The 40989-nt window shown below is 61.0% G+C and carries 38 protein-coding genes (1 of these 38 only partly in view); 19 read left to right on the forward strand and 19 right to left on the reverse strand.

Translation table 11 applies throughout. From position 1 onward, the window contains the following. Positions 1 to 332 carry the 5' portion of a DUF3717 domain-containing protein gene (locus IAE24_RS17865; RefSeq protein ID WP_012202788.1) on the reverse strand. 100 nt of this gene lie to the left of the window's left edge, so 332 of the gene's 432 nt are visible here — the first part of the coding sequence; its start codon is at positions 330 to 332; its stop codon lies off the left edge, out of view. A 511-nt stretch (positions 333 to 843) separates the two neighbouring features. Here IAE24_RS17865 and IAE24_RS17870 point away from each other — a divergent pair. The 3 genes from IAE24_RS17870 to IAE24_RS17880 all read left to right on the forward strand — a co-directional run bounded on the left by IAE24_RS17870 (position 844) and on the right by IAE24_RS17880 (position 2678). Then, positions 844 to 1584 carry a TerC family protein gene (locus IAE24_RS17870; RefSeq protein ID WP_012202789.1) on the forward strand — a complete coding sequence of 247 codons (741 nt, stop codon included), beginning with the start codon at positions 844 to 846 and terminating at the stop codon, positions 1582 to 1584. Positions 1585 to 1719: 135 nt separating this feature from the next. Further along, the gene (locus IAE24_RS17875) at positions 1720 to 2178 is read left to right on the forward strand and encodes a hypothetical protein (RefSeq protein ID WP_013804594.1); all 459 of its coding nucleotides are present in this window, start codon (positions 1720 to 1722) and stop codon (positions 2176 to 2178) included. A 152-nt stretch (positions 2179 to 2330) separates the two neighbouring features. Beyond that, the gene (locus IAE24_RS17880; RefSeq protein ID WP_012202791.1) at positions 2331 to 2678 is read left to right on the forward strand and encodes a phage holin family protein; all 348 of its coding nucleotides are present in this window, start codon (positions 2331 to 2333) and stop codon (positions 2676 to 2678) included. On the opposite strand, the gene IAE24_RS17885 is transcribed toward IAE24_RS17880, so the two are convergent. After that, positions 2652 to 4277 (reverse strand): M48 family metalloprotease, encoded by a 1626-nt coding sequence (locus IAE24_RS17885; RefSeq protein ID WP_199961295.1) that lies wholly within the window; start codon positions 4275 to 4277, stop codon positions 2652 to 2654. The two genes, IAE24_RS17880 and IAE24_RS17885, sit on opposite strands and share 27 nt — an antisense overlap. 154 nt (positions 4278 to 4431) lie before the next feature. On the opposite strand from IAE24_RS17885, the gene moaC reads away from it, so the two are divergent. From moaC to IAE24_RS17915, 6 genes are all read left to right on the forward strand, one after another. Beyond that, complete coding sequence (gene moaC, locus IAE24_RS17890) at positions 4432 to 4905, forward strand: cyclic pyranopterin monophosphate synthase MoaC (protein ID WP_199961296.1); 474 nt, start codon at positions 4432 to 4434, stop codon at positions 4903 to 4905. 57 nt (positions 4906 to 4962) lie between these two features. Next, positions 4963 to 5709 (forward strand): class I SAM-dependent methyltransferase, encoded by a 747-nt coding sequence (locus IAE24_RS17895; RefSeq protein ID WP_199961297.1) that lies wholly within the window; start codon positions 4963 to 4965, stop codon positions 5707 to 5709. Beyond that, positions 5687 to 7024: a nucleotide sugar dehydrogenase gene (locus IAE24_RS17900; protein ID WP_233626266.1), complete on the forward strand. Its 1338-nt coding sequence runs from the start codon at positions 5687 to 5689 to the stop codon at positions 7022 to 7024. Before IAE24_RS17895 ends, IAE24_RS17900 begins: the two co-directional genes overlap by 23 nt. Positions 7025 to 7380: 356 nt before the next feature. Next, complete coding sequence (locus IAE24_RS17905; RefSeq protein ID WP_199961299.1) at positions 7381 to 8583, forward strand: glycosyltransferase family 4 protein; 1203 nt, start codon at positions 7381 to 7383, stop codon at positions 8581 to 8583. A gap of 1 nt (position 8584) precedes the next feature. Continuing rightward, positions 8585 to 9844 (forward strand): lipopolysaccharide biosynthesis protein, encoded by a 1260-nt coding sequence (locus tag IAE24_RS17910; protein WP_199961300.1) that lies wholly within the window; start codon positions 8585 to 8587, stop codon positions 9842 to 9844. Beyond that, on the forward strand, positions 9837 to 10682 hold the full coding sequence (locus tag IAE24_RS17915; RefSeq protein WP_199961301.1) for an FkbM family methyltransferase: 846 nt from the start codon (positions 9837 to 9839) through the stop codon (positions 10680 to 10682). The genes IAE24_RS17910 and IAE24_RS17915 overlap by 8 nt, the downstream gene beginning before the upstream one ends. Here IAE24_RS17915 and IAE24_RS17920 read toward each other — a convergent pair. From IAE24_RS17920 to sucC, 11 genes are all read right to left on the reverse strand, one after another. After that, positions 10654 to 11802, reverse strand: a complete 1149-nt coding sequence (locus IAE24_RS17920) for a glycosyltransferase (protein WP_199961302.1) — start codon at positions 11800 to 11802, stop codon at positions 10654 to 10656. The two genes, IAE24_RS17915 and IAE24_RS17920, sit on opposite strands and share 29 nt — an antisense overlap. Then, the gene (locus IAE24_RS17925) at positions 11792 to 12712 is read right to left on the reverse strand and encodes a glycosyltransferase family 2 protein (protein WP_199961303.1); all 921 of its coding nucleotides are present in this window, start codon (positions 12710 to 12712) and stop codon (positions 11792 to 11794) included. Before IAE24_RS17925 ends, IAE24_RS17920 begins: the two co-directional genes overlap by 11 nt. After that, positions 12666 to 13709, reverse strand: coding sequence for a glycosyltransferase family 4 protein (locus IAE24_RS17930; RefSeq protein WP_199961304.1), 1044 nt, complete (start codon positions 13707 to 13709; stop codon positions 12666 to 12668). Before IAE24_RS17930 ends, IAE24_RS17925 begins: the two co-directional genes overlap by 47 nt. After that, the gene (locus tag IAE24_RS17935) at positions 13706 to 14557 is read right to left on the reverse strand and encodes a glycosyltransferase family 2 protein (RefSeq protein WP_199961305.1); all 852 of its coding nucleotides are present in this window, start codon (positions 14555 to 14557) and stop codon (positions 13706 to 13708) included. The genes IAE24_RS17930 and IAE24_RS17935 overlap by 4 nt, the downstream gene beginning before the upstream one ends. After that, a complete protein-coding gene (locus tag IAE24_RS17940) occupies positions 14554 to 16395 on the reverse strand; it encodes a tetratricopeptide repeat protein (RefSeq protein WP_199961306.1) in 1842 nt (613 codons plus the stop codon). The genes IAE24_RS17935 and IAE24_RS17940 overlap by 4 nt, the downstream gene beginning before the upstream one ends. 187 nt (positions 16396 to 16582) lie before the next feature. After that, positions 16583 to 17023 (reverse strand): pilin, encoded by a 441-nt coding sequence (locus IAE24_RS17945; protein ID WP_043825365.1) that lies wholly within the window; start codon positions 17021 to 17023, stop codon positions 16583 to 16585. Between the two features lie 222 nt (positions 17024 to 17245). Next, on the reverse strand, positions 17246 to 17959 hold the full coding sequence (locus IAE24_RS17950) for an FHA domain-containing protein (protein ID WP_199961307.1): 714 nt from the start codon (positions 17957 to 17959) through the stop codon (positions 17246 to 17248). Positions 17960 to 18203: 244 nt separating this feature from the next. Next, entirely contained in the window at positions 18204 to 18986 is a 783-nt protein-coding gene (locus IAE24_RS17955; protein ID WP_199961308.1) for a PP2C family protein-serine/threonine phosphatase, read from the reverse strand. 292 nt (positions 18987 to 19278) lie between these two features. Beyond that, positions 19279 to 19971 (reverse strand): TerC family protein, encoded by a 693-nt coding sequence (locus IAE24_RS17960; protein ID WP_099734894.1) that lies wholly within the window; start codon positions 19969 to 19971, stop codon positions 19279 to 19281. Positions 19972 to 20137: 166 nt separating this feature from the next. After that, a complete protein-coding gene (gene sucD, locus IAE24_RS17965; RefSeq protein ID WP_012202800.1) occupies positions 20138 to 21031 on the reverse strand; it encodes a succinate--CoA ligase subunit alpha in 894 nt (297 codons plus the stop codon). Positions 21032 to 21051: 20 nt separating this feature from the next. Continuing rightward, positions 21052 to 22212 (reverse strand): ADP-forming succinate--CoA ligase subunit beta, encoded by a 1161-nt coding sequence (sucC, locus tag IAE24_RS17970; protein ID WP_012202801.1) that lies wholly within the window; start codon positions 22210 to 22212, stop codon positions 21052 to 21054. A gap of 436 nt (positions 22213 to 22648) precedes the next feature. Here sucC and argC point away from each other — a divergent pair, with 436 nt between their 5' ends. The 3 genes from argC to yddG are packed head-to-tail and all read left to right on the forward strand — an operon-like array spanning position 22649 to position 26407. Beyond that, positions 22649 to 23581 (forward strand): N-acetyl-gamma-glutamyl-phosphate reductase, encoded by a 933-nt coding sequence (argC, locus tag IAE24_RS17975; RefSeq protein ID WP_034389794.1) that lies wholly within the window; start codon positions 22649 to 22651, stop codon positions 23579 to 23581. Then, positions 23578 to 25464 (forward strand): hypothetical protein, encoded by a 1887-nt coding sequence (locus IAE24_RS17980; protein ID WP_199961309.1) that lies wholly within the window; start codon positions 23578 to 23580, stop codon positions 25462 to 25464. Before argC ends, IAE24_RS17980 begins: the two co-directional genes overlap by 4 nt. Positions 25465 to 25486: 22 nt before the next feature. Beyond that, complete coding sequence (yddG, locus tag IAE24_RS17985; RefSeq protein ID WP_012202804.1) at positions 25487 to 26407, forward strand: aromatic amino acid DMT transporter YddG; 921 nt, start codon at positions 25487 to 25489, stop codon at positions 26405 to 26407. On the opposite strand, the gene recX is transcribed toward yddG, so the two are convergent. Both recX and recA read right to left on the reverse strand, forming a co-directional pair. Beyond that, positions 26404 to 26880: a recombination regulator RecX gene (gene recX / locus IAE24_RS17990; protein WP_199961310.1), complete on the reverse strand. Its 477-nt coding sequence runs from the start codon at positions 26878 to 26880 to the stop codon at positions 26404 to 26406. The genes yddG and recX overlap by 4 nt on opposite strands. Positions 26881 to 27082: 202 nt before the next feature. Then, positions 27083 to 28186, reverse strand: coding sequence for a recombinase RecA (gene recA / locus IAE24_RS17995; protein WP_012202806.1), 1104 nt, complete (start codon positions 28184 to 28186; stop codon positions 27083 to 27085). Positions 28187 to 28333: 147 nt separating this feature from the next. Here recA and IAE24_RS18000 point away from each other — a divergent pair, with 147 nt between their 5' ends. The 3 genes from IAE24_RS18000 to IAE24_RS18010 all read left to right on the forward strand — a co-directional run bounded on the left by IAE24_RS18000 (position 28334) and on the right by IAE24_RS18010 (position 31205). Beyond that, entirely contained in the window at positions 28334 to 28834 is a 501-nt protein-coding gene (locus tag IAE24_RS18000; RefSeq protein ID WP_012202807.1) for a MarR family winged helix-turn-helix transcriptional regulator, read from the forward strand. A gap of 99 nt (positions 28835 to 28933) precedes the next feature. Continuing rightward, entirely contained in the window at positions 28934 to 29608 is a 675-nt protein-coding gene (locus IAE24_RS18005; protein ID WP_012202808.1) for a response regulator, read from the forward strand. A gap of 94 nt (positions 29609 to 29702) precedes the next feature. Then, positions 29703 to 31205 (forward strand): sensor histidine kinase, encoded by a 1503-nt coding sequence (locus IAE24_RS18010; protein ID WP_034389798.1) that lies wholly within the window; start codon positions 29703 to 29705, stop codon positions 31203 to 31205. Here IAE24_RS18010 and IAE24_RS18015 read toward each other — a convergent pair. Further along, positions 31162 to 32172, reverse strand: coding sequence for a LysR substrate-binding domain-containing protein (locus IAE24_RS18015; protein WP_199138212.1), 1011 nt, complete (start codon positions 32170 to 32172; stop codon positions 31162 to 31164). The genes IAE24_RS18010 and IAE24_RS18015 overlap by 44 nt on opposite strands. Positions 32173 to 32281: 109 nt before the next feature. Between IAE24_RS18015 and IAE24_RS18020 the strand changes: the two genes are divergently transcribed. Beyond that, positions 32282 to 33250 (forward strand): Bug family tripartite tricarboxylate transporter substrate binding protein, encoded by a 969-nt coding sequence (locus IAE24_RS18020; RefSeq protein ID WP_012202811.1) that lies wholly within the window; start codon positions 32282 to 32284, stop codon positions 33248 to 33250. A gap of 167 nt (positions 33251 to 33417) precedes the next feature. Then, positions 33418 to 34350: an N-formylglutamate amidohydrolase gene (locus IAE24_RS18025; protein ID WP_034389801.1), complete on the forward strand. Its 933-nt coding sequence runs from the start codon at positions 33418 to 33420 to the stop codon at positions 34348 to 34350. Positions 34351 to 34425: 75 nt separating this feature from the next. Here IAE24_RS18025 and IAE24_RS18030 read toward each other — a convergent pair whose 3' ends face one another. From IAE24_RS18030 to IAE24_RS18040, 3 genes are read right to left on the reverse strand one after another with little or no spacing between them, the layout of a single operon-like run. Continuing rightward, positions 34426 to 35181 carry a hypothetical protein gene (locus IAE24_RS18030; RefSeq protein ID WP_043825376.1) on the reverse strand — a complete coding sequence of 252 codons (756 nt, stop codon included), beginning with the start codon at positions 35179 to 35181 and terminating at the stop codon, positions 34426 to 34428. Positions 35182 to 35216: 35 nt separating this feature from the next. Beyond that, positions 35217 to 36047: a biotin--[acetyl-CoA-carboxylase] ligase gene (locus IAE24_RS18035; RefSeq protein ID WP_192367433.1), complete on the reverse strand. Its 831-nt coding sequence runs from the start codon at positions 36045 to 36047 to the stop codon at positions 35217 to 35219. Next, positions 36044 to 36706, reverse strand: coding sequence for an SET domain-containing protein (locus IAE24_RS18040; RefSeq protein ID WP_199961312.1), 663 nt, complete (start codon positions 36704 to 36706; stop codon positions 36044 to 36046). The genes IAE24_RS18035 and IAE24_RS18040 overlap by 4 nt, the downstream gene beginning before the upstream one ends. A 127-nt stretch (positions 36707 to 36833) precedes the next feature. Between IAE24_RS18040 and IAE24_RS18045 the strand changes: the two genes are divergently transcribed. Next, on the forward strand, positions 36834 to 39746 hold the full coding sequence (locus tag IAE24_RS18045; RefSeq protein ID WP_198821862.1) for a DNA topoisomerase III: 2913 nt from the start codon (positions 36834 to 36836) through the stop codon (positions 39744 to 39746). Between the two features lie 114 nt (positions 39747 to 39860). Then, positions 39861 to 40640, forward strand: coding sequence for a tyrosine-protein phosphatase (locus IAE24_RS18050; protein WP_043825450.1), 780 nt, complete (start codon positions 39861 to 39863; stop codon positions 40638 to 40640). Positions 40641 to 40989: the final 349 nt, after the last annotated feature.

A 40989-nucleotide genomic window follows, 5' to 3' on the forward strand; every position in this document is an offset into this window, starting at 1 on the left:
ATCCGCTTTTGTGCCGGCTCCATCGCGGTCCACAGCTGCACTTCGTCAAAGCTGCGGCCGCAGCCCTTGCATCTTTCGTCGCCCTGGCTGGTGGAGCAGATGGCGATGCAGGGCGTATCGGGCGTGGTGTCGTACCAGGCCAGCCAGGCCGCCATGGCGTGCGAGGGAAAGCCCTCAACCTGTACTTCGCTCTCATGCCAGAAGATCATCAGCGCGTACACCTCGGCCAGGGCTCGTACTTCGGGCTGCAGCAGCACGCCGTCCGGGGACGGATGGCGCTCGCGCCAGTAGTTGATGGCGGCTTCGATGTCGGTGATGTGCAGTGCGGTCATGGACGGTCAGGGGGAAGGGACAGCGATGATAAGACGCCTGCCCGCGCGTGGCCGGGCATGGCTGCAACACTCCGTTGGCTCAAGGGTTGCTATGGATAGTGAAGCATTTGAGGTAGGCGAATAAATGGTCTGGGGGACGCGCGACTTGTGCTTCCCGTGGAAATGAAGGGTTTTTTCACTTGCGCGCCGTGGCGGCTTTGTGTTGCAATCCACAGGTTCGAAGGGGAGTAGCTCTCTGCCGGCGGGGGTGGTTTTTGCAAAGCCACGGTGCCGGCATCGGAATGGTCGTCAATACGAAGCGCAAGCTTCCGGCCTTCCGGGTTGCGGTGCATACCGCAGCCGAGCAAGACCTTTGATGGACCTGATGACGGTCGATCAATGTGTTCTCCCCTGAGCCAGGCATGTCCTTGCCCGGGTAGGCGCTGCGGCGTTGCATCGGTCTTTCTGTGCCGGTGGGTGTTTCTCCAGGAGGGAGGAGTTCTCGCCGGCCTTACTCAACAGCGAGGACCTTATGGACTTGGACTTTCTGACTCACGCCCCGTTCTGGGTGGCCCTGGGCCAAATCATCATCATCGACATCCTGCTGGGCGGCGACAACGCGGTCGTGATCGCGCTGGCCTGCCGCAAGCTGCCGCCCGAGCAACGCAAGAAGGGCATCATCTGGGGCACGGCGGGTGCCATCATCCTGCGCGTCATCCTGATCGCCTTCGCGATGACATTGCTGGCGCTGCCCTTCCTGAAGTTCGTCGGCGCACTGCTGTTGGTGTGGATCGGCATCAAGCTGATTGCTCCTGATGAAGACGGCCACGACAATATCCAGGGCAGCGACAAGCTGCTGGCCGCCATCAAGACCATCATCGTTGCCGACCTGGTGATGAGCGTGGACAACGTGATCGCCATCGCCGGCGCTGCCCAGAGCTCGGGCGAGCACCAGATGCTGCTGGTCGTGCTAGGCCTGTTGATCTCCATCCCCATCATCGTCTGGGGCTCGCAGCTCGTGATCAAGCTGATGGAGCGCTTCCCCATCATCATCGTGGCCGGCGGCATGCTGCTGGGCTGGATTGCCGGCGGCATGCTGGTCACCGACCCCGTCTTCGCCAATACGGAGAAGTGGGACTGGATGGTCAAGCTGCCCCAGACCGACATGCTCAAGTACGGTGCCAGCGTGTTCGGAGCCCTGCTGGTGCTGGCACTGGGCAAGTACATCGCTTCGCGCCGTCCTGCTCCCAAGGCCGGTGCCCACGGAGCCTGATCCGCTGAAAAGTTGAGGTGGGCGCCGGGTTGGCCCGATGGGCCGCCCGCGCCGATTCGCGACAATCCATGGCAAGGGCGGCCCCGGCCGCCTGCCTCTCCCACTCCCGCAAACCCAGTTCGACAAGGACTTGCTTTGAACCCCATCATCGTCTACGTGGATGACGCTTCCTACGCCCTGCCTCTGGTACAGGCCCTGGCCGCCTCGCCGCAGGCCCAGGCCTCGCACTGGCTGCTGGTGGCCTGCGCACCGCGCATTACCCACCGGGTCAGCAAATGGGTGAGCCACAGCGCGCGCGAAAGCTGGCGCGGCAAGTGGGCGGACAAGCTGTTCGCCCAATTGCTGCCGGTGTTCGGTGACAGCGCTGGCAGGATCACGCCAGTGCTGGCCAAGGGCCCGCTGGCCGAACTGGTGGCCCAGCTCCAGCAAGAGCACGGCACGGCCCAGATCGTCGATGCACGCCGCCCCAAGCAGGAAGCCACGGCTCCCGCCGTGGCGCCTGCCGCCCCGCTGGGCCGGCGCTGGAATCTTCCGGGAACGCTGGCGGCCATCGGCGCGCTGATGGGCTTGGTGTTCGAGGAAGCGATGATCTAAAGGCTGGCGTCTGCCTGGCCGCTCTGATCAGGCGATCACTTTCAGGACGGCATCCCGAAAAACGGGATGCCGTTTTTCATGGGGCTCTCCGGTCCACGGTTTCCAGTGCGCCGCCTCAACCCGGATCTGCCGGCTGCTGCTATGCTGCCCGCATGAAAATCCTGATCAAATGGCTGCTCAGCGCCGGTGCCCTGCTGGTCGTGGCCTATCTTTATGGTGGCGTGCAGGTCAACAGCTTCAGCTCGGCCATGATCGCGGCGCTGGTCATCGGCCTGCTCAATGCGGTGCTGCGCCCCATCCTCGTGGTGCTGACGCTGCCCGTGACCATCGTGACGGTCGGGCTGTTTCTCTTCGTGGTCAACGGACTGATGTTCTGGGCAGCCTCGGGCCTGCTCAGCGGCTTTCACGTCGCGGGCTTCTGGGCGGCCATGCTGGGCGCGCTCATCTACTCGCTGCTGGGCCTGGCCATCGAATCACTTCTCGCGCGCCTGTTCCCTTAGCAGCTCCTCCACGGCACGCAGTCGCGTGTCCACGATGGAGGCTTCAATGAAATCCACCTTGGGCCCGCCCTTGCGGGCCAGGTCCTGCGCGGCCTTGAAACGGTCCACTGCCGCCGCGTAGTCGTAGTGCGCGACCTGGGCCTCGGCCTCGGCGCGCAGCGCGCGCAACTCCTGGCCCTGGGCGCGCTGCACCTGGGCCAGCAACTGCCAGGCGCTGGCATCACGCGGGTGGTCCGTCACCCAGGTCTGCAGCGGGCCTGCCATGCTGGAGGCGCCCTGCTCGCGCAGCAGGATCTGGGTGCGCATCAGCAATTCCGGCCTGCGCACGGCGCGGTTTTCGACCACATTGACGGTGGCCAGGCTGGGGCCGCTCTCCGTTGTCTTGGCGGGGATGGATTCCGTTGGATTGGCCTGGGCAGGCGCAGCTGCCGGCAGGTAGAGCGGTGGCAACGCCTGCAACGCGGCGCCGGGCTTGCCGGCCGTCAGCTCCATTTCGGCCTGCAGCAGCTTGGCCTGCCGCTGGGCGCTGGCATCTGCGGCGGTTGCCACTTGAAGCCGCCCGGACATTTCCCGCGCTTCGGCCCAATCGCGCAATTGCACGGCGCTCAGCGTGGCGGCATATAGCTGCGCCACCTGCTGGGTTTGGGTTTGGCTGCCAAAGCTGGTGGAGCGCGGCTGCTCGGCCCACTGGCGCAGCACATCCACGCCGGGGCGCGACAGCACGCGGGCCCGTGCGGCCATCATCACGTGTTCCAGGGATGGTGCTGGCGCAGGCGCAACGCCACGCGGCAGGCGCGAATGCATGTCGGCCATGCGTTCCGTGGTCAGCGGATGGCTGCGCAGATAGGGCCAGCTGCCGTTGTCATTCAGGCGGTTGGCCTGCTGCAGCTTGTCGAACATGGTCACAAAGCCCTGTGGCGCGAACCCTGCCGGCGCCATCAGCCCGTAGCCCATGCGGTCTGCCTCGCGCTCCATGTCGCGCGAAAAATTCAACTGGTTCTGCACGGCCAGCGCCTGGCCGCCCATCATCATGGCCATGGCGGCATCGGGGCTGCGGCTGGCGGCCAGGGCGCCCAGAATCATCGAGCCGATCATCAGCGGCGTCTGCTTGCCCTGCTGGGCAATGAGTCGCGCGATATGGCGCTGCGTGACGTGGCTCAGCTCGTGTGCCAGCACCGATGCCAGCTCGTCGCGCGTGCTGACCACGCCGATCAGGCCCAGGTGCACCCCCAGATAGCCGCCGGGCAGCGCAAAGGCGTTGACTGAGCGGTCCCGCCCCAGCAGGATCTCCCAGGCAAAGCGCTCTTCCAATTCGTCAGACAGTTCGCCGCGCGTGCGTGCCGCATCGACCAAGTGCTGCCAGATGCCTTCCACATATTCCTGCAGTACCGCATCGTCGATGTAGTCCGGATCGCGGTACAGCGAGCGGATGATGCGGTCACCCAGGCGCCGCTCGTCACTGGTCGTCGTGGCCGCGCCGTCGCCCAGCGTGGGCAGGCGCAACTGGGCCTGTGCGGGGGCATGCGTTGCGATGGTGAGGGAGGTCGCCAGCAACTGCAGGCCGACGGCGATACGTGTCTTCAGGCGTGATGGGCGCATGGGCAGGTAGGAGGCCAGAAGGCCGGGCCCTGCACCTTGATGCCGGGCGGTGGAACACCCCACTATGATGCCTCGGTTCGCCGAACGTTCATGGCGCGTTCGACCTGCGTGTCAGGACTGCCATGGGCCGGTCAGTGCATTTTCAGGAGTTTCCATGTCTTCCCTCACCCATTTCGACGCCCAGGGCCAGGCCCACATGGTCGATGTCGGCGCCAAGCCGGCAACCCACCGCATCGCGGTCGCCGAAGGCCGCATCACCATGCAGCCCGCCACACTGGCCATCATCCAAGGTGGCACCGCCAAGAAGGGCGACGTGCTGGGTATTGCACGCATTGCTGGCATCATGGCAGCGAAGAAGACCAGTGACCTGATTCCGCTGTGCCATCCGCTGGCCCTGACCAGGGTGGCGGTGGATTACGAGTTCCTGCCCAATGCCTCCGCCGTCCGCTGCACAGCCACCGTGGAAACGGTAGGGCCCACGGGGGTCGAGATGGAGGCACTCACGGCCGTGCAGGTTGCCCTGCTCACGATCTATGACATGTGCAAGGCGGTGGACAAGGCTATGGTGATGGAGGGGGTGAGGGTGTTGGAGAAGCATGGTGGGAAATCGGGCAGTTTCGTCGCATAGCGACGCCAGGGCTGCCGAGACCCGATAAATCATCAGATGAGAAAAGGGAGGGAGTTCATGAATACTGATTTGGCGCGGCAGCCTCATGCGGCCCTGGATATACTGTCAAGACAGAAAAAGGCGCGGAAAATAGAAGTTCTGCTCAATCTTTCAGATCACAAGGGAGTTCTGAAAGTTCTTGAGATTGGAACGGGGTCGGGATGGATAGCTAATTATTTTGGAAGGCATTCCTCTCTGCAATGTGAAGTGATGGCTGTTGATATTTTTGATAATCGGCAAATATTTGAGGGTTATGAATATATCCAGGTCCAAGGAGTCAAGCTGCCATTCGATTCCGAGAGCTTCGATCTGGTCATCTCCAATCACGTCATAGAGCATGTTGGGGAAGAGGGCGTTCAGAAAGAGCATCTTGCGGAAATAGCGCGTGTCTTGTGTAAAAATGGAAAAGCATATATTGCGGTTCCCAATCGCTGGATGCTGAAAGAGCCACATTATCGGTTGAAATTCCTGAGCTGGCTTCCGCGGAGTTGGCGCACACCTTACCTCAGAATGAGGGGGAAAGGGGATTTCTATGACTGTGAACCTTTGGAAATGAAGACCCTGGAAAAAATGATTTCCGCCTGTGGACTATCATTTGAAAACATGTGCATCCAGGCATTGCGGAAAACCTTGGAATTAGAGAGGCCTGGTAAATTGGGAACCCGGATCATGAGTGCAATTCCTGATTGGCTGATAAAGCCATTGGTGCCTGCCATTCCCACCCTGATTTACCAAGTTCACCATGTCAAACTCAATGAGCATTAATTTCTCTTCAGCTCTTGCAAGCCTCAAGGAAAAAATCTCCCATGGCTCTGTGCGCGTAGGTGTCTATGGACTTGGCTATGTAGGTCTGCCTCTAGCCCTGCGCTTCGCCGAGGTTGACATCAAGGTTTTGGGCTTTGACATCGATGAAGCCAAGGTCCTTATCCTTGGCGAAGGCGGCAGCTACATTGAACGTATCACTCCCGCGCAGATCGGGCGTGCGTTGGAGCAGGGCTTCGAGGCCACCACGGACTTCGGGCGCACAAAGGAAATCGATGCCTTGATCATCTGTGTGCCCACGCCCCTGAATGCTCACCGCGAGCCCGACCTGAGCTTCATCATCAACACGGTGGAGGCGGCGCTGCCTCACATGCGCGAAGGTCAGTTGCTGAGCCTGGAGAGCACAACCTGGCCCGGCACGACGGACGAAGTGCTGGCACCGCGCCTGCGCAGCCGTGGACTGGAGCCTGGCGCCAATTGCGCTCTGTTGTTCTCTCCGAAGTGCGAAGACCCTGGCAATCCGCATTACGGCACCAAGGACATCCCCAAGGTGATCGGAGGGTGCACTGCCAGCTGCCTGGAACTGGGCATGGCGCTGTACCAACATGCCGTCCAGACCATGGTGCCCGTCAGCAGTACCAAGGCGGCTGAAATGACCAAGCTGCTGGAGAACATCCACCGCAGCGGCAACATCGGCCTGGTGAACGAGATGAAGATCGTGGCCGACAAGATGGGCATCAACATCCATGAAGTCATCGATGCAGCTGCCACCAAGCCCTTCGGTTTTGTTCCCTATCGACCCGGCCCAGGCCTCGGCGGCCACTGCATTCCCATCGATCCCTTCTATCTGACATGGAAGACGCGTGAATATGGCGTAAATACGCGCTTCATTGAACTGGCCGGTGAAATCAACCACTACATGCCGCACTGGGTGGTGGGCAAGGTCGCCGATGCACTCAATGAACGGGGCAAGGCCGTCAAGGGGAGCCGTATATTGGTGCTGGGGCTGGCCTACAAGAAGAATATTGATGACACACGGGAATCCCCAGCTGTGGAGATCATGGATCTGTTGCAAGCCAAGGGGGCGCATGTTGAATACAGTGATCCACATGTTCCGGTGTTTCCGCGTAAGCGGGATTATTACTTCGATCTGAAATCCATAAAGCTGACATCGGGGGCCGTTGCCAGTTATGACTGTGTGGTGCTGGCTACGGATCATGACGGGTTTGATTATGAAAAGCTGCTTGTAAGTGCATCGCTGATAGTGGACACAAGGGGGCGGATGAAAGGAGGGGGGGAGACCGTGGTCATGGCGTGAGGATGATGAATTTCCATGACTGAAACGCAGTTTGGCTCTGAATTTCTCCCGGATGTTGAAGGATTGAAGGCAGTTGCGGTCTTGCTCTTGGTAATTGATAATTTGACAGCTGCCAGATTTTCTCCCGAATACATCGGAATTAGGATATTCTTTCCTGGCATGTACATACGTGCCTTGATGTTTCAGGGGCAAAATGAATCATCCAGAGACTCGAGGCCGATGGCATGGACACGCAATTGGATGGTATTGCGGCCTCCAGTAAATTCATATATAAGCAATATTAGAATGTACAGGCGACCTACTGAATCCGTACACATACATGGCTAAATGATGTGGCCTGCTGCAAGATGAGAACAATGTCCCCATCGCCCGATTTAACGCCTCCACCGCGGCCCACCCGCTTCTTGATCGTGACTCGCAATCTTCCGCCGCTGGTGGGCGGTATGGAGCGGCTCAACTGGCATATGGCACAAGAGCTTTCCGGTCGCGGTGAGGTGCATGTGGTTGGACCGCAGGGCGCTGCCGCGCTCTGTCCTCCCGGTGTGCAATGCACGGAGGTACCGCTGCAGCCACTATGGAAATTTCTCGCATGCTCCACCGCAAAAGCCTTGTGCGTGGCCAAGAGCTGGAAGCCGGACAGGATACTGGCCGGCAGCGGCTTGACGGCTCCCGCGGCCTGGCTGTCCGCACGTGCTGTGGGCTCTCTTGCTAGCGTCTACCTGCATGGTCTGGACGCTGCCGTTCGGCACCCCATTTATCAGGCGATCTGGCATCCGGTGATCCGCCGTATGGACAACGTGATCGTCAACAGCAGGCCCACAGCCGACTTGGCACGGGCTATCGGCGTGGATCCACAGCGTGTGTCCGTGGTACATCCCGGGGTCCAGCTGCCGCACGAGCCTCAGCCAGGATACGTGCTCTGCGATTTTCGAGAGCGGCATAGTTTGGGAAAGGCAAGAATTCTCATCTCTGTAGGCCGCTTGACTACGAGAAAGGGATTGCGAGAGTTTGTGGAAAAATCTTTGCCAGCGATCATAAAGCAGCAGCCTGATACATTGTTAATGGTAATAGGGGATGCTCCCGATAATTCACTTCACGCTACTGTTCAAACGCGGGAGAGCATTCAGGCAGTTGCCGATGCAGCAGGAATAGGGGAGAAAATAAGATTCTTAGGGATGATCACAGACCCTGTAGAATTGGCCGCCGCTTACGAATGCTCTGCCTTGCATGTATTCCCCGTTCGCAGTTTAGTAGGCGATCCCGAGGGATTTGGAATGGTTGCGGTTGAGGCTGCGGCGCATGGCGTGCCCACGGTTGCTTTTGCTACAGGAGGTGTTGTCGATGCAGTTGCTCATGGCTGTTCTGGATATCTAGTCGAATCGGATGATTATTCTTCTTTTTCTAGGAAAGTGCTGGAGATATTGGCCGAATCCTCCAGCTTGTGGGCAGTAAAGGCGAAGTCATTTTCGGAGAGTTTCTCTTGGGAAAAATTTGGAGAAAAAATATACTTTTCACTAACTTCAGAAGTTAGACTAAGCAATAGTCATACTAGGAAATAGTGTGAAATTAAATGATTTTTTTCTTGGTATTCTTCGATGGAAGCCGGGAAAATTGGCGTGGCACAGCTCGGTATTGCTGGCGTGGATGTTGTTACGCGCTGCCACTCAGGCAGCGACGGTATTTGCGTTGGCTCATATAATCGGGCCCGTTGACTATGGGAAATTTGTATCAGTATTGGCAGTGGCTGGGTTTTTGTTGCCATTCGTTGGTTTAGGCTTATCAAATTTGGTTTTGAGAAACGGCGCGAGAGATTATCAGAGTTTGCGGTTTTATTTTCGCTATGCAGCTTATTGGTGGCTTTTGACGCTGTTGCCGTTGACGTTACTTTCAATTATTATTTTTGAGTGGTTAGTGCCTGATGGATTGCCAACTTTTGCCGCATATGCTGCTATTTTTATTGAGATGTGCGCTATCTCGCTTACTGAATTGTGTGCACGCTACAAGCAAGCGGTAAATAAAATTGGAGCATATGGTGCAATTAATGCTGGTTTGCCAATAATTCGCCTGATGCTTCTGTATATTCTATTGGTATTTTTTGAGCCTAATGTTAAAAGTGTCTTGTGGCTATATGCTGCAAGTGGTCTGCTTTATATTTTTCTATTGAAAATATCTTTCAAAATTGAAATTGACAGGAAATTATCGCAAGGATCCGAGCCCATGCCAGTCACTGGCGGGCTACCTCTGAGTCTCTCTGCCTTTGCTATGCGAGTGCAGGGAGAATTTAACAAGCCTGTTCTGGCTCACGTCGGATTTGATTTGGTGGGTTCGTACAATATTGCGCAACGCACGTTGGAAATAGTGGTTATACCAATACAGGCGCTTCAAGAATCGCTGTGGCCACGTCTATATTCCTACTCTGATCCACTATGGTCGTTGAAGTATTTTGGGGCTGGGCTTTTGTTGTTTGCCTTGCTTTGTGGAGGGGGTATATGGTTGTGTGCTCCCTGGTTGAGTGTTGTATTTGGTGGTGAATACGAAGGTGCAATAGAAATTCTGAGGGTTATTGCCTGGTTACCTGTGTTCCAGGTGATTCGTGCAATGATGAATTTTTGCGCAATTCACTATGGGATTACACACCAAATAGGTTGGTCTTGTTTGGCTGCCGCATTTGTCAATGTCATTGGTGTTTCTCTATTGGTTCCACTCATCGGTGTAAAAGGTGCGGTGGCGATGGCTTACATTTCAGAGCTTACAATGATAATCTGGTTGAGTTTTGGGGTCTGGAGTTTAATGGAGAGGCGGCGGAGGAGTTATGAATGATTTAATTAGAAATTCAAAAATACTACGTAAGCCTTTGCTGGTGATTACCAGGGCATTGCTTATGCCTTTGAAAGCTGGACTTCCAATCCTTCGCCGGGCTGCCTATGATGTAATGCCTATTCCATATTTGGTTGCAGGTTCACCGGAGAAATTTATTATTTCAACAGCAGATAAAGTCATCGGGCGAGAGATTTTCCTGCATGGTGAATTTGATTTTGAAAAAATGGAGGTGGCCCTCTCTATTCTTAAAAGAGAAAATAGGCCAACACCAAGACATCTGATAGATGTAGGGGCAAACATTGGCACTATTCTGATACCAGCATTGAAACGTGGATACTTCTCTTCGGCTATTGCTATAGAGCCTCATCCTGAGAATTTGTGCCTGCTGAAGGCCAACATTGAACTCAATGGGGTTTCCGAAAAGGTGGAGGTTTTTGAAATGGCCGTTGGAAGCAGGAAAGATGAGAGTTTATTCCTGAAAATATCAGATACCAATAGTGGAAATCATTATGTGTCTAATGTTGGTATCAGGATACATTCGACTAGGCTTGATGATCTGAATATCAAGCTGGATAATGCTCTTCTGTGGATGGATATAGAAGGATATGAGGGGCATGCGCTTCAGGGGGCGAGTGCATTGCTCGCAACTGGGGTACCGCTGGTTTCAGAGTTTAATCCGACTTATTTATCTGCTTCTGGCGGTTTGGAAGTGTTTGTCGAAATTCTGAAAAATCGAAAAATATTCGACTTGAAACATCCTAATGAGATGGTTTCTTTTGAGTATTTGAGAAATCAATATAAAAAAGATTTTACGGATATCCTGGCGATTCCTGTGTGAGCTCCAGATGCTTCTTGGCGGAAATGCTCGATAAGAATTCTCTGTACCATTCCGGTGATGGGCGTTCATGATTTATTGAGCCATTAGCGGAATTTATGATGGCATTTGCTATTGAATGCGGGTCATTTACGGGAAGTAATATCCCATATTTTCCATCTTCTAGAATTTCGGAAGGTCCATAGTTACAATCAGTGGATATGATGGTTGTTCCGCTGAAAAGTGCCTCGACTAAAACAAGGCCAAAGCCCTCATAGCGTGAACTTAGTATGAATGCTGTTGCAGCACGCAGTTGGTGCAATGGATTTTCAGTGAACCCTGGTAGAGATATGTGGTTTGAAAGTCCGGCAGACTCTATTCTTTCTTCAAGCTGATTTCTCAATCCGCCGTTTCCAAAAATTATTAATCGTGCTTGAATAGTTTCGTTTGCAATCTTGAATCCATCAATGAGTGTGTCGAAACCTTTCTGATGCTCCAGCCGTCCAATGGCGACAAAGGTGGGCAATGAACTGGATGCAAGCCAGGGATGTAACGGTTTTTCTGACTGGGGCCAATCTATGCTATCGAAAACCGGATTTCTGATGGTGATGACTTCATCATCGTGCAATTTCAAATATTGTTTTGTGGCTTGAGATAAAGTTCTGGAGACACAAACGAATTTGGATTGCTTGGCCGACCATCTTGAAAGTGCTGGGCCAATAAGTTGATTTAGTTTGCTAGCATTTTTCCATTCTAACTCCAAATTATTTTCGTTTCTGATAATTAGAGTGGATTTCCATTTGTACATTCTTTGAGATAAGGCGGCGGCGATACCTGTCTGTATTCCGAAGCAAATAATTGCATCTGCTTGAGATGATATTATTAGTTTTGATAAAGTGCGAATTCCGGATATTGGTTTATTGCAAGCCAAATCAATGATCTTTACGTTTTCCGGGAATGAGTAAGCTAGCTCTCCATTTTTTCTGGCTGTCGCAATTTTGACCTCACATCCAAGACCACTCATGCTTCTTGCTAGTAGTAATGCTACTTTCTCTGCGCCACCACCTATTAAGGATGGGACAAAGAAGATTATTTTCTTTGGCTTTACGGGGGGGGGCATTTGGCTGAAATAGCTATTTAGCATTCGGAAAATTTTTTTCACCTGAAAAGAAGTCGCTACTAGCTCTAAAAAATCCTTTCAGGGGTAATGTGCTTCTTAATCTGATTGAACGTAATATTGCGCGAACTGTTAGTGTGAAGATCCTGAAAAATAAAGCTGCGCTGTATTTAATATTCTCTGGAAATAGCTCTCGTGCCAGAAGCCAATGCCCTCTATTTATGTGATATTCATAAAATAGTGAACCATTTTTTGCGCTTCCTGAGCCTTCATGCACAGCAATGCTATTTTTTACAACAGTGAAATTCTTTCTCAGCTGAACCATGGTGGCCCCCAGCATCACATCTTCGCCATAAAAGAAAAACTTCTCATTGAATAACTGTGAGCTAACAACTTTTGGTGAAATCACCATACAGGCACCTGTAATATAAGGGAATGACCCTGGGATTCTGTGTTTAGTCAATAGGGCAAAATATTTGTTGTAGTAAAATAAAGGTGGACGAGGCGAGTGACCGGGTTCCGCGACTAGCGGAGCTGCAATATCTGCCCCAGCGGGGAGCGCTGAAATGAGATTTACGAGTGAATTTGGCATCAGATGAGCATCTGAATTTATTAGTAATACCGAATCTTCCTTTTGTATATATTTGCTTGCAAGAGCGATGTTAACTCCTGCAGAGAATCCAAGGTTTTTACCATTGTCTAGGATTGCAACTGATACTTCTTTTTCTGAAATAAAATCCAGTCCTCGCTGCATCGCTGCTAGCGTAACTCCACCATCTTCTGAATTTTCGACAAGGATAATGCGTGAAATACCTTGATCAACAAGGGTTTTAAGGCATTTCAGGGTTTTCTCTGGTGTTCTGTAATTGAGAATCACTGCCACAATCTTTTCATGATTGGCGGTGCTCGGATTTAATATCTCTGTATATTTTTTCATAAGCATCTGTCATCGTGTCGAGGCTGAAACTGGATGCTATCGTGTTTCTTGAATTTTCGCCAAGTATCTTGCAAAGATCGGGATCTAACGCTAGTTTTCTAACGGCAACTACAGCGGAATTTATATCATCTCGAGGGAAGAGAATGCCTGTTACTCCATTCTTCACGAGTTCGGGCAGAGAAGAGGCGTGTGCTGCGACAACGGGAAGACTGTTTACCATTGCTTCCATGACTGTTAGAGGTAGTCCTTCCAGTCGAGATGGGAAGATTAAAGCGTTTGCATTGATATAAGCCTGTTGTAGTTGCTCTTGGTTCAACCGGCCAACGCATTTGCAGTTTGAGGGAAGATTGATTTTCTTGTGAAGGCCATGCGCGTCTTCGGTATAGTAAAGTTCAAAATCCGGGCCCAGCATTTGCATGATACCTGGCAGGAGATCGACTCCCTTCCTTTTCGACCAGTTGCCAACATATAGCAGACGGAATGGCTGGTGCGGATCATGGGCTTTAATGGCTGGCGATGGTGATATAGGTATTCCATTGGGGATGACTTGAATTTCTTTGGTCTGGAGGAATTCTTGTGTGCGGCATGCCGTATAGTGGCTGACCGCAATAGTTTTGTCTGCCCGGAGGAGTAGTGACTTCTCTGTTGGGCGGATCCAGTATCGGTGATAGAGGTGCTGAACCAGGCTTTTGTAAGGGCGCAGCGCCAGATCGTGCACACATAGGTGCATAGTTGCGACGATTGGAATGGATTTGGGTATAAACCGATTGTGAGTCCATGTATTTAAGTGGACTATATTGGCCCAAGCTGGTTTTTGCGGAATTTTTACCATCCAAGGAAAATATTCAGCATGGTGCGGCAGCCATGTGATCTCTGCACGGATTCCTCTTGCGTTGAGGGCGGAACAGAGTTGCAATGTGAAAACGTCTGTGCCCGTCCCTGTTTTAATTGCAAGGAACCAGACCCCAAGGTGATTTTGGTTGGTGGATAGGCTCAATCCCGTCCCCTATACATTAAGGCTGTTATTTGCTCAGATATCAAGCCCATGAGAAATACCATTACGCTGCCACTGTAGAGCAAGGCACTCATATTTGTGAAGCGACCATGATGCCACCATGTCCATCCGTACCAGCCGGACGCTAGAGCTAACATTGAAAATGCCACGGGGGCGAAAATCTTAAGAGGTGAAAATAGTGTGCCGATTTTAAATATGATGAGTAAGAATCGCGCGCCATCGCGAATTAGACGAATATGGCTTTTTCCCATACGGTGCGCCGCATGGATTGGTACATAGGCTACCGAGTAGCCAGCACGGAAAAATGCCATCGTGCTTGTTGTAGGGTAGGAGAACCCGTTGGGTAAGAGATAAAGAAATTCGCGAAACTTGTCGGCGCGTACCGCTCTGAAGCCGGAAGTCAGATCCTCCACGCGATGGCCCGTCATCCACGATGCCAACCGGTTGTAAAACGCATTCGCGATGCCGCGTCCTAAGCTTGCTTGCGAACCTTTTTGTCTTGCACCTACCACCATATCATGGCCTTGGTGAATTTTCTCAAGCAGCCTTGCGATATCTGCTGGATCATGCTGGCCATCGGCATCCATGAAAATTATAATTTCACCTTTGGCCGCTCGCGCTCCAGTTTTTATGGCCGCACCATTTCCTTTGCTATACGGGTGCTGCACTACATGGGCACCTGCCTGTTCGGCCAATTGCGCAGTATGATCGGTTGATCCGTCGTTCACGACAATTACTTCGGCATGGGCAACCTCCGATAGGATCTTTCGTACCGTATCGCCCACACTGAGAGCTTCGTTCTTGGCTGGTAATACGATGCTGAGCTTCATTTGTGACCTGGCTTTATGGCTTGTATATCGAGGAGCAAGAGTTGGTTGAAGCGCTCGATTTCCTGTTCATAGCTTTCTCTTGATCTCTTGAGCGTCCTATTGGATTGCTTGGCATAGACATCCTTGGCTGCTTGCAACAGTTCCAGAGCTTCCTGAGGGCGATTGGAGTTGCCCATGTCTGCCACCATGGGCAGCGCGGCATCAATGTCCTGATACTTCTCTATGGCCTGCTTGAAGCTGGTGGTTGCCTGCGCGTATTCTCCCTGACTCAGTAGCAAGCTGCCACGCAGGTAGGGTTCCAGACGGTTGAACAGTGGTACTGCCGTATAGCGTGGCATACCGCGCATTACATCCAGCAGCTCAAGCATCTGCCGCCGGTACTCTGGGCGTGTATCTGTTTCCTGCAGGCTGTCGACAATCATGCGTATGCCCAGCAGAGCCTGGGCGTCGAAACGCTGGTTCGGCAGTTGGCTTCTCACATTGGCAAAGTCCTGGGGAGTGGCTTCTTTGTGTACGACCTTCTGAAGCAGCCATTGCATCGTCAAAAGCGAGCTTTGCGGGAGCCTCTCCGAGGCTTGTTCTAGGAGCTGGAAGCCTTTTTCTGGCTGATTGGACTTGAACATCTGCATGGCCAGATGGTTCTGGGCCCGCGGCGATAAGGGGGAGGTCACGGCCCAGTAGTTCTGTAGTGCCTCGGAATTTGACCATAGTGTTGCTCGCTGCCATGTGAGAAGGGCCAGCAGTGTGAGCATGGCGCAAAGCGTCGTGGCCGCAATGAACACGCTCTTCTTTTCGGCCAGCCACAGAAGTCCCATGATGATGGGCAGGAACAGGAACACCGCCGCCGCATAGTTGCGGTGTTCAAAGTACAACTCCAGGCCGATAACCGTTGATTCGATGAGGTGGGACACGAAAAAGAACAGTATGGCCAGGGCTACATAAGGCTGCTGTCGACGTAGTAGCAGCCCTGCGAGCAGCATTATTGCCAACCCGACAAGGCTGGGCAGCGTGGTTGATGGGCTGAGCAGGCTGGTCGAGATTTCATAGCCGTCCTGAAACAGTCCCAGGCCTTCTATGCGCGGGATGAACAGATGCTGCAGGTATTCCCAGACGATGCGTGGTTCGGTGAGTAAGCGTTCGACCTGGTTGAAAGGGCGGGCCGGCCACACATCGGGTGAGAAATTGATCTCCTTGCCAAGTGTCCAGAAAACCGCCAAGCTGGGCAGCCATAGAAAAATCAGGCGCCAGCGCCAGTCGGGGCGCTCAGCTTGCGCAGGTTCAGCAGCAACGGGCACGGGCCTGCACCATTCGACCAGCATGGCCAGCATGGGCAGCAAAATACCGTTCTCCTTGCTCAAGGTGGCGAGTAAGGTGCCCAGGCCCAGGGAAGCGCTCATCCAGAGATACCCCCCGGTACGCCGGCCCCGCATCAGCAGGCGCCCATGCAGATAGCCCGCCAGTCCGGCTAGGGCGAACAGCGTTGCCAATTGCGCCATGCGCTGCACCACGTAAAGCGTGGTGGAGACCATGTAGGGGTGTAGCAGCCAGAAACCCATATTGAGGACGGCGCCCCAGCGGGCCTGCTCATCCCGAACCCCATACAGCCGCAGCAGGTTCAGCGTAGTCCAGCACAGAAGCACGCCCGTCAGCAGGTGCAGCAGCAAGTTGGTGCGCTTGAACGCAGCGGGGGCACTGGGCCAAAAATTGTCGTCCAGCAGAAAGCTGGCGAGAGAGACTGGGCGGCCCAGGGGGCCAGCGGAACCATGGAACACGAAAGCCCTGAAACTGTCCCAGTTCTCCACCCCTCCACGTGCTCCCAATTCGGAGAGGTTGGGCATGTCATCGAATAGGAAGCCGCCCTTTAGACCGGGCAGATAGCTCGCCAAGCATAGACCGATGATCAGCCAGAAAGCCAGGCACCATGCATTTCTTCTCAGCAAACTACTTTGTCCTTCTCAAAAAAAACTGCCCGCGATAGCGGGCAGTCGGATGCGCTGATTGCGCTGCTATACCGTCGTCAAAGACTTAGCCGCGGCAGGAAGCAGGGTAAAACTTGAGGGGGGCGCCACCGGCACCGGGCTTGCACTTCCATTCGATCGAACCCACTCGAGTAATGGGGCTGAGAACCAAAGTCTTGCCCTGAATATCCTTGGTAATGCCAGTGCTCTTCATCCGTGCGGTAATAACGCCATCAGCAACGGAAACGTTGTTAACGTACTTGCCGGTGATGGTGTTTGCGGTTGCCAGTCCAGCGGCGCCATTGGTGGTTGGCCAAGCACCGTTGTTGGAATACGATTCAGTCACAGCACCCTTGGCGCCGCTGGCCAAAGTCATGGCCTCGGACATTTGGGCACGTGCCGTGTAATCTTGATAAGCCGGCAGCGCCACGGCTGCCAAAATGCCGATGATCGCCACAACGATCATCAATTCGATCAAGGTAAAACCTTGCTGGATGGAACGCTTCATGAACTTCTCCTCATAGGGGTTGATTGCATGCTCTATTGAGCAAGAGCCGTGCCAGTCGCTCCAGGGGGCCAAGGTCCAAGTCTATGTATGGTTTGGTTGCAACTGACACGGTTGGACGCCATTCTCTGACAAATTGATCCACTTGTTGTGACGTTTTTGTCAGAGATCGTGCGCTTGCTACAGACGTCACGCAAAGCTTGTCGGCGGGATCGAGTTGGTCCGTCACGCCACCAGGAACTGCATCTGCGTACCTGCCAGCTCCACCGTGTCGCCATGTTGCAGCGGCATGGCGCGGCGGCCGATTTCCTGGCCGTTGAGCTTGAGGCTGGGGGAGTCGCCTTCCAGCTGGGCCAGCACGAAGCCGTGGTGCTTTTGGGTGATGGAGGCGACGGCCACGCCGGGCTTGCCCAGCGTGGTGACGACTTTGACCAGTGGTACTTCGCGGCCGGCGGCGTTGCCGTTGAGCATGCGGATGGCGGCCTGGCGCGTGGCCAGTCCGGCCATCGACGGGGGCAGGGTGTGGTCGAAACCCGAGGGCGTTTCTTGGCTGAACTGCGAGGGCAGATCCGCTTCTGCCAAAGGCGCCGGGCGGGTAGCCTCGACTGCGGCGGCGATGGCGGCCAGGGCCGAGCGTGAGGACGCGCTGACCTGCTGTTGCACGAAGCGGATCTTGTACTTGCCGATGTCCAGCAGGTCGCCGTGGTTCAGGGCCTGGCGCAGTATGGGCTGGCCGTTGACATAGGTGCCGTTGGTGCTGCGCAGGTCTTCGATGATGACGGTGCCGTCGACGACGCTGAGAACGGCGTGCTCGCCGCTGACGGCGAGGTTGTCGATCACGATGTCGTTGTAGGGGCGGCGTCCCAGCGTGGTGCGCTCCTTGGCCAGCTGCACTTCCTTGATGACGGCGCCGTCGATGGAGATGACCAGGGTCGGCATGCTCAAAGTTCCTTTGTTATGCCCGGGTTGCACCATCCACTGGGCGATCCGGAGCTGGGGTGTATCTAAATATTATGTCTGCGGCCTGCGCGCGCCGAGGTCTGCCATGGTATTTGATACAGACTATGGATCGTCTTTTCCTGATTGTTGAATTTGCAATCATTTTTAACAATTGGAACCTGCGAGGGCGGTGCAGGCAAGCGCGTCCATCGGTTGGGATCTGCCGTCGATCGCTGTGTGGGGCTCAATCGAGGGAAGTGCTGGCTGCAGGGGGCGGGCTGGCCTGTATCTCGATCAGCGCCGCGCTGATGTTGTCGTTTCCGCCGGCTTCATTGGCGGCGGTGAGCAGCGAGGTCAGCAAGACGGGCAGCGGGCTGGATTGGGTGAACAGGGCGGCGATGGCTTGGTCATCGAGCATGTCGGTGAGGCCGTCGGAGCACAGCAGGATGCGGTCGCCGGGTTGCAGCGGCCACTCATTGAAATCGGGCGTGACGTCCGGCGTGACGCCCAGGGCCTGGGTGAGCAGGTGGCCCAGGCCGGATTGCCGGGCTTCGTGGTCCTGGATGCGGCCTGCGTCGATTTCTTCCTGGAGCCAGGTGTGGTCCCGGGTCAGGCGCAGCAGTTGACCCTCGCGCCAGCCGTAGGCCCGCGAGTCGCCAAGGTGGGCGAGCATCAGCAGGCCTGGCAGCAGGGCTGCAGCAATGATGGTGGTGCCCATGCCGCGGCAGCCCGGTGTTTCCCGGGCGGCCGTAAGAATGGCGGCGTTGGCCAGGTTCAAGGCATTGGCCAGTGACTGCTGCAATTCCTGGCGGGCTTGTGGAGTGTTGGCTGCAGGCGCCTCGGTGGCTACGCTTTGCAGTGCCACTGAGACCAGGCTGATGGCCATGGCGCTGGCGACTTCGCCGGCGTTGTAGCCGCCCATGCCATCGGCCAGCACCGCAATGGGCCAGGGCTGGGCGCTGGGGTGGATGGTGACCGCATCCTCGTTGTTGTCACGGCGCCGGCCCACATCGGTGCGCGCAACCATGGCGCAGTGTTGCGCAGGGACTGCCTGTCGGCAGGGCTGGTCCGGGGTCTTGGGTGCGCTGGGCATGGTGGCGAAGGGCGGGCGCGGCGGTGTTGCCATCAGTCCCTGTGTGCAAATGCAATGGTGAAGCCGGTGCACAGCGTAATTGAAAACAGTGCTCCCAAGTGCCAAGAATGGGCCGGCGCAGCGGCTCGTCAGCTTGACGCCACATCAAGAACGGACCCTCACAAAGCAAAAACGCACTGCCGAGGCAGTGCGTTGTGGAGGTGGCGAGGGGCCGCCTGCGGCGGTGTCAGGCCTGTGCCGCGTGCTTGGCGCCGGAGCGCGACTGCAGGAGCTTGCCAATGCCGACGACCAGCACGGCACCGGCGGCAGCCGCCACGTAGTGCAGCCAGGGATGGCTGATGGCGTAGTCGTGCAGCAGGCGGTCGTTGACGATGGTTTCTCCGCCGACCCAGCCGATCAGGGCAGCGCCCAGCGTGATGATGACGGGGAAGCGCTCCATGAGCTTGATCATCAGCGTGGAGCCGAAGACCACCAGCGGGATGCTGATGGCCAGGCCCAGGATCAGCAGGACCATGTTGCCCTGCGCCGTGGCGGCCACGGCGATCACGTTGTCCAAGCTCATCACCAGGTCGGCGATCAAGATGGTGCGGATGGCGACCATCATGCTGCCGTGACCCTTGGATTCGCCTTCATCCTCTTCTTCGCCGGTCAGCAGTTGCAAGCCGATCCACAGCAGCAGGCAGCCGCCCACGATCTGCAGGAACGACAGCTCCAGCAGCTTGGCCGCGACCACGGTCAGGATGATCCGCAGCACCACGGCGGCGCCGGAGCCGAACATGACGGCTTTCTTTTGCTGTGCGGGGGGCAGCGAGCGTGCTGCGAGGGCGATGACGACGGCGTTGTCGCCAGACAGAATGATGTTGATCCAGACGATCTTCAACAGGCCGATCCAGAAATCGGCGCTTTGCAGGTATTCCATGGTTTCTCCACTGTTATGAGTTGAAAAGCGCCAGGGCGGGGGCCTCTGGCGCTTTTTCTTTTTTGGAGTCGTCAGTGTAGGGCGGACTTGCCGCCTTACCGATTCGTAATTCTGCGTAATTTTTTCCTGGGGCGAACCCCAGGATGTCGCGCAGAACCGGTGCCGCTTAGATCAGGCCCTTGAGCAGGCGACCCATTTCGGAAGGATTGCGGGTGATGACGAAACCGCACTCTTCCATGATGGCCAGCTTGGCGTCGGCCGTGTCGGCACCGCCGGAGATCAGCGCGCCGGCGTGGCCCATGCGCTTGCCGGGAGGGGCAGTGACACCAGCGATGAAGCCGACGATCGGCTTCTTCATGTTGTCCTTGCACCAGCGGGCAGCTTCGGCTTCGTCGGGACCGCCGATTTCGCCGATCATGATGACGGCGTCGGTGTCGGGATCGTCGTTGAAGGCCTTCATCACGTCGATGTGCTTGAGACCGTTGATCGGGTCACCGCCGATGCCCACGGCCGACGACTGGCCAATGCCCAGTTCGGTCAGCTGTGCCACGGCTTCATAGGTCAGCGTGCCGGAGCGGCTGACCACGCCAATGCGGCCCTTCTTGTGGATGTGGCCGGGCATGATGCCGATCTTGATCTCGTCGGGCGTGATCAGGCCGGGGCAGTTGGGGCCCAGCAGCAGGGTGCGCTTGCCGCCTGCGGCTTCCTTGGCGCGCATCTTGTTGCGCACTTCCAGCATGTCACGGACGGGGATGCCTTCAGTGATGCAGATGGCCAGGTCCAGGTCGGCTTCCACGGCTTCCCAGATCGCGGCGGCAGCGCCTGCGGGGGGAACGTAGATCACGGAGACCGTGGCGCCCGTGCCTTGCGCGGCTTCCTTGACGGAGGCGTAGATTGGCACGTCGAAGATCTTTTCGCCGGCCTTCTTGGGGTTCACACCGGCCACGAAGCAGTTCTTGCCGTTCGCGTATTCAATGCACTTTTCAGTGTGGAACTGGCCCGTCTTGCCCGTGATGCCTTGGGTGATGACCTTGGTGTCTTTGTTGATGTAGATCGACATGGTGTTTTCTCCGGGCCTGCTTACTTGACGGCTTCGACGATCTTGGTGGCCGCTTCGGCCATCGTGTCGGCGCTGATGATGGGCAGGCCGGACTCGGCCAGCATCTTCTTGCCCAGTTCTTCGTTCGTGCCCTTCATGCGCACGACCAGGGGCACTTGCAGGTTCACGGCCTTGCAGGCAGTGATCACGCCGGTGGCGATGGTGTCGCACTTCATGATGCCGCCGAAGATGTTGACCAGAATGCCTTCGACCTTGGGGTTCTTGAGCATGATCTTGAAGGCTTCGGTGACCTTCTCGGGGGTGGCGCCGCCGCCCACGTCCAGGAAGTTGGCCGGCTCGCCGCCGAACAGCTTGATGGTGTCCATGGTGGCCATGGCCAGACCTGCACCGTTGACCAGGCAGCCGATGTTGCCGTCCAGCGAGATGTAGGCCAGATCGAACTTGGAGGCTTCGACTTCAGCGGGATCTTCTTCGTCCAGGTCGCGCAGGGCCACGATTTCGGGCAGGCGGAACAGGGCGTTGGCGTCGAAGTTGAACTTCGCGTCCAGGGCAACCACGTTGCCCTTGCTGTCACGGTTCAGCGGGTTGATCTCGACCAGCGAGGCATCCGTGTCCATGTAGCACTTGTAGAGCTTCTGGCAGATGTCGATGAACTGGGCGGTGGAGTCGGCAGGCATGCCGATGCCCTTGGCCAGTTCTTCGCCCTGGGCCTGGGTCAGGCCGACCAGGGGATCAACGAAGATGGTGATGATCTTCTCGGGAGTGGAGTGGGCCACTTCCTCGATGTCCATGCCGCCTTCGCTGGAAGCGATGAAGGCCACCTTCTGCGTGCCGCGATCGGTCACGCACGACAGGTAGTATTCCTTCTGGATGTCGGCGCCGTCTTCGATGTACAGGCGGCGGACCTTCTGGCCTTCGGGGCCGGTCTGGTGCGTGACCAGCTGCATGCCCAGGATCTGGCCAGCCAGTGCCTTGACGTCGTCAATGCTCTTGGCAACCTTCACGCCGCCGCCCTTGCCGCGACCACCAGCGTGGATCTGGGCCTTCACGACCCACACGGGGCCGCCGAGCTTCTGGGCGGCCTCGACGGCCTCTTGCACTGTGAACGCAGGGATACCGCGAGGTACAGGCACACCAAACTGACGCAAGATGTCCTTGCCTTGGTATTCATGAATCTTCATGATGTCTCTCTCAAACAAATAGGGGGGGATTGACCCGGTAGCCCTGGGGTGCTGCCTCAAGGCGGAGTGACCTGGCAATCGCCGAATGTACCATGCTGCACTGCGCCATCCGACACGCCCCCATGCGCAGAATCCACAATTTCCTGCGGGCCAAGCAGCATGTCAGGAACTGTGCAATGCATTGATATGTCAGGGAAAAGACGGTTTCCCGACATTTCTTTGAGGCGCCACAGCTCTTTTGTCTTATAGAGGATCTGCAGACTGCGCTGCCCGCTGTTTGTAACAGGCGCATGTCAGCGCGCCCTTGATCGCCGCTGCCAACCGTTTTGCGACAACGGGCGCAGGGGGACCCGGTTTCGGTGAGAATCCGCAGCTGGAACGCGGCAATGGTGCCGCAGCGGCTCCAGGAGGGCCGCGCAGCAGGAGAAATACAGCGATGGCAAAAGTCTTTATCGATGGCGAAGCAGGCACGACAGGGCTGCAGATCCGTGAGCGTCTGGTCGATCTGTCCGGCGTGGAGCTGGTCAGCATTGCCCCTGAGCTGCGAAAGGATCCTGCCGCCAAGCGTGCGCTGATCGCCGGCGTGGACTTGGTCATCCTGTGCCTGCATGACGATGCCGCGCGCGAGACCGTGGCCATGGTCGATTCCATCGAGGCCGAGACCGGCCGCACCATCAAGATCATCGATGCATCCACGGCCCACCGCGTGGCGCCCGACTGGGTGTATGGCTTCCCAGAGCTGCGTGCCGGCCAGCTTGAGGCGGTCAAGACTGCCAAGCGCGTGTCCAACCCCGGCTGCTATGCGACGGGAGCCATCGCGCTGCTGCACCCGCTGGTTGCCGCGGGCCTCATCCCTGCCGACCACGGCCTGAGCCTGCCCTCGGTGTCCGGCTATTCGGGGGGCGGCCGCAGCATGATCGAAGCCTATGAGGCCGGCACGGCCGCGCCTTACGAGGCTTACGCGCTGGGCCTGACGCACAAGCACATTCCCGAGATCCTGCAATACACCGGCCTGACGCGCCGCCCGGTGTTCATTCCCGCCGTGGGCAATTTCCGCCAGGGCATGCTGGTGCAGCTGCCGCTGCATCTGGATCTGCTGCCGGGCGCGCCCAAGGCGGCCGACCTGCACGATGCGCTGGCCTCCCACTACGCGGCCACCAACACGCCGGAGCAATGGGTGTCGGTGTTGCCGCCGACCGAGGACATGAAGCTGGCCGCCGACACGCTGACGGACACCAACAAGCTGGAGCTGCGCGTGTTCGCCAATGAGCAGTACCGCCAGGCCGTGCTGATCGCCCGCCTGGACAACCTGGGCAAGGGCGCCAGCGGCGCCGCCGTGCAGAACCTGCAGATCATGCTGGGCCTGTGAGCCCGGCCACGCCACCGTCCGCGTCCCTGCCGGGCCTGCGCAGTCCGGTCTGGGGCCATGTTCTGGCCCTGGCCGTGCTGTGCCTGCTGGTCATTGTGTTTGCCTGGAAGCTGCGGCCGGCATTGCCGTCTTCATCGCGCCTGCTGCTCAGTCCGCTGCTGGGCAATATGGAGGCCTGTCTGGTGCAGGACGGGCTGCGCGAGGATTTTCCCAAGGAATTTCAGCAGATACCCGCCAGTTGCCTGGGTCCGCAGGGCTCGGCCGCAGAAATGGTGAAAGCCACGCTGCAGCGCCTGGGCCGGCCCCAGGGCGAACTGGACCTGGGCTATACGCTCAGCGTGCCGCTGCTGCGCTATGTGCAGTGGAATGGCCAGGCCTGGGAAGTCCGGGGCGAGGCGCTGGACCGCGTGGTGCGCACGGTGGCGCAGGCGCACCGGCCAGTGGTGCTGTATCTGTTCGCCACGCATTTCGAGGTGCACTCCAAGGCCGAGGAGCGCCTGGCCGCCGATCCCGCCAATCTTGCGTGGACCCCCAAGGGGCCGCTGCCGCTGGACAGCTATCTGGGCGCGCGCATCTTCCCGTGGTCGGTCGCGCGGCAGGACAACGAAGTTACGCGCGTGCGCAAACTGGTCGTCGATGCCCTGGCCGAGCGCATGTGCGCCGCAGGCGATGCCGCCATGCACCAGCTGCGCGCCCTCACCGTGCTGGGCGAGACGCACCAGCTGTTCCCGGGGTTCGAGGCCGGCATGGGATTCGCGGCCGAAGGCTATGCGGTCACCGACTACAGCCCGGCCTCCGTGGCGGGTTTCCATGCATTCCTGCGCCAGCGCTATGGCGACATCGCGCGGCTCAATGCCCACCTGAAGTCTGGCTTTGCCAGCTTCGACGCGGTCGAGCCGCCATCGCGCAACATCCGCAGCGAGCCGCTGCAGAACTTCTTCCAGCACATCGACAGCTATGCAGCGGGCACCGTGCCCGTGTCCGGCTGGGTCCACTCGCCCGATGCGAAGCTGCAAAAGCAGCTGGCCGTGGCCGTCTTCGTGGACGGGCATCCTTACTCGCACGCCCCCGTGCACATGCACCGCCAGGACGTGGCACAGGCCAAGCCCGGGTTCCTCACGCCCGATGTGGGCTGGCGTGCCGACATCCGCTATCCGGCGCTGGGTGAGGGCCTGCACCGCATCGACGTGGTGCTGCAGGCCGGTGGACGCAGCCTGGGCCTGCTGGCCACGCGCCAGATCGCCGTGATGGACCGCAACCAGGGCGAGCCCAGGCCCCATGCCGCCGAGGCCTTGCCTGACTTCGGCAAGCTGCCGGACGGCGTGGAATTCTGGGTGGACAGCCCGCAGGACCGGCTGGCGCTGTTCTACAACCCGCTGGTCACGGACTGGAACGATTTCCGCGAGCAGCAGGTGGCCGACTACATCCAGGGCTTTTCCGAGCACATCGGCCACGGCTGCCTGGGCCGGGTTCCTCGCTTTGCCCACCAGCTCAACCCCCATGCGAATCCGAGCTGGGATGCCAACCGCTACGCTGTGGAGCGCAGCCTGCAGCGCATGCCGGGGCTGTCCCTGGGTGTCAGCCTGTACGGCGAAGATACCTACGGCCCGCTGGTCGGCCAGATGCTGCGCCGCTATGGCCACACAGCCTATGGCGTGACGGAGTTCCATCCGCTGGTGGCCCTGTCGCCGCAGCGGCTGGAGAAAGTGCTGACCATGCACCGCCGCCAGGGTGCGCGCTTCCTGTCCTTCTTCATGGAAGCCCGGCCCGAGGATGCGACGGGCACGCAGTCCAGCAACGAGTTCTCGTTCGATGCGGACAACACCGCGCATGGCTCGGATGCGCTGTACCACTCGCTGCGCCAGCTGCTGCAGCCGCACTGAGCTGCCGCGCGCAGCCATCGACGTGTCTTCCCTGCAGAACAACTCCCCCGTGGCCGCCGGCCGGGCCACCGCCATCGGACTGCTGGCCGTGGTGTGCTGGAGCTGCACCGTGGGCCTGATGCGCTCGGTGGCCGAGCCGCTGGGCGCCGTGGGCGGCGCCGCCATGCTCTACACGGTCAGCGCACTGTGCGTGGCCGCCGTGCGCGGCTTGCCCAGGCCCTCGCAGTGGCGGGCCATGCATCCGGCCTACTTCTGGGGCTGCGGCCTGCTGTTTGCGGTCTACGAGATCTGCCTGTCGCTGGCGATTGGCCTGGCGCAGGACCGCGCCCAGGCACTGGAGCTGGGGCTGATCAATTACCTGTGGCCCAGCCTGACCATCGTTTTGGCCGTGCTGCTGCGCCAGCAGCATGCGCGCTGGTGGCTGTGGCCCGGCGTGCTGCTGTGCCTGTGGGGGCTGACGCGCGTGCTGGGCGGCGACTCGCTGCAACTGCGGGGCATGGCGGACCACATGCTGTCCAACCCGCTGGCGTATGGACTCGCTTTTGGCGCGGCCCTGCTGTGGCCCTGCTATTCGCTGGCTGCGCGGCGCTGGGGCGGTGGCCACAATGCCGTGGGCCTTTTCCTGATATGGACCGCGCTGGCGCTGTGGATCAAATGGCTGTGGCTGGGCGGTGAAGGCGGCATGCAATGGTCAGGCACCGTGGTGCTGCAATTGCTGGCCGTGGGCGGGCTCACCGCCCTGGGCTACAGCTGCTGGGAGCACGGCATACAGCACGGGCATCTGGCCGTGATGGCTGCAGCGTCGTACTTCACGCCCGTATTCTCTGCCTTGCTGGCCAGTGCCTGGCTGCAGGTGCAGCCGGGCTGGGGCTTCTGGCAGGGCGTGGTGCTGGTGACCGTGGGGTCGCTGGTGTGCTGGGGTGCGACCCGGCGCGCAGACTAGCCTTCGTCCTCTGCTCCTGCATCCCAGTCTTCGCTGCGGCCCCGCAGCACCTTGCTCGCAATTTCTCCACCAAAACCGCGCGCGGCCAGAAAGCGCATCTGCTTGAGTCGTTCCTGCGGTGTGGTCGGTAGTGCGCCGAAGCGCTGGCGCCATACGGCAAGGGCGCGCTGCAGTTCGGTGGCGCGCAGTTGCTCTGCGGCGGCGCGCACCAGGCCGTCGTCCAGTCCCTTGTTGCGCAACTCCTGCACCACGCGTGCCGTGCCAAAGCGCGCGGCCTTGCGGTGCAGCACGGACTCGGCCACGCGCTGGGCACTGATGAAGCCGCGCTGCTCCAGCGCGTCGAGCATGGCGCCCAGGTCTTCGCCTTCCTCCACATGGGGGGCGAGCTTGCGTTCCAGCTCCAGCCGTGAATGTTCGCGCTGGCCCAGCAGCTTGAGCGCCCGGCCCTTGAGCGACAGCTTGGCGAATCCCATGCGGCAATGTCTCCTGAATCGTCCCGAGTAAAAAAGGCCCCCACGCTCCCCTTGCTGCGCAAGGTCCGCTGCCCCCCAAGGGGGCCGCTTTTTTGCCTTGGGGCGTCCCGGCGATAAAAAAGGCGCAGACGTGAGCCTGCGCCAAGATGGCAAACACAGTGTGTGCAGGCGCGGCGGCGCCTGCAGTGAGGGGTCAGGCCGCTCAGGCTTCGATCACGCCGTCCTTGTCGGCCTTGGCCTTGCCCGCCTTGGCGGCCTTGGCTTCGGGGGCATCGCCACCGGCCGTGGGCAGCAGGGCGATGCCCAGGCTGTCGCGCACCTTGTTCTCGATTTCCACGGCCAGGCCGCTGTTCTCGCGCAGGAATTCGCGGGCGTTGTCGCGGCCCTGGCCGATCTTCTCGCCGTTGTAGGCATACCAGGCGCCCGACTTGTCGAGGATCTTGGCGTTGACGCCCATGTCCAGGATTTCACCTTCGCGCGAGATGCCTTCGCCGAAGAGGATGTCGAACTCGGCGGTCTTGAACGGAGGCGAGACCTTGTTCTTGACGACCTTGACCTTGGTCTCGTTGCCGATGGCCTCGTCGCCCTTCTTGATGGTGCCGGTGCGGCGGATGTCCAGGCGGACCGAGGCGTAGAACTTCAACGCATTGCCGCCCGTGGTGGTTTCGGGGCTGCCGAACATCACGCCGATCTTCATGCGGATCTGGTTGATGAAGATGACCATGCAGTTGGTCTTCTTGATGGTGGCTGTCAGCTTGCGCAGCGCCTGGCTCATCAGGCGGGCCTGCAGGCCGGGCAGCTGGTCGCCCATCTCGCCTTCGATTTCGGCCCGGGGTGTGAGGGCGGCCACCGAGTCCACGACGATCATGTCCACGGCGCCCGAGCGCACCAGGCTGTCCACGATTTCCAGGGCCTGCTCGCCGGTATCGGGCTGGCTGATCAGCACTTCGTTGAGGTTCACGCCCAGCTTCTGGGCGTAGCTGGTGTCCAGTGCGTGCTCGGCGTCGATGAAGGCGCAGGTGCCGCCCTGCTTTTGCATTTCGGCGATGACCTGCAGCGTCAGCGTGGTCTTGCCCGAGGATTCAGGGCCGTAGATCTCGATCACGCGGCCACGGGGCAGGCCGCCCACGCCCAGGGCGATGTCCAGGCCCAGCGAGCCGGTGGAGACGACCTGGATGTCCTGGATGGCTTCGCCTTCACCCAGGCGCATGATCGTGCCCTTGCCGAACTGCTTTTCGATCTGGGCGAGTGCGGCCTGCAGGGCCTTGGCTTTTTCACTGTTGGCGGTGGTGACGGCGGTGTTCATGCGGACTCCTGGGTTGGCTGGGGTTTCAGCTCTGTATTTGCATTCAGGCTGGATGCTTGAACAGTAGTTTATGGGCTTGTTGGTTTGTTTTGTTGGTGTTTTTAGTCAGTTTTCCTGACTTGTTGGATTTGCCTCCACAATGCATCCATGAGTGAGTTTTCCCCCGTCACGCCGCCCGCCGACGCCTGGCGCCAGACCCACCTGGGCCGCCTGCTCGGCCATGCCATGCGGCGGTTCGACGCGCGTGTGCTGCAGCTCATGGCGCGCGATGTGGAGGTGCCGCTGGCGCTGTCCAATCTTGCGGCGCGCGACAAGGTGGGAGCGGCCCACATCCACATCACGCGGCATCTGTCGCTGGCTGGCGACAGGCTCACCGACCTGGCCGAGCGCGCTGGCATGACCAAGCAGTCCATGGGCGACCTGGTGGCCCAGTGCGAGGCCTGGGGCCTGGTCACGCGCGAAAGCGACGAGCGCGATGCGCGCGCACGCCGCATCCGCTTCACGCCTGCGGGCCTGGCATGGCTGCAGGCCTTCCATGACGCCGTGTCCCAGGCCGAGGCCGAGTTCCGCGAGGAAGTCGGCGACGACATCGCCACCGTGGTGGCGCTGGGGCTGGAGGCCTATGCGGGCGGCGGCTCACTCGGGTAAGGTCCCTGCCCGTGGGGCGGGGCCCATCCTAGAATCCTAGGAATCAAAGACGCGCATTTCCAACATCCAGAGCGCGTCTGTATTTCAGGAGACAACCCCATGCGCATTCTGATTGCCGAAGACGACCAGGTCCTGGCCGATGGTCTGCTGCGCAGCCTGCGCGGCTCGGGCGCCGTGGTCAGCCATGTGGCCAACGGCAGCGAGGCCGATACCGCGCTGATGACCAGCAGCGAATTCGACCTGCTCATCCTGGACCTGGGTCTGCCCAAGATGCACGGGCTCGAAGTGCTCAAGAAGCTGCGCGGCCGGGGCGATGCGCTGCCGGTGCTGATCCTCACGGCGGCCGACAGCGTGGAAGAGCGCGTGCAGGGGCTGGACTACGGCGCCGACGACTACATGGCCAAGCCGTTTGCGCTGTCCGAGCTGGAGGCGCGTGTGCGCGCGCTCACGCGGCGCGGCATGGGTGGCGCCAGCAGCACCATCAAGCATGGTCCCCTGGTCTACGACCAGGCCGGCCGCGTGGCCACCATCGACGGCAAGATGGTCGAGCTGTCGGCGCGCGAGCTGGGCCTGCTGGAAGTGCTGCTGCAGCGTGCGGGCCGGCTGGTCAGCAAGGACCAGTTGGTCGAGCGCCTGTGCGAATGGGGCGACGAGGTCAGCAACAATGCCATCGAGGTCTATATCCACCGCCTGCGCAAGAAGATAGAGCGCGGCCCCATCCGCATCGCCACCGTGCGCGGCCTGGGCTACTGCCTTGAGAAGATCGCTTCCTGAGGCCGCTGCCCTGGCTGTCAGGCCCGGGTTGGCTTGCCTGCGCATAGTGGCGGATGCCACGGGGCCGTGAACCCGTCGTGAGGGCTGCCCGCCGATGAAAATCTTCCAGCGTGAACAGCGCTCACTGTTCGGCGAGATCCTTGACTGGATGCTCACGCCGCTGCTGCTGCTGTGGCCCGTGAGCCTGGCGCTGACCTGGCTGGTGGCCCAGGGCCTGGCCAACAAGCCGTTCGATCGCGCGCTGGAGTACAACGCCCAGGCGCTGGCGCAGCTGGTGATGGTGCAGCAGGGCAAGGTGCTGTTCAACCTGCCGCAATCGGCCAGCGAGATCCTGCGCGCCGACGAGTCGGACACCGTGTATTTCCAGGTGCTGGGCGTCAAGGGCGAGTACCTGGCCGGCGAGCGCGATCTGCCGCTGCCGCCTGAGTCCGACGATCCGCCATCCGGCGATCTATCGCCCGGCGGTGCACCGACCGGCGGGGCCGTGCAACTGCGCGATGCGGAGTTTCGCGGCATTGACCTGCGCGTGGCCCATGTCTGGGTGCGCATGCCCCTGCCCGACGAGCCCCAGGCCCTGGTCCAGGTGGCCGAGACGCGCGAAAAGCGCAGCGTGCTGGCCACGGAAATCATCAAGGGCGTGATGCTGCCCCAGTTCGTCATCCTGCCCCTGGCCGCCTTGCTGGTGTGGCTGGCGCTGGCGCGCGGCATCAAGCCGCTGCACCGGCTGGAGGAGCGCATCCGCGCGCGCCGGCCCGAGGACCTCTCGCCCATCAACCACAAGGACGTGCCGCTGGAAGTCGTGCCGCTGGTGGACTCGGTCAACGACCTGCTGGGTCGGCTCGGTGATTCGCTGGCCACGCAAAAGCGCTTTCTGGCCGACGCGGCCCACCAACTCAAGACACCGCTGGCCGGGCTGCGCATGCAGGCCGAACTGGCCCAGCGCGAGGGCGTGAGCACGGAGGAGTTGCGGCAGTCCCTGGCACAGATCGCGCGCTCCAGCATCCGTGCCACGCACACGGTGAACCAGTTGCTGGCGCTGGCGCGCGCCGAGAGCGCCGGCGTGGGCCGCGGCCTGGCCATGCAGCCCTGCAACCTGGTGCGCATCGTCACCGACGTGGTGCGCGACTGCCTGCCGCGCGCCATGGACAAGCATGTGGACCTGGGATACGACGGCGCCGAGTCATCGGCCACCGGCGTCTGGCTGCAGGGCAACGCCACGCTGCTGACGGAGCTGGTGCGCAACCTCGTGGACAACGCCATCAACTACACGCCTTCCAGCAGCAGCCGGCCCGGCATGGTCACGGTGCGCGTGCTGGCCGATCCCTTCGGCCAGGTCCTGTTGCTGCAGGTGGAGGATTCGGGACCCGGCGTGCCCGAGGCCGAGCGCGAGCTGGTGTTCCAGCCGTTCTACCGCGTGCTGGGCTCGGAGGCCGATGGCTCGGGCCTGGGCCTGCCCATCGTGCTGGAGATCGCGCGCCAGCATGGCGCCCAGGTGGTGCTGGAAGATGCGCATCCTGGCCAGCAGCCGCCGGGTGCGCGTTTCAGCGTGCGCTTCAAGGCGCTGCGCTCGCCGCCGTCGCCCAAGCCTGCGGCATAGGTGGCGGGGCATCCCCGGCTGCCGCAGATTCCCCGGGAGCCACAGGCGCCACCGCGATCCGTCCCGGCGTCTGCGCGGCATGGTCCACCAGCCAGTTGCGGAAGATGCCCAGGGTGCCGTGGTTGGCACGGTCGGCCGGGTAGCACAGCCAGTAGCCCAGGGCGCTCTGGTAGCCGTGCTGGGGCAGGGGCTCGTTCACCAGGCCGGCCGCGATCTCGTCGTGCACCAGGCAGCGTGGCACCAGGGCGATGCCCATGCCGGCCATCACGGCGCGGATGATGGTCTGGAACTGGTCGAACTGCGGGCCCGCAAGGGGGCTGATGCCGTTGACGCCATGGGCCTCGCTCCAGCGCGCCCAGGCATCGGGAATGGTCACATGGCGCAGCCGGGTGCAGCGCGCCACGTCCTGGGGGGTGGTGATGCGTGCCTCGGGGCCCGCGCCGCGCGGCGGTGCGATCAACGCCACCTGGCGGCCCACCAGATAGTGGGCATGCGCGCCATTCCAGTGCCCGTCGCCAAACAAAATTGCGCAGTCCAGCCCCGGACTGTCAAATTGGTAGCTGTGTACGTAGGGTACAAAGTGCAGCGTGATCTGTGGATAGCGCTGCTGAAACTGGGGCAGCCTGGGGATCAGCCACTTGGCCGCGAAAGTCGGCAGCGATGACAGGTGCAGCGCGCCTCGGCTGTCATCGCTGGTGATGAGTTCGAGGGTGGCTGCCTCCAGCTGGCCCAGCAGGGCGCGCACTGCGCGCTCATAGCGCTCGCCCGCGGGTGTCAGCCTCAAGCGCTTGCGCTCGCGTTCGAACAGCGGCACGCCCACCCATTTCTCCAGCTCCTGGATCTGCTTGCTGACTGCGCTTTGCGTCAGGTGCAAGGCTTCGGCCGCGCGCGAGACGCCCCCGAAGCGCACCACGGTGGAGAAAGCGCGCAGCAGATGCGTGGGCGGGTTGAGGCGGCGCAAACTCATGACAGGGATATGATGAAAGTATTCCTGTTTGGAATATTAACAGGCACAGTATTTGCTTTTTTTGTGAGCAGATTTCTTTTAATCTGAACTTGTTTGTAAGAAAGATCCTATGCAACGACGTCATTTCCTTGCTTCCATCGCCGCTTCTTCTGTCGTTCCTGGAATGTCCTTCGCCCAGGACACCTCCCGTCCCCTGCGCATCGTCGTTCCGTTCCCTGCTGGTGGCTCCACCGACATGGTCCCGCGCAACATGCAGGACGTGCTGCCCAAGCTGCTGGGCGGCCAGGCCGTGGTGATCGAGAACAAGGCCGGCGCTGGCGGCTCCATCGGCATGGCCGAAGTGGCGCGTGCCACCGACGGCGTGACCTTCGGCATCGCCACGCTGTCCACGCACGGCGTGAACCCCGCCGTGTTCAAGAAGCTGCCCTACGACGCCATCAACGACTTCGTCGGCGTGACCGAGATCGTCAAGGCCCCCGGCGTGATCGTGATCAACCCCAAGCTGGTGCCCGCCAACAACTTCGCCGAGTTCGTGAAGTACCTGAAGGCCAACCCCGGCAAGGTCAGCTTCGCAACACCCGGCAACGGCACCATCGGCCACATGTGGGGCGCCCAGTTCATGAAGAGCACGGGCACCGAGATGCAGCACATTCCCTACCGCGGTGCAGGCCCGGCCATCAACGACGTGCTCGGTGGTCAGGTGCCCGTGTACTTCGACCAGGTGGCTTCCTCGCTGCCCCACATCAAGGGCGGCAAGGTCAAGGCCCTGGCCGTGTCCTGGCATGAGCGCCTGGACGTGCTGCCCGACGTGCAGACCTACGCCGAAGCCGGCCATGCCGACCTGAACGATCCTTCGTGGTTCGGCCTGGTGGCCCCCAAGAGCACCCCGCCCGAGCAGATCGCCCGCGTGCAAAAGGCCATCGCGGCCGCGCTCAAGGACCCGGCCGTGCAAAAGCGCATGGCGGCCCAGGGCCTGTACATCTCCGGTACCAGCAGCGACGCTTTCACCAAGCAGATCGCCAGCGAAGTCGCCAAGATGAAGAAGATTGCCGCCACGGCCCAGATCCAGCTGGATTAAGGCTCCCACGGAGGCGCTTCGCGCCTTCCCCCTCTCTCGCTTCGCGGGAGGGGGACCACGCCCTCGCTGCGGGACGGCCCTTGCTGGGCGTGCCTGATATGAGGCTGCGCCCTGTTCATGGAGTGCGCCCGGCGAGTGGCGTCTGCACAACCGAGTAGACACATCTCATGCATCCCGTCCTGCGACTGATCAGTCAGAACTTCCTGCAATCCCTGCCCGGCGCGGCAGGTTCCGGCGCGGCCGATGCCGCGCCGCCCATGGTCACCAGCGTTGCCGGCGCCAGTGCCGTGGTGCTGGACTCGCCGCACAGCGGCACGGTCTACCCGGCGGACTTCGGCTCCTGCCTGCCGCTGGCCACGCTGCGCCAGGCCGAGGACACGCATGTGGAGAAGATCTACGCCTTTGCGCCGGGCCTGGGCGTGAGCTGGGTGGAGGCGCATTTCCCGCGCATCTACCTGGACGCCAACCGCGACACCACCGAGATCGACACCACCATGATCGAGGGCCAGTGGCCGCTGCCCGTCACCACCGACCAGGTCGTGCTGCAGAAGGTGCGCCTGGGCAAGGGCCTGATCTGGAAGTTCACCGATGAGGGCGTGCCCATCTATGACCGCCAGCTGCCCGCCGCTGAACTGCTGCAGCGCATCGAGCGCTGCTGGAAGCCCTACCACGCCGCCGTGGAGCGCGCCATCGACGGCGCCCATGCGCGCCATGGCTACAGCATCCATATCAACTGCCACTCCATGCCTTCCGTCGCAGCCAGCCACGCCACGCTGCACCCGGGCCTGGTCCATGCCGACTTCGTGATCGGCGACCGCGACGGCAGCACGGCCAGCCCGGCGCTGTCCGAGCGCATCTGCGCCTTCCTGCGCGAGCGCGGCTACAGCGTGGACTACAACCATCCCTACAAGGGCGTGGAGCTGGTGCGCCGCTACGGCAAGCCCGCCGAGCACCGCCACAGCATCCAGATCGAGATCAACCGCAAGCTCTACATGAACGAGCAGACCCTGGATCTCGACCAGGCCGGCTACCTGCGCCTGACCACCGACCTGAAGGTGCTGGTGGAGCAACTGATGGCCACCGATCCGCGTACGCTCTGAAGCCCCTGAGAGTGAAATGCAAAAGGCCCGCGATCACAGGATCGCGGGCCTTTTTTCATCGTGCCCTGGCGGGGCTCAGCAGGGCCTGAACGGCTTGCCCTCGAAGGCCTTGCCGCCCATGGACTCGACCTGGCTGCGCAGCGCGGGCGTGGCCTGGGGCAGGCGCAGCGTGTAGAGGGTGATGTCGGGGCGCTCCTGCACCACGCGGGCCGTGCGCACGCCCTGGCGCGCAACGTTGGTCAGCTCGCGCGTGGCCGCTTCCTCGGAGGAGAAGCGGCCCAGCGACAGGCCGGGCTCCAGCGCGCCGCCTGCGCGGTCAAAGTCGATCTTGCGTGCACGCAGTTCCGCGCGCTTGCGCTCCAGGAACTCGGCATCGGGGAACTTGCCCATGTAGACCATCCAGCGGCCCGGCTGGTGCGTGCTGCTCAGGTCCCACTGGTCGCTGGCGACCTGGGCGATGAGGCCGCGGCGCAGCGCCTCGGCATGGCGGTCTTCGATGCCCGTGGCCACCAGGCAGCTGGTAGGCTGGCCCGCGGCTTTCTCGGGGCGAGCCGGTGCGGCGGGTTCCTCGCCACTGGCAGGGGCAGCAGGTGCTGCGGGTGCCGCAGGGGATGCAGGGGATGCAGGAGCCGTGGCCGGGGTGGCCGAGGAGGGGGCTGGCGCGTTGTCCACACTCAGCAGGCTCAGCGCCTCCGGGCGCACCTGCTGGCCCAGGCGCTCGGGCTCGGTCTGGGATGGCGGTGCCAGGCCCAGGGCCTGGAGCTGGCCGTGGTTCCAGAGGTAGTAGCCGGCATTGGCCAGCACCAGCAGCAGGAAGGCGATTCGCAGCATGTCGTTTCTTGGGCCCTAGTGATGAGTCACCCGCCCTAGCCTACAGCAGCCGGGCGCACGCTGATTTCCGAGCTGGTGATGGCCTGCAGGCCGCGCGCCGTGCGTACCAGCAGCGCGCCATCGGGGCCCACGCCCTCGGCCGTGCCGCTTTCGCCATCGCTGAGATTGACGGCGCGGCCACGCAGCAGGTCGCGCTGGGCAAAGCGCTCCACCAGCGGCGCAAAGCCCTGGGCGGCAAAGGTCTGGATGTCGGAGACCAGGCCCGGCAGCACGCAGGCCAGGGCGGTGGGCGCGTCCAGGCGCTCGTCCAGCTCCAGCAGGCTGGCCGGGGGCGTGCGCATGCCGTCGCCGGGGCGCGGGCGCACGTTCAGGCCGATGCCCACGACCACGTAGCGCGGCGTGCCGGGTTCATGCGCGGCGCTGCCGACAAAGCTGGCCGTCTCGATCAGGATGCCGCCGAGCTTGCGGTCGCCGTCGATCCACAGGTCGTTGGGCCATTTGAGGCCGATGCGCGGGCGCTGCGAGCCCGGGGCGGGCAATTGCGGCTGCAGGCTCTGCGCCACGCTCAGGCCCACGGCCAGGGACAGGCCGGACCAGTCGGCAGGCGCCAGCGGCATGCCCAGCGAGAAGGTCAGCGAATCGCCCACGCCGCTGGTCCACTGGCGGCCCAGCCGGCCTCGGCCGGCGGTCTGCACTTCGGTCACCAGCAGCACGGGTTCGTTGCGGCCATCGCGGGCACGCGCCATCAGCTCGGTGTTGGTCGAGCCGATGCTGGGCACGATCTCCACGGAAAAGCCCGGCAGTCGCGGCTCGATGGCCTGCCACAGCGATTCCGCAGGCCAGTGAATGGGGGACGATGCCATCATGCGCCGGCCTTTGTGGAGGATTTGCGGGATTTTTTCCTTGGCTTTTGGGAGGCCTTTTCCAAGGGCTTTTCCAAAGGCTTTTCCGCTTTGACCTGCTGCTTTTTGGCCCGCTTTGTCTTTTCAGATTGTTCCGATGCCGGCTTTGCGCTGGCCGGCAATGCATCGCCGGGCATGGGCGGGCGCCAGCCGCGCTTGGGCGCCAGCAGCGTGCCGCGGCAGGTGGCCGCGCCGCACCAGCATGGATACTCGGCCTTCAGCTTCCTGGTGTAGGGTTCGTCGATGATCAGGCCGTAGTCGTAGCTCAACTCCTCGCCGGCGGCGATGTTGCGCAGCGCGACGATGAAAATCCGGCCATCGCGCTCATCGGTGTAGCAATTGGGAGCGCAGCTGTGGTTGATCCAGCGCGAGGAGTTGCCGCCGTAGTTGGCGTCGATCACGCGGTCTTCGTCCACGTGGAAGTAGAAGGTATGGTTGGGCTGGCTGGGGTCGTGCGGATGCCGGTCCTGGGCTTCCTGCCAGCTGACGATTTCCCCTACGTACTCGACAAGGACCTCGCCTTCGGCAAGATCCTGCGCGGCGAAGACGCCCTTGCCATGGACACCCGAGCGGCGGGTCTGGATACGGCGGCCGCCGGAAGGGGCCAAAGCTGTGCGGGGCATGTTTTCTCTGATAACTTGAATAGGCACACATGCGCGTGCGCGTACACGTACGTACACGCGTGAGCCATGGATTGTAGAAGCGCAGGCTGCGACATGCAGGTCCTGCGGGGAATGACGAGTACACACAATGACAAAGACCCTGGTGATTGCTGAGAAGCCTTCGGTCGCGCAGGACATCGTCCGCGCGTTGACTCCGGTGGCGGGCAAATTCGACAAGCACGATGAATACTTCGAGAGCGAGCACTACGTCGTGACCAGCGCCGTGGGCCACCTGGTGGAAATCCAGGCGCCCGAGGAATTCGACGTCAAGCGCGGCAAATGGAGTTTTGCCAATCTGCCGGTGATTCCGCCGTATTTCGACCTCAAGCCCGTGGACAAGACCAAGAGCCGGCTCAATGCCGTGGTCAAGCTGGCCAAGCGCAAGGATGTCACCGAACTCATCAACGCCTGCGACGCGGGCCGCGAGGGTGAGCTGATCTTCCGCCTGATCGAGCAGTACGCCGCAGGCGCCAAGCCCGACGGCAAGGGCCTGGGCAAGCCGGTCAAGCGCCTGTGGCTGCAGTCCATGACGCCGCAGGCCATCCGCGACGGCTTCCAGAACCTGCGCAGTGACGCGCAGATGCTGGGCCTGGCCAGCGCAGCGCGCAGCCGCTCCGAGGCCGACTGGCTGGTGGGCATCAACGGCACGCGCGCCATGACGGCCTTCAATTCGCGCGATGGCGGCTTCTTCCTGACCACCGTGGGCCGCGTGCAGACGCCCACGCTGTCCCTGGTGGTGGAGCGCGAGGAAAAGATCCGCAAGTTCGTGAGCCGCGACTACTGGGAAGTGCACGCCGCCTTCGACGCCCAGGCCGGCCAGTACCTGGGCAAGTGGTTCGATCCCCAATGGAAGAAGAGCGAGGATGCGGAAGCCCGCGCCGACCGCATCTGGAACCAGCGCGACGCCCAGGCCATTGCCGACGCCGTGCGCGGCAAGCCGGCCCAGGTCACCGAGGAGTCCAAGCCCACGTCCCAGGCCAGCCCGCTGCTGTTCGACCTGACCAGTTTGCAGCGCGAGGCCAACGGCAAGTTCGGCTTCTCGGCCAAGACCACGCTGTCGCTGGCGCAAAGCCTGTACGAGCGCCACAAGGCCCTGACCTACCCGCGTACCGACTCGCGTGCCCTGCCCGAGGACTACGTGCCCGTGGCGCACCAGACCTTCGCCATGCTGGCCGGCAGCGGCATGCGCCACCTGGCGCCCTTTGCCCAGCAGGCGCTGGACGAGAACTACGTGCGCCCCACCAAGCGCATCTTCGACAACAGCAAGGTGTCGGATCACTTTGCCATCATCCCGACCACGCAGGCGCCCAGCGGCCTGTCCGAGGCCGAGCAAAAGCTCTATGACCTCGTCGTGCGCCGCTTCATGGCCGTGTTCTTCCCCAGCGCCGAGCACCAGGTGACCACGCGCATCAGCAAGGTCGAGCAGCACAGTTTCAAGACCGAAGGCAAGATCCTGGTCAAGCCCGGTTGGCTGGCCATCTACGGCAAGGAGGCCGCCAACGAGGTCGAAGGCGGCAAGGACGGCGACAAGGGCCAGCCCCTGGTCGCGGTGCAGCCCGGCGAGCAGCCGCGCGCCGGCCAGGTCGATCCCAAGGGCCTCAAGACCAAGCCGCCCGCGCGCTACTCCGAAGCCACGCTGCTGGGCGCCATGGAAAGCGCCGGCAAGCAGGTCGAGGACGACGAGCTGCGCGAGGCCATGCAGGAAAAGGGCCTGGGCACGCCTGCCACGCGCGCGGCCATCATCGAAGGCCTGCTGACCGAAAAGTACATGCTGCGCGAAGGCCGCGAGCTGATTCCCACGGCCAAGGCCTTCCAGCTCATGACGCTGCTGCGCGGCCTGGGCGTGGAAGAACTCTCGCGCGCCGACCTCACCGGCGAATGGGAGTACAAGCTGGCGCAGATGGAAAAGGGCCAGCTCTCGCGCGATGCCTTCATGCAGCAGATCCAGTCCATGACGGAAAAGCTGGTCAAGAAGGCCAAGGAATACGACCGGGACACCGTGCCCGGCGACTACGCCACCCTGTCCACGCCTTGCCCCAACTGCGGCGGCGTGGTCAAGGAGAACTACCGCCGCTACGGCTGCACGGGAAGCGACGGACAGGGCGCGGGCTGCGGCTTCTCGTTCACCAAGTCGCCTGCAGGCCGCACCTTCGAGACGGCCGAGGCCGAGCAACTGCTGCGCGACCGCCGCCTGGGCCCGCTGGACGGCTTTCGCTCCAAGGCCGGCTGGCCCTTCGTGGCCGAGGTCACCATCGTGCACGATGAGGAAGGCGGCAACTACAAGCTCGAGTTCGACTTTGGCGACGACGCCGCCTCCGAAGACACGGGCGAGCTGGTGGACTTTGCCAGCCAGCAATCGCTGGGCCCCTGCCCCAAGTGCGGCGCGCCGGTCTTCGAGCACGGCAGCAACTACGTCTGCGCCAAGGCCGTGCCCACGCTGGCCCAGGCCACGCCCAGCTGCGACTTCAAGAGCGGCCAGATCATCCTGCAGCAGCCCATAGAGCGCGAGCAGATGCAAAAGCTGCTGCAGACCGGCAAGACCGACCTGCTGGACAAGTTCGTCTCCAACCGCACGCGCCGCAGCTTCAAGGCCTTCCTGGTCTGGGATGGCGCGGCCGGCAAGGTCAACTTCGAGTTCGAGCAGCGCGACAGCAAGTACCCGCCGCGCAAGACGGCGGCCGCCAAGAGCGCGCCGGCCAAGAAGGCGCCTGCCAAGAAAGCCGCAGCCAAGACCACGGCAAAGACGGCCACCAAGACCGCGCGCAAGCCGGCTGCCGGCACGCTGCAGCCCAGCGCGGCCCTGGCCGCCGTCATCGGCGAAGGCACGGTGGCGCGTACCGAGGTGGTCAAGAAGCTGTGGGAATACGTCAAGGCCCAGAACCTGCAGGACCCCAAGGACAAGCGCGTCATCCGCGCCGACGACAAGCTGCGCCCCGTCTTCGGCAAGGACAGCGTGAACATGTTCGAGCTGGCTGGCATCGTGGGCAAGCATCTGGCGTAAGGCGCCTGCCTGACCTGATCCGGCGACCCGCTTCTGCACCTTGCCGGAGCGGGTCGCCGGCCTGACACGGGGGCAACACATGCTTGGGCTAATCTAGCGGGCATGGATACCGAAATGCTCACCCCGGCAGCGGCCGCCGCCGCTGCTTCCTCCCCGGCGCCCTCGCGCTCCATCCGCCTGGACGGCGCCTCCAACTTCCGAGACCTCGGTGGCTACACGGGCCTGGATGGCCGGCGCGTGCGCTGGCGCACGCTGTTCCGTGCCGACCACCTGGCCGGCCTCAGCGCAGCGGACCTGGACGTGCTGCAGGGCCTGAAGCTCGCGCGCAGCGCGGACTTCCGGGGCAAGATGGAAAGCGCCCACCTGGCCTACGAATGGCCGGGCATTGCCCGCCATGCGCTCATCGTCGAGCCCACCGTGGTGCAGCGCGCCAGCGCCCTGATCGCCGCAGGCAACGACCTCACGGCCGCCCATGCCGAGGAGCTGATGCAGGATACCTACCGCAGCTTCGTGCACGACTACGCGCCACGCTTTGCACAGCTGTTCCAACTGCTGCTGGACAGCCAGGACCCGCTGGTCTTCCACTGCACGGCCGGCAAGGACCGCACGGGCTGGGCCGCCGCCCTGCTGCTCACCGCGCTGGGCGTGGACGAGGACACCGTGATGCAGGACTACCTGCTGACCAACCAGCTCTACCAGCGCCCCGCCACCACCTTCGCTCCCATGCCGGCCGAGGTGATGGATGTGCTGTGGCGCGTGCAGGCGTCCTACCTGGCGGCGGCCACCGACATGGTGCGGGCCGACTTCGGTGGAATGCAGGGGTATCTGCGGGATGCGCTGGGCATCGACAGCGCTGCACGCGAGCGGCTGGCTGCGCTTTACCTGGAAGGGTGATTACCTTCGCTCACGGGGCGGCGGGTTGGCGCGGCTAACATGGGCTGTGCCGGTCGGTTGCGCCGGAGATGAAGGAGATTGAGATGAAGTACGGCATGCGTGGGCTGGCCGCGATGGTGCTGGTGGCCTTGAGTGTGGGGCTGGCTGGTTGCGCGGGCGGGGTGCCTGGGGATGTTTCGGGGAGCCAGGCGTCCAGTGGCAGTGGGGTGACGGTGTTTGGGACTGTGGATGCCAATGTGAGTCATACGCGGACTTCGCGGTGACTCGGTTTGTGCTTTGATTCTTTCGCTGGATTTGTCCCTGCCGGGTGGTTGTTTTTCGAGGCCGGGTTTCGGCCCGGCGGCCGACC

The sequence above is a fragment of the Delftia sp. S65 genome (assembly GCF_016516495.1).
Classification (GTDB): Bacteria; Pseudomonadota; Gammaproteobacteria; order Burkholderiales; family Burkholderiaceae_C; genus Comamonas; species Comamonas acidovorans.

Bases quoted from the DNA above. Each gene is read 5' to 3' on its own strand.
- IAE24_RS17955 (WP_199961308.1), bottom strand. From the start codon at position 18,986: ATGGTTGCGCGCACCGATGTGGGCCGGCGCCGTGACAACAACGAGGAT.
- IAE24_RS18045 (WP_198821862.1), top strand. From the start codon at position 36,834: ATGACAAAGACCCTGGTGATTGCTGAGAAGCCTTCGGTCGCGCAGGAC.
- IAE24_RS17905 (WP_199961299.1), top strand. From the start codon at position 7,381: ATGTCCCCATCGCCCGATTTAACGCCTCCACCGCGGCCCACCCGCTTC.
- IAE24_RS17885 (WP_199961295.1), bottom strand. From the start codon at position 4,277: ATGCGCCCATCACGCCTGAAGACACGTATCGCCGTCGGCCTGCAGTTG.
- recA (WP_012202806.1), bottom strand. From the start codon at position 28,186: ATGAACACCGCCGTCACCACCGCCAACAGTGAAAAAGCCAAGGCCCTG.
- IAE24_RS18010 (WP_034389798.1), top strand. From the start codon at position 29,703: ATGAAAATCTTCCAGCGTGAACAGCGCTCACTGTTCGGCGAGATCCTT.
- IAE24_RS17920 (WP_199961302.1), bottom strand. From the start codon at position 11,802: ATGCTAAATAGCTATTTCAGCCAAATGCCCCCCCCCGTAAAGCCAAAG.
- IAE24_RS18035 (WP_192367433.1), bottom strand. From the start codon at position 36,047: ATGATGGCATCGTCCCCCATTCACTGGCCTGCGGAATCGCTGTGGCAG.
- IAE24_RS17900 (WP_233626266.1), top strand. From the start codon at position 5,687: ATGTCAAACTCAATGAGCATTAATTTCTCTTCAGCTCTTGCAAGCCTC.
- IAE24_RS17960 (WP_099734894.1), bottom strand. From the start codon at position 19,971: ATGGAATACCTGCAAAGCGCCGATTTCTGGATCGGCCTGTTGAAGATC.
- IAE24_RS18000 (WP_012202807.1), top strand. From the start codon at position 28,334: ATGAGTGAGTTTTCCCCCGTCACGCCGCCCGCCGACGCCTGGCGCCAG.
- IAE24_RS17895 (WP_199961297.1), top strand. From the start codon at position 4,963: ATGAATACTGATTTGGCGCGGCAGCCTCATGCGGCCCTGGATATACTG.
- IAE24_RS17870 (WP_012202789.1), top strand. From the start codon at position 844: ATGGACTTGGACTTTCTGACTCACGCCCCGTTCTGGGTGGCCCTGGGC.
- IAE24_RS17940 (WP_199961306.1), bottom strand. From the start codon at position 16,395: ATGCCCAACCTCTCCGAATTGGGAGCACGTGGAGGGGTGGAGAACTGG.
- IAE24_RS17935 (WP_199961305.1), bottom strand. From the start codon at position 14,557: ATGAAGCTCAGCATCGTATTACCAGCCAAGAACGAAGCTCTCAGTGTG.
- IAE24_RS18030 (WP_043825376.1), bottom strand. From the start codon at position 35,181: ATGCTGCGAATCGCCTTCCTGCTGCTGGTGCTGGCCAATGCCGGCTAC.
- IAE24_RS18020 (WP_012202811.1), top strand. From the start codon at position 32,282: ATGCAACGACGTCATTTCCTTGCTTCCATCGCCGCTTCTTCTGTCGTT.
- IAE24_RS17880 (WP_012202791.1), top strand. From the start codon at position 2,331: ATGAAAATCCTGATCAAATGGCTGCTCAGCGCCGGTGCCCTGCTGGTC.
- IAE24_RS18050 (WP_043825450.1), top strand. From the start codon at position 39,861: ATGCTCACCCCGGCAGCGGCCGCCGCCGCTGCTTCCTCCCCGGCGCCC.
- moaC (WP_199961296.1), top strand. From the start codon at position 4,432: ATGTCTTCCCTCACCCATTTCGACGCCCAGGGCCAGGCCCACATGGTC.
- sucC (WP_012202801.1), bottom strand. From the start codon at position 22,212: ATGAAGATTCATGAATACCAAGGCAAGGACATCTTGCGTCAGTTTGGT.
- recX (WP_199961310.1), bottom strand. From the start codon at position 26,880: ATGGGATTCGCCAAGCTGTCGCTCAAGGGCCGGGCGCTCAAGCTGCTG.
- IAE24_RS17915 (WP_199961301.1), top strand. From the start codon at position 9,837: ATGAATGATTTAATTAGAAATTCAAAAATACTACGTAAGCCTTTGCTG.
- IAE24_RS17950 (WP_199961307.1), bottom strand. From the start codon at position 17,959: ATGCCGACCCTGGTCATCTCCATCGACGGCGCCGTCATCAAGGAAGTG.
- IAE24_RS18015 (WP_199138212.1), bottom strand. From the start codon at position 32,172: ATGAGTTTGCGCCGCCTCAACCCGCCCACGCATCTGCTGCGCGCTTTC.
- IAE24_RS17945 (WP_043825365.1), bottom strand. From the start codon at position 17,023: ATGAAGCGTTCCATCCAGCAAGGTTTTACCTTGATCGAATTGATGATC.
- IAE24_RS18040 (WP_199961312.1), bottom strand. From the start codon at position 36,706: ATGCCCCGCACAGCTTTGGCCCCTTCCGGCGGCCGCCGTATCCAGACC.
- IAE24_RS18005 (WP_012202808.1), top strand. From the start codon at position 28,934: ATGCGCATTCTGATTGCCGAAGACGACCAGGTCCTGGCCGATGGTCTG.
- IAE24_RS17925 (WP_199961303.1), bottom strand. From the start codon at position 12,712: ATGAAAAAATATACAGAGATATTAAATCCGAGCACCGCCAATCATGAA.
- IAE24_RS18025 (WP_034389801.1), top strand. From the start codon at position 33,418: ATGCATCCCGTCCTGCGACTGATCAGTCAGAACTTCCTGCAATCCCTG.
- argC (WP_034389794.1), top strand. From the start codon at position 22,649: ATGGCAAAAGTCTTTATCGATGGCGAAGCAGGCACGACAGGGCTGCAG.
- sucD (WP_012202800.1), bottom strand. From the start codon at position 21,031: ATGTCGATCTACATCAACAAAGACACCAAGGTCATCACCCAAGGCATC.